Below are 56140 nucleotides of genomic sequence, written 5' to 3'. Positions count from 1 at the left end.
CAGCTCGACTCGGTTCTTGCCGTGACGCTTGGCGCTGAGCAGGGCGCGGTCGGCCTCGCCGAACAGCGCGTCGGCCGTGGTGCCGTCGAACGGCGCGACCGCGACGCCCGCGGAGATCGACAGCGGCGGCAGGTCGACCCGGCGGGCGCTGACCGCCCGCATGGACCGGCGCAGCATCCGGTAGGCCCGTTCCGCGCTGGCCGTGGGCATGATGACCGTGAACTCCTCGCCGCCGATGCGAAACACGCGGTCGTCGTCGCGCACGGTCCCCTCGAGCTGGGTCGCGATGTGCTGCAGCGCGACGTCGCCGACCGCATGGCCGTGGCGGTCGTTGATCTGCTTGAAGTCGTCGGCGTCGATGACGGCGAGAGCCAGCGTCTCCTGGGAGCTCAGCCGGCGGAGGTGGTCCTGGAGCGTCGACCAGAACACCCGTCGGTTGAGCAGCCCGGTCAGCGGGTCGCGGCGCGCAGACTCGAGCACCTCGTCGAACAGGTCGGCGTTGCGCACGGCGAGCCGGGTCACGCGGACCAGGTCGGCGAGGAAGCGCTCCTCGGCGGATCCGCACGCGGCGGTCGCGCGGCTGCTGACGGTCAGCAGCACGTTGGTCTCGGCACGGTTCGCCGGCGCGGCCAGGACGGCGGCGCGCGTCGACGACCGGGCGATCGACGACAGGGCGGGGCACGTGCGCACGTCGTCCATGCGCAGCGTGCCACGGTCCCACACCAGCTGGAGCGCCTCGGCCAGCCGGTCGTCGATCGGCACCTCCAGTGGCGGCCGGCCGCAGTGCACGTCGCCGTCGGCCATGTGGCCCAGCACCTGGGCGGTGTGGTCACCGATGCGCAGGACGGACACGGTGTCGGCGTCGAGTCGGTCGGTCACCGCCTCGACGATGCGCCGGAAGATGACCTCGAAGTTCAGCGTCGTCGTCATCGCGGTCGTCAGCCGGACCAGGCGGGCGTTGTGCTCGGCGTGCTCGCGGGTCTGCTCGTGCAGCAGCGACTGCCGCAGCGCCGTGCCCGCCTGGGTGGCGATCTGGCGCAGCAGCGCCACCTCGTCGGCGGGGAACCGCACGGTCGTTCGGTGGCTGACGATCAGGACCGCCAGCGCGTCACCACCGGCGCGCACCGGGTACAGCGCGGCGCTGCGCGCCTCGAGCGCGGTGAGCACGGGGGCGGTCGCATGCGGGGACGAGGTGACGTCGTGGATGATGATCGGATCGTCCGCCCCCAGGCAGTCCGCCAGGAGCTGATCGTCGTCGATGGACGCCGGCGTCCCGGGTGGGTCGCCGACGGGCCGGCCGGCCGTGGCGGGCGCGACCTGCACGCGTCCGCCGTCGTCCACGACCAGCAGCGTCGCCCGCTCGGCGACGGAGTTCGCGACAGCCACGCGGCGGCAGGTCGCCAGGATGCCGTCGACGTCGAGGCCGGTCGCGAGCTCGCTGGTGACCTGCATCAGCGTGTGGGCGATGTCGCGCTGGCGCTCCGACTCGCGCAGCAGGGCGGCGTTGACGAGCGCGATCTGCGCCTGGCGGGCGAACAGCTCGACGGTCTGGATCGTGTGCGGCTCGAGCGCGGCGGCCGTGCGTGGCTGCGCCAGCGTGAGGAAGCCCAGGACCTCGCCGTCCCTGCCCCGCAGCTGCGTGACCACGCCGGTGGCGGCGTCGGGCTCGCCCGCGGCAGGCAGTGACCCGTGCAGGGGCAGGAGGAAGCTGAGCTCACCGATTCCCCGGTCGTCGGTGAGGGCGTCCCGCCATCGCTGCAGCGGGCTGGACACGCCGACGGTCAGGCGCTCGTCGCCGCAGGCCGCCGCCCGCCGCACGCGGTCGCCGTCCACCACCTCGACGGTGGCGGCCCCGAACTCCGTGACCCGGGTGATGCCCTCGACGACGCGCATCGCGACCAGCCCGAAGTCGAGGTCCCCGGCGACGCTGGCGGACACCAGGAACAGCTGCGCGCGCTCCGCGTCGCGGGCCTGCTCGAACTGCTGCCGGTGCAGCCGCTGCAGCGCCGTCGCGGCGCGCCGCACGACCACGGTGAGCACCTGCAGCGTGCCCGCCGGGAACGGCCGGCCGTCGACCCGCAGCGCTCGCACGACCGCTGGCACCGCCGCGTCCGGTGGCGCCGGTACCCACAGCCCACCGTGCACGATGGTCTCAGGGTCGATGACCCACGGCTCGCGATCCCCGTCGCCGCCGACCTGGACGATTGTGCCGGCGATCGCCGCGCGGTCGACGCGGTCGTCGGCCGCGTTGCGGTCCGCGACCACCCGCGGGCCCCCGGCAGCGATCAGCACCGCGGGCGTGGAACCGGAGAACAGGGCGAGCTCGTCGACCTCGAGCGATTCGGCCAGGCGGCGCAGGACGTCACCGAGCATGCCTGGGCTGACCGCGTCGTCGAGCAGGTCGACGACGCGCCCGACGGCGCTGTTGACGTGCCTGTCGGCACCGCTCGAGGTCGTGCCCATAGGATCCACGCCGACGTCAGGAGGAAGTGTGCGCATTCTGCTCGCGAATGGCCCGAACCTCTCGCAACTTGGCCACCGCGCCCCCCACATTTATGGAAGTGCAACGATGGCCGACATCGTCGCAGCCGTCAAGCGGGTGCACGCCGACGTCGAGGAGTTCACGACCGAGCACGAGGGCGCGCTGATCGAGCGGCTGCACCTGGCCCGCACCGACGGCACGGCGGCGATCGTGCTGAACCCGGGCGCGTTGACCCACTACAGCTACGCCCTGCGCGACGCCGTCGAGCTGGTCGGCCTGCCGACCGTCGAGGTCCACCTGTCGCAGACCGCCGCGCGTGAGACGTTCCGCCACACCAGCGTCGTCAGCCCGGTCGTCGACGTCACGATCACCGGGGCGGGACCGTACGGCTACGAGCTTGCCGTGCTGGCGGCGCGCCACCTGGCGCGATCCCGCGAGGGCGGCTGACGCTACACTTCTCGCTCCACCGCGCGACGGGCGGACGCTGCGCGCCGCTGCAGGGTCGCCGGTCGGTTCGCGCCGCCCACCGCCTCCCACCGCTGCACCCGCGAGGTCCCCCGATGGTGTCCACCAACAGCCTGAAGAACGGCATGACGCTGCAGATCGACGGCGAGCTGTGGCGCGTCGAGTACTTCCAGCACGTCAAGCCCGGCAAGGGCGGCGCGTTCGTGCGCACCACGCTGAAGGGCGTGCGCAGCGGCAAGACCGTCGACCGCACGTTCCGCGCCGGGGAGAACGTCGACCAGGCGATCCTGACGCGCCGCCAGCTGCAGTACCTGTACCGCGACGGCGCACAGCTGGTCTTCATGGACACCGAGCACTTCGAGCAGACCTACGTCCCCGAGGAGGCGATCGGCGACGCCGCGCTGTGGTTCGTCGAGGGCGACACGATCGAGCTGGTGTTCCACGAGGACGAGGTCGTGGGGGTCAACCTGCCGGCCAGCGTCGAGCTGGAGATCACCGAGACCGAGCCCGGCGTGCAGGGTGACCGCGTGTCGGGTGCGACCAAGCCCGCCACGCTGGAGACCGGGGCGGTCGTCCAGGTTCCGCTGTTCATCAACCCGGGCGAGCGCATCAAGGTCGACACGCGGACCGGCGCCTACAGCTCCCGCGCCTGACGCGCGTCTCCAGGTCGATGGTGCAGTCACGACACGCCGATCGGCAGCGCGCGGCCGCGCTGCTCTACGAAGCTGACCTGCGCGGTGACGAGCCCGCCGAGGTGCTCGGGCGCGCGGCCGCCGGCGGCGAGCCGCCGACCGTGTTCACCACGACGCTGGTGGAGGGCGTGGCCGGGGAGCGCGCGGAGGTCGACCGGCTGATCACCGCCTACGCGCGGGGCTGGACGATCGAGCGCATGCCGATCGTCGACCGCAACCTGCTCCGCCTTGGTCTGTGGGAGCTGCTCTGCTCAGATGTGCCGGTCGCGGTGGTGATCGACGAGGCCGTCGAGCTGGCAAACGAGCTGTCGACCGCGGACTCCGGACGGTTCATCAACGGGGTGCTGGCCCAGGTCGCCCGCCGTGAGGACCGCGTCGCCAGCATGCGGGAGGGCACCGCCCATCCTCACCCGTGATGCGGCTGCCGTGTGCCGCCTCGTTGTGACCCCACGGGGTGGCTGCTAGGTTCCTGCCGACGCCTTTAAGCCTGGTCCGGTGAGGCCAGAAAGGTCACCCTGCGATGACGTCTGCGCGCGCACCCGGATCCGCCTCGGGTGCCACCTCCTCCCGCACGGTCCTCGACGCCGATGCGATCCGGCGCGCCGTCCGCCGCATGGCCCACCAGCTGCTCGAACGCCACGCCGGAGCCGAGGGCCTCGTCGTGCTGGGCATCCACACCCGCGGCGTGCCGTTGGCGCGCCGCCTGGTCGCCGACATCGAGCAGATCGAGGGCGTAGCCGTCCCCGCGGGGACGCTGGACGTCGCCCTGTACCGCGACGACTACGCGCGCATCGGCCCGCGGCCGCTGGAGCGCACCTGGACCCCGGTCGACACAGAGGGCCTGACCGTCGTGCTCGTCGACGACGTGCTCTACACCGGCCGCACGATCCGCGCGGCGATGGAGGCGGTGATCGACCAGGGCCGCCCCGCGGCGATCGAGTTGGCGGTGCTGGTCGACCGCGGCCACCGCGAGCTGCCGATCCGCGCCGACTACGTCGGCAAGAACCTGCCGACCTCGCCCGACCAGACGGTGCAGGTCCGGCTCGTCGAGCACGACGGGGTCGACGCCGTGTCGATTGCCGACGCCGACAACGGGGGCCCGGCATGACGACCCACGATCCGATCGCGCTCGACCGGGCGGCGGCCGGCGAAGGCCGGCGGCTGTCGCACCTGCTGAGCATGGACGACCTCGACGCGCCGCTGATCACCGAGATCCTCGACACGGCCGGGGCGTTCCAGGCGCTGGCCGAGCGCCCGATCAAGAAGGTGCCGACCCTGCGCGGGCGCACGGTGTGCAACCTGTTCTTCGAGGACTCGACCCGCACCCGGGTGAGCTTCGAGATCGCCGCCAAGCGTCTGTCGGCCGACGTGCTGAACTTCTCGGCCAAGGGCTCGAGCGTGTCGAAGGGGGAGTCGCTGAAGGACACGGCACTGACCCTGCAGGCGATGGGTGTCGACGCGGTCGTGGTCCGCCATCCCGCGTCGGGCGCACCGTGGCAGCTGACGCGCTGGGTCGACGGGCACGTGCTCAACGCCGGCGACGGTCGTCACCAGCATCCGACCCAGGCGCTGCTCGACCTGTACACGATCCGCGAGCGCTTCGGAAGGCTCGACGGGCTGCACGTCGCCATCGTCGGCGATGTGCTCCACTCGCGCGTGGCGCGCAGCCTCGTGCAGGGGCTGCGCACGATGGGCGCCGGCGTCACGCTCATCGGTCCGCCCACCCTGCTGCCGATGGCGGCCGAGGACTGGGGCGTCGACGTCGCGCACGATCCCGACCCGGTGCTGGGCAAGGCCGACGTGGTCTACATGTTGCGGGTCCAGCGCGAGCGGATGAAGGAGCAGTTCATCCCCTCGATCCGCGAGTACGCGCGCCTGTGGGGAGTCGACCGCCACCGCCTCGGCCAGCTGGCCGACCAGGCAGTCATCATGCACCCTGGTCCCATGAACCGCGGGATCGAGTTGACAGCGGACGTGGCGGACGCGCCCAACTCGCTGATCACCCGTCAGGTGGCCAATGGCGTCGCGGTGCGCATGAGCTGCCTCTACCTGATGCTCGGGGGCGACCACCCGACCCAAGACAGTTGACTCCATGACCACCCCACCTCGCGGCGGCAGGCCGCAGATGACCTCAAGCAGCGTCAGCGGTAGGTCGCCGAGATGACCTCAAGCAGCGTCAGCGGTAGGTCGCCGAGATGACCTCAAGCAGCGTCAGCGGTAGGCCGCCGCAGATGACCTACCGCGCCGTCCGCGTCAGGTCGCTGGCATGATCGAGCACTCGCTGTTCACCTTCACGGGCGTGCGGGTCGTCGACCCGGCCAGCGGACGCGACGAGACCGCCAACGTGGTCATCGAGGGCGACAGGGTCGACTCCGTCGGGCCTGAGTCACGCGGCCTGCGCATCGACGCGACGGGCCTGATCCTGGCCCCCGGCCTGGTCGACCTGCACGTCCACCTGCGCGAACCGGGTGGCGAGGATGCCGAGACCGTCGAGACGGGCACCACCGCCGCCGCGGCTGGCGGGTTCACTGCGGTCTGCCCGATGGCCAACACGCAGCCGGTCGCCGACCATGCCGGCGTCATCGAGCAGGTCCTGCGGCTGGCACGTGAGGCCGCGATGTGCGACGTGTTCCCCGTCGGGGCCATCACCCGCGACCTCGCTGGCGAGGAACTCGCCGAGCTCGGCGCCATGGCGGCCGTCGGGGTGCGCTGCTTCTCTGACGACGGGCACCCGGTGCACTCCGCGCGTGTGATGAGGCAGGCCCTGGCGTACGCCGGGACGTGGGACGCGATCATGTGCAACCACGCCGAGGAACCCACCCTCACCCGTGACGCGCAGATGCACGAGGGCGTGCGGTCCGACATGCTCGGCCTGACGGGCTGGCCGCGCGAGGCGGAGGAGGCCATGGTCGCCCGCGACCTCATCCTGGCGCGGGGCCTCGGGGCGCGCCTGCACATCCCGCACGTGTCGACCGCCGAGACGGTCGCACTGATTCGCGAGGCCAAGGCGCGGGGCACGCGTGTCACGGCCGAAGCCACGCCCCACCACTTCACACTGACCGACGAGCAGGTCGCGACCTACGACCCCGTCTACAAGGTCAACCCGCCCCTGCGGGTCAAGACCGACGTCGAGGCTGTCCGCACGGGTCTGGCTGACGGCACCATCGACGCGATCGCGACCGACCATGCGCCACATCCGCCCGAGACGAAGGAGCGGGACTGGGCGACCGCGCCCTGCGGCATGCTCGGTCTCGAGACCGCACTGGCGGTCACGGTGACCGAGCTGGTGCGGCCTGGCGTGCTGACGATGTCCCAGGCGATCGCGGCATTGTCGACGAAGCCGGCACGCAGCCGCGATATCGTCGGACACGGCGGACCGATCGCACCGGGCGCACCGGCCAACCTGGTGCTGTTCGATCCCGATGCGCAGTCGAGGGTCGATCCACGCGCGTCGCACAGCCGCAGTCGCAACACGCCGTTCGCGGGCCGGCAGCTGTGGGGGCGGGTGCATTACACGCTGTTGCGCGGACGGTTCACCGTACGGGACGGCGAGCCGCTGCCATCGGCGGGCGGCGACGACGGGATGGACGATCTGTCGTGATGATCGAACGACGCCCACGGGCCCTGCTCGTGCTCGAGGATGGCGAGACGTTCGTCGGCGAGGCCTACGGCGCCACCGGCACAAGCACCGGCGAAGTGGTCTTCAACACCAGCCTGACCGGCTACCAGGAGGTCCTGACCGACCCGAGCTACCACCGTCAGCTCGTGGCGATGACCACGCCCCATCAGGGCAACTACGGGACGACCGGGGTCGACGCCGAGGCCGGCAGCGTGCAGGTCGCAGGGTTCATCGTCCGGTCCGCGAGCCGGATGCACTCGAACTGGCGGGCGACCGGCAGCCTGGACGACGAGCTCGCCGACGCGGGCGTCGTGGGCGTCACCGAGGTCGACACCCGCCGCCTGGCGCGCCACATCCGCTCGGCGGGGGCGATGCGCGCCGGCATCAGCTCCGAGCTCGACCACCCGGCAGCGCTGCTCGAGATCGTCCGTGCGGCACCGCAGATGACCGGCGCCGACCTCGCGCGTGAGGTGTCCACCGACACGGTGCGCGACATCGAGGTCGCGGACGCGCGGTTCCGGGTCGTCGCCTACGACTTCGGCATCAAGCGCAACATCCTGCGGCTGCTGACCGCGGCGGGCTGTGCCGTGCGCGTCGTGCCGGCGACGACCCCCTCCGACGACGTGCTGGCGTGGGAGCCCGACGGGGTCTTCTGCTCGAACGGTCCCGGTGACCCGGCGGCCGTGACGTACGGCATCGAGGCCTTGCGCGGCCTGCTCGATGCGGGGCTGCCGGTGTTCGGCATCTGCCTCGGCCACCAGCTGCTCGGCCATGCGGTCGGCGCGACGACCTACAAGCTGCCGTTCGGCCACCGTGGGACCAACCAACCGGTCCGCAACGTCGCCGACGACACGGTCGAGATCTCGACGCACAACCACGGGTTCGCCGTGGACAACGCCTCGCTCGCGACAGCCGACCGGTTCGGCCGGGTCACCGCCTCCCACCTGAACCTCAACGACGGGATCAACGAGGGCCTGGCCTGCCACGACGTGGCGGCGTTCAGCGTCCAGTACCACCCCGAGGCCGCGCCGGGGCCGCACGACGGGCGGTACCTGTTCACCAGGTTCACCGAGCTGATGACGCGGTGTGGACGCGGGGTCACGGCAGGTCCCGTCGCGTGGCCCGAGCTGGTCGGTGCGCGACCCGTCGCCCGCACCGGGGGGGCCTGACCATGCCGGCACGCGGTGATTTCGATACGGTCCTCGTCCTCGGCTCCGGCCCGATCGTCATCGGCCAGGCCTGCGAGTTCGACTACTCGGGCGCGCAGGCCTGCAAGGTGCTGCGCCGCGAGGGCTTCCGGGTGGTGCTGGTCAACTCGAACCCGGCGACGATCATGACCGACCCGGCGTTCGCGGACGCCACCTACGTCGAGCCGTTGACCGTCGAGATGGTCACCAGGGTGATCGCGCGGGAGGTCGAGCACGGTCACCGGCTGGCGCTCCTGCCGACGCTGGGTGGGCAGACGGGGCTGAACGTCGCCATGGACCTGGCCAACGCCGGCGTGCTGGAGCGCTACGGCGTCGAGCCGATCGGCGCGGGTCTGGCCAGCATCTGCCTGGCCGAGGATCGCCGGCAGTTCGCCGAGGCGATGGGCGAGATCGGGCTCGAGGTCGCACGGTCCGGTGAGGCGCGGGATCTCGGCACGGCCCGCCGGCTGGCGGACCAGATGGGCTTCCCGGTGCTCGTGCGGTCGTCGTTCACGCTCGGCGGTGCCGGCAGCGGCGTCGCCGAGGACTGGCCCGAGTTCGAGCGGCTGGTCAGCGAGGGCCTCGACGCGAGCCCGATCGACCAGGTGCAGATCGACGAGTCGCTGCTGGGGTGGAAGGAGTACGAGCTCGAGGTCATGCGCGACCACGCCGACAACTGCGTGGTGGTGTGCACCATCGAGAACCTCGACCCCATGGGTGTGCACACCGGTGACTCGATCACGGTCGCGCCCGCGATGACCCTGTCCGACGTCGAGTTCCAGCAGCTGCGCAACGCCTCGTTCGCGGTGATGCGCAAGGTCGGCGTCGCCACCGGCGGCAGCAACGTCCAGTTCGCGGTCGATCCGGCGTCAGGGCGCATCAGGGTCATCGAGATGAACCCACGCGTGTCGCGCTCGAGCGCGCTGGCGTCGAAGGCGACGGGCTTTCCTATCGCAAAGATCGCCGCGCAGCTCGCGGTCGGCTACCGCCTCGACGAGATCGCCAACGACATCACCAGCGAGACGCTCGCCGCGTTCGAACCGTCCATCGACTACGTCGTCACGAAGATCCCGCGCTTCAACTTCGAGAAGTTCCCTGGCGTCGACAGGCGTCTGACGACCCGGATGCGTAGCGTCGGGGAGGTCATGGCCATCGGCCGCACGTTCACCGAGTCGCTCGGCAAGGCGCTGCGGTCGCTGGAGGACGGCACGGTCGGGCTCGTCGGCGCTGTCGACGACCGCAGCGACGGCGAGCTGGCCGCCGCGCTGCGCACGCCGACGTCGACCCGCCTGCACGACGCGGACGCGGCGCTGACCCGTGGCTGGGCCCCGCAGCGGGTCGCCGAGCTCACCGGATACGACCCGTGGTTCTGTGACCAGCTCGCCCAGATCGTCGAGCTGCGCCGGACCCTGCGCGCCTGTGAGACGCTGGCCAACGTCGACGACTGGCTGCTGCGCCGCGCCAAGCGGGCCGGCTTCGGCGACGCGATGATCGCGGGGCTGTTGGGGGTTGACGAGGCCGCGGTCCGTCGGCGCCGTCGCGAGCTCCGCGTGCTGCCGGTGTTCAAGACGGTCGACACGTGCGCGGCGGAGTTCGCCGCCGCCACGCCCTACCACTACTCGACGTACGAGGACACCACGGAGGTCCGCCACAGCGACCGGCCGCGCGTGATGATCCTGGGCTCGGGTCCCAACCGCATCGGACAGGGCATCGAGTTCGACTACTGCTGCGTGCACGCCGTGCAAGCGCTCCGCGACGCCGGCTATGAGACCATCATGGTGAACTGCAACCCGGAGACGGTGTCGACCGACTACGACACGGCCGATCGGCTGTACTTCGAGCCGCTGACCGTCGAGGACGTCCTGGCGATACACGACGCGGAGGTTGCCGCAGGCGCCGACGACATCGGTGTGCTCGTGCAGTTCGGCGGGCAGACGCCGCTGAAGCTTGCGCATGCGCTGGAGGCCGAGGGCGTGCGCATCCTCGGGACCGCGCCCGAGGCGATCGACCGCGCCGAGGACCGTGGCCGCTTCGGCGCGCTGCTCGCCGAGCTTGCGATCCCACAGCCCGAGGGCGGCGTCGCGACGTCGCACAACGATGCGCTGGCCATCGCCAACGGCATCGGCTTTCCGGTCCTGCTGCGTCCGTCGTACGTCCTCGGCGGGCGTGCGATGGCGATCGTGTACGACGCCGACCAGCTGCGACAGTGGCTGGAGGCCAACGCCGCCGAGGGTGCCGTGTTGGTCGACAGGTTCCTCGAGTCGGCGGTCGAGCTCGATGTCGACGCCGTCTACGACGGCACCGAGGTGTTCGTCGGCGGCATCACCGAGCACATCGAGGAGGCCGGCGTGCACTCCGGCGACTCGGCGTGCGTGCTGCCGCCGTTCACGCTGGGCCGCGCGCAGCTGTCGGTGCTGCGGGACCAGACCAGGATGATCGCCGACGCCCTGGAGACCCGCGGCCTGATCAACATCCAGTTCGCGCTGCGGGACGAGGTCGCGCTGGTGCTCGAGGCCAATCCGCGCGCGTCGCGGACCACGCCGTTCGTGTCGAAGGCGACCGGGGTGCCGCTGGCCAAGCTGGCCGCGCGCGTGATGGCTGGCACGACGCTGCAGGACCTGCGCGACGAGGGGCTCGCGCCGCCGCTCGACATGGTCACCGCACCGACCCTGCGCTACACCGCGGTCAAGGAGGCGGTTCTGCCGTTCAACCGCTTCCCCGGAGTGGACACCCGGCTGGGGCCCGAGATGCGCTCGACCGGCGAGGTCATGGGCATCGACGCCAACTTCGGCGTCGCCTTCGCCAAGAGCCAGGCCGGTACCGGCGCGATGGTGCTGCCCGAGAAGGGCTCGGTGTTCGTGTCGATCGCCAACCGTGACAAGCGCGCGCTGATCTTCCCGGTCAAGCGCCTGGCCGAGCTGGGCTTCGAGATCCTCGCGACCGAGGGGACCGCGGCGACACTGCGGCGCAGCGGCGTCGACGCGCAGGTCGTGCGCAAGTTCTCCGAGGCCCGAGCCACCGGGCACACCTCCATCGTGGACCGCATCGAGGCGGGCGACGTCGACCTGGTGTTCAACACCCCACGGGGCGGCATCGGGCCACGCGCCGACGGCTACGAGATCCGGACCGCCGCGGTGCGTCACGGCATCCCGTGCATCACGACCCTGTCCGGCATCCTTGCAGCGATCCAGGGCATCGAGGCCCTGCGCTCCGGAGGTGTGGGTGTGCGCAGCCTCCAGGAGTTCCACGCCGACGCCAGAGCCGCGCTCGACGGGGGTGGTCCGCGGTCGTGACGGCAACCGCCGAACCTGCGATGTCCGCGCCGGTCGCGACCACCGGCACGCTCGTGGCCCGGCGTGCGGCGGGCATCTACCACGTGCTCACGATCGCGGCGCCCGACATCGTCGATGCGGCGGTGCCCGGTCAGTTCGTGAGTGTGGGAGTCGGTGCGCCCGGAACGCTGCTGCGCCGGCCGTTCGCCATCGCCGGGGTCGACCGGGCCGCCGGTCTGCTGGACCTCGTGATCGCCGTGGTCGGCCGCGGGTCGACCTGGCTGGTGGAACGCCCGATGTCCACCACCCTCGACCTCACCGGTCCACTCGGCACCGGCTTCGCCGTGCCGGGCGAGCCGACCCGGTGCCTGCTGGTCGGCGGTGGCTACGGCGTCGCGGCGCTCGTCTGGCTTGCCGGCCGGCTCGTCGGGGTGGGCCACACCGTCGAGGTGCTCAGCGGCGCGCGTTCGGCCACCGCGTTGTATCCGGTGGCGCAGGAGGACGCGCTGACGCTGCATGAGGTCGGGTCCCGGGACCGACCGCCGACGCTGCATGAGGTCACGGAGGACGGCAGCCGAGGACGACGGGGTGTCGTGACCGACGTCCTCGTCGATCGCCTGGCCGCCGGTGGCGACGCTGCGCTGTTCGCCTGCGGACCGATGGCCATGCTGGCTGCGGTCGCGCGGGTCGCCGAGGCCCGCGGAACCTCGTGCCAGGTCGCTGTCGAGGAACACATGGGCTGCTCGGTCGGGGTCTGCATGACCTGCGTCGTGCCCGCCGGGCGGAGCTACCTGCGCGCGTGCATCGACGGGCCCGTCCTCGACGCGACACGGGTCGACTGGGCTTCAGCGCTTGATCGTCACCCCGGACCTCCCCTGAGTCCCGCGACTCCGGGCTCCTCACGCCAGCGAGGTCCTTCGTGACGACCAAGCGCCTCAGATGGGGGAGAGATCATCCGTTGAGCGTCGATCTGGCGGTTGAGCTCGGGCCGCTGCGACTGCGCAACCCGGTGGTCACAGCCAGTGGGTGCTTCGCGAGTGGCCGCGAGATGGCCCGGTTCTTCGACCTGTCGACGCTCGGGGCGGTCGTGACGAAGTCGGTCACGCTGGAGGCGCGCGCCGGCCTACCCCCGCCCCGCATGGCCGAGACCGCCAGCGGCATGCTGAACGCCATCGGCCTGCAGAACCCCGGCGTCGACGCGTGGCTGGACCGCGACCTGCCGTGGCTGGCCGCGCAGGACGTCCCCGTGATCGCCAGCATCGCCGGCAGGACGGTCGACGAGTACGGGCTGCTGGCCAAGCGGCTGAAGGACGTGCCCGGGATCGCGGCGCTCGAGGTCAACATCTCGTGTCCGAACGTCGAGGACCGCGGCACCGTGTTCGCGTGCCGCACCGGGGCGAGCGGAGAGGCCATCGCGGCCGTCACGTCGACCGTGGACGTGCCCGTCTTCGCGAAGCTGACACCCGACGTCACCGACATCGCCAGCATCGCGGCCGCGGCGGTCGACGCCGGCGCGACCGGGGTGAGCCTGATCAACACGCTGCTCGGCATGGCGATCGACCTCGAGACCCGGCGTCCGAAGCTGGCTGCCGGCACGGGCGGGCTGTCGGGCCCCGCCATCAAGCCGGTCGCCATCCGTGCGGTCCATCAGGTCCACCGCGCGCTCGGGCAGGTGCCGATCATCGGCATGGGCGGGGCGCGGACCGCCGAGGACGTCATCGAGTTCGTCATGGGGGGAGCCAGCGCGGTGGCGATCGGCACGGCGACGTTCGCCGACCCGTGCGCCATCCCCGACGCCGTGCGCGGGCTGGTCCACTGGCTCAGGCGGCACGACGAGCCGTCGCTCGCCAGGCTGCGTGGCATCGCCGGTGCGCCCGTGCGGGAGGCACGACGGGCGAGAGAGGGCACCGCATGAGGCCTGACCCCAAGATCGCGGTCGCACTGGACACCAACGACGGGGGGCGCCTGCGCGAGTTGGCATCGGCGCTGGCCAGCGAGGCGGACGTCCTGAAGGTCGGCTTGGAGGCCGTCTCGGCGCTGGGCCCACAGGCAATCAGCCTCGCCGCGGACCACGCTCCGGTGTTCTGCGACCTCAAGCTGCACGACATCCCCAACACCGTGGCCGGTGCGGCGGCCGCCGCGGCCGCCCATGGCGCGTCACTGGTCACCGTGCACGCCGCCGGTGGAGCGGCCATGGTCGCCGCCGCCGCCACGGCCGCACCGGACGTGGCGATCCTGGCCGTCACCGTGCTCACGAGCATCGACGACGACGAGTTGGCGGTGCTCGGCATGCAAGATGCGAAAACCGTCGTCCCCCGACTGGCCTCACGTGCCATCGGGGCCGGCGCAGCCGGTATCGTGTGCGCTGGGCACGAAGTCGCGACGGTCCGCTCGGCCGTCGACGACGACGTGATCCTCGTCGTACCAGGCGTTCGGCCGGAGGGAGCAGCGATGCACGATCAGGCACGTGTCGTCACGCCGCGGATGGCGGTCGACGCCGGTGCCGACCTACTGGTCGTCGGCCGGCCCGTGACCACGACGGACGACCCCGTCGCCGCGGTCCGGCGGATCCGGGCGCAGCTGACAACGCAGCCGGCGACGCGGGCGTAGCGGCCGTGGTGACACGCGAGCGGCTCGCCAGGCGCATCCGCAACCGGTCGTACCTGACCGGCCACTTCGTCCTGCGTTCGGGGGCCGTCAGCACCGAGTACTTCGACAAGTACATGTTCGAGGCGGACCCACCGCTGCTGTGGGACATCGCCGAGGCGATGAAGCCGCTGGTGCCTGACGACATCGACGCGCTGGCGGGCCTCGAGCTCGGCGGTGTGCCCCTGGCAGTCGTGCTGTCACAGGTCACCGGCCTGCCGACGCGGTTCGTGCGCAGGGAGGCCAAGCCCCACGGCACCGAGCGCCTGGCCGAGGGCGGTGAGATCGACGGGTGGCGTCTGCTCATCGTCGAGGACGTCATCACGACCGGTGGCCAGGTGCGGGCCTCGGCGGCGGAGCTGCGGTCACGCGGCGCGATCGTCGATCAGGTCGTGTGCGTCATCGACCGTGAGGCCGGCGGCGCGCACAAACTGGCCGAGGACGACCTCAAGCTGTCGGCACTGTTCGGTGCGAGCGAGCTGTAGACCCGTCCGGCTCGTGGGGTCGGGCGTACCACTCGTCCCGGTGGCCAAGGTCTGATGGGACAGGTCCAACCCGTGCGGGACGGGCCTGGCCGGTGTCGCCGCACCCGTCGGGCGTCACGGGAGTTGAACACCACTTTGACCCGTCCGGCGCGCTGGATAGGATGCGCGGACACCCGGCGAGGTCGTCCGAGGAGGATCCATGCCGTTACCTGAGCTCGATGACGACGCTCGTCGCGAGGCACTCAACATGGCCGCGGAGGCACGCAGGCTGCGAGCCGAGATGAAGCAGCGGCTCAAGTCGGGCGAGATCGACCTGCCCGAGGTGCTCGCCCGGGCCGACGACGACGAGGTCATCGCAAAGACGAGGGTGTCGGAGGTGTTGGAGGCCATGCCCAAGGTCGGCCGGGTACGAGCCCGGCGGCTGATGGAGCGCCTGGACATCTCGTCGTCACGCCGGTTGCGCGGGCTGGGAGTGAACCAGCGCGATCGGCTGCTTGCGGAGTTCTCCGACCGTGACCTGGGCTGACCGTCGGGACGCGCCAGGTCCCGCCGACCCGACGTCGCCGACGCGGCAGCGCATCGAGGCGGGCGCCACCGCGTGACGTCGCGCATCGCGGTGCTCAGCGGCCCGGGCGGCGTCGGCAAGGGCACCGTCATCGCGGCACTGTGTGACCGGCTGTCCGGCTGGTCGGTGTCGGTCTCCGCGACCACGCGCGCCCCACGACCGGGCGAGCGCGACGGCGTCGAGTACCACTTCGTGTCGGACGCCGAGTTCGATCGGATGATCGCCGACGACCAGCTGCTCGAATGGGCCGCGTTCGGCGGCAACCGCTACGGCACGCCGTGGCGCAGCGTCAGGGAACCGCTCGCCCACGGCGGGTCGGTCCTGCTTGAGCTCGAGATCCACGGCGCGCTCGCGGTCAAGAAGGAGTTCCCGCAGGCGACGCTGATCTTCCTGCACCCGCCGGATCCCGACACGCTGGTCACGCGCCTACAGCGACGCGGTGCCGACGACGACGATCGCGTCGCCGAGCGGATGGCGCTGGCGGAGTGGGAGTTGGCCCAGGCGTCGGCGTTCGACCACCACATCACCAACGACGACGTCGACGCGGCCGCCGCATGCATCGCCCGTATACTGGAGGCAGGCGACGGCCGCTGATCGGCTTGCGCGGACATCTTCCACACCCAGCATCCACTCGCAAGGAGCATCGTCATCGCTACCATCGACGAACTGCTGTCGAAGGTCGACAGCAAGTACACGCTGGTGCACCTCGCGGCGCAGCGGGCGCGCGAGATCAACGATTACTACCACTCGCTCGGCGAGGGGCTCGGCCAGTACACGCCCCCGCTGGTGGAGCAGGTCGACTCGAACAAGCCGCTGTCGATCGCCCTCGAGGAGATCGCGGCCGGCAAGATCGTCCCGCAGTACGCCCGGGACGTCCGCCGGGCGGCGGAGGAGCTGCTCAGCGGCGAAGGTGGCGCTGAGATCTACACGCTCGGTGAGGACTTCGGCGCAGTCGAGGACGACCTCGGCGTGGACGACGACGTGGACGACGCCGCCGAGGGCGTCAGCGACACGTCCGACTCGTAGCCGGCCCGACCGATGCCGGACGCCCCGGACGTCCTGGCGGGGCGCCACGTGCTGCTCGTGGTGTCGGGCGGCATCGCCGCATACAAGGCCGCCAGCCTCGCCCGCGCGCTCCTGAAGGCGGGCGCGACGGTCCAGGCGCTGCTGACGCCCGCGGCGGCGACGTTCATCGGCCCCGCGACCTTCGAGGGCCTGACGGGTCGTCCGGTGCCCATGGGGGTCTTCGACGGCACCGACGAGGTGCCCCACATCCACCTCGCCCGCGAGGCCGACGTGGCGGTGTTCGCGCCCGCCACTGCCAACCTCATGGCCAAGCTGGCGACCGGGGTCGCCGACGACCTCGTGACCAGCGCGGCGCTGATGCTCGACTGCCCGGTGGTGGTCGCCCCGGCGATGCACACGGAGATGTGGCACCACCCGGCCACGCGCGCCAACACCGAGACCCTGCGGCGCCGTGGTGTCCACATCGTCGGGCCCGACGAGGGCGAGCTGGCGGCGGGCGATGTCGGTGAGGGGCGCCTGGCCGACGAGGACGTCCTCTTCGACGCGGTCGTCGCCGCGGTTGCCGCGCCGGACCGCTCGCTGGCGGGGCTACGCGTAGTGGTGTCGGCGGGCGGCACGCGCGAGCCGATCGACCCGGTGCGCTTCATCGGCAACCGGTCCAGCGGGAAGATGGGCTACGCGATCGCCCGGGAGGTACGCAGGCGCGGTGCCCACGTCGACCTCGTCGCCGCGCCCAACCACCTCGACGACCCGGCGGGCGTGACCGTACATCGCGTCGAGACCGCCGAGCAGATGCGCGAGACGGTCCTCGCCCTCATCGACGACGCCGACGTCGTCATCAAGGCCGCGGCCGTCGCCGACTTCCGCCCGGAGCGGTACAGCCGCAACAAGATCAAGAAGGACAGTGACGAGGCGTCCCGCATCACCCTGGTCCGCAACCCCGACATCCTCGCCGAGCTCGGCGCGCAAAAGGACGGCCGTCTGCTCGTCGGCTTCGCCGCCGAGACCGACTTGGCGGAGGACCACGGACGTGACAAGCTGCACCGCAAGGGCCTGGACCTGATCGTCGTCAACCGCGTCGACATGGCCGACGCCGGCTTCAACGTCGACACGAACCGCGCGGTGCTGCTACGTGCCGACGGGGGGCGCCGTGAGGTGCCCCTGACGACAAAGGACCGGCTGGCTGGCGTCATCTGCGACGAGGTCACCGAACTGCTCGAACAGCGGTAGGTCGGGACGTCGCCGGTCCGGGCGCGCGGTCGACGCACGCGAGGCAAGACCCCCCACACACGAAAGGACAGCCGGTGACCGGTGGCACACGACTGTTCACGTCCGAGTCGGTGACCGAGGGCCACCCCGACAAGGTGGCCGACCAGGTGTCGGACGCCGTCCTGGACGAGGTCCTGAGCTCCGACCCCGATCCGGCGGCCGCCCGCGTCGCCTGCGAGACGTTCGTCACGACCGGGTTGGTCCTGGTCGGCGGCGAGATCCGAACCAACACCTACGTCGACATCGCGGCGATCGCACGACGGACGATCACCGAGATCGGCTACGACAGTCCGGCGACGGGCTTCGACGGACGGACGTGTGGCGTGCTGGTGGCGATCGACGAGCAGTCGCCGGACATCGCCGGCGGCGTCGACCGCTCCTACGAGCTGCGGGCCGGGGAGGGCAACGCCGACGCCGATCTGGACAGCCTGGGTGCCGGCGACCAGGGCATGATGTTCGGCTACGCCTGCCGCGAGACCGACGCGCTGATGCCGCTGCCGATCCAGCTGGCGCACCGCCTGGCCGAGCACCTCGCGGAGGTCCGCCGTCGGGGCGTCGTGCCCTACCTGCTGCCGGACGGCAAGACGCAGGTCACCATCGCCTACGAGGGCGACAAGCCGGTGCGCGTCGAGCGGGTGCTGATCTCGACGCAGCACCGCAGCGACATCGACATCCAGACCCTGCTGCTGCCCGACCTCGTCGAGCACGTGATCGCTCCGCTGATCCCCAGCGGTGTCGCCTGGAACGACGACGAGGTGCTGGTCAACCCGAGCGGCAGGTTCGAGCTCGGTGGGCCCCAGGCGGACGCGGGCCTGACGGGCCGCAAGACCGTCGTCGACACCTACGGCGGCATGGCTCGGCACGGGGGTGGAGCGTTCAGCGGCAAGGACGCGACGAAGGTGGACCGGTCTGGGGCGTATGCCGCCCGGTGGGTGGCCAAGAACATCGTCGCCGCAGGGCTGGCCGACCGCGCCGAGCTGCAGGTCGCCTACGCGATCGGCAAGGCGCGGCCGGTCAGCGTCGCACTCGAGACGTTCGGCACCGAGCACCACGACCCGGACCGCATCGTCGCCGCGGTCGACGAGGTCTTCGACCTGCGCCCCGCCGCGATCATCCGGGACCTGGACCTGTGTGCACCTGTGTTCCGCCGGACCGCCGCCTATGGACACTTCGGCCGCACCGACGACACCTTCACCTGGGAGCGCACCGACCGCGTGGACGACCTGGTGCGCGCCGCAGGGGCGTGAGGCGTCGGTCATGCAGTCGTGCGCCGGACCGTCACCTGAGTCCCGCGGCTGGCGCCGCGCTCCTCACAGCCCCGGTGTCCTCCTCACGACCGCATGACCTCCTTGTCCGAGGGTGATCAGAAGGGCGTCACGTCGCCGTGCGTGCCGGGACCTCCTCGGTACGCCAGGGTGATCGTCGACGTCGAACCACTGCACCTGGACCGCCCGTTCGACTACACGATCCCCGACAAGGTCACCGTCGTGGTCGGTCACGAGGTCCGAGTGAGCTTCGCCGGCCGGCGGTGCAACGGCTGGGTGGTCGACACCGGCGACACGACCGACACCGACCCGGCGCGCGTCAAGGACCTGCTGGGCGTGCGCGGTCCGCTGCCACGGTTCGACGCCGACGACCTCCAGCTGTGGCGATGGGTCGCGCGCCGGTGGGGCGGCACGCTGGCGAGCGTGCTGCGGCATGCCGTGCCGCGGCGGGTCGCCGCGGTCGAAGCGTCGATCGCCGGCTGGGGTGACCCACCGGTCGTCGAGGCGGCGGCGCAGCCGCCGTGCCCCACGGATGCCTGGCGCCACTACGCGGGTTCGGCGCTGCTGCGGGCCACGGCGTCGCCGGCGGCCGGAGGCGGCGCGCCTCCGGCGTTCTGGCTGCGGCCCCTACCGGGCGACGACCTGGCCGCGCTGGTCACCGACCTCGTCGCTCGGTGCCTGGCCGCGGGACGCAGCGCGGTGGTCCTCGCGCCCGATCCCCGGTCACCCGTGCCCGACGCCTGCCTCGCGCTCGCCGGCGCTGCGGGCGCCGACCTGCGGGGGGCACGTTCGGACCGCGCCCGCTACCGTGCGTTCCTGCGAGGGCGGACGGGCCATGCTCGCGTGCTGGTGGGGGAGCGGGCCGGCGTGTTCGGTCCGCTGCGCGACCTCGGCCTGATCGTCGTGACCGACGAGGCGAACCCTGCGTACAAGGAGCGGCGCAGCCCGCGCCACAACGCGCGCGAGATCGCGCTGGCCCGGGGGCGGATGTCCGGCGCCACCACGGTGCTGACGGGAGCGCTGCCCAGTGCGGCGGTCTGGCGCCTGCTCGGTCGCGGCAACGTCGTCGCGGTCGAGGCGCACCGCTCTGATGTACGCGCCCGGGCGCCACGCGTCGACGTCGTCGATCCGCGGGAGCGCCAGACCGTCCGAAGCCGCCTGTCGAGCCCCGCCGACGACGCCGTGCGGTCCGCGATCGGCGATGGAGGCGTGGCGGCCGTGCTGGTCGCTCGCCGTGGCGAGGGCACGGTCCTGGCGTGCCGACGGTGTGGGTTGCGCGCGACGTGTCCTGTGTGCGAAGGCTCGCTGGCGCCCGTCGGCACGGGTCGACGGCGCTGCGCGACGTGTGGCTGGGAGGGCACGGCAGTGGCCTGCGCGTCGTGCGGCGGCACGCGCTTCGCACCGTTGGCCGCGGGGACCACCCGGTGGGCGGCGGAGCTGCGACGGGCGCATCCCGAGGCCGAGGTCGTTGCGATGGAGGGCTTCGACGCGCCGGGTCCCACCACGCGGCCGGCGATCGCCGTGATGACCCGCGGCAGCGTCGTGACGCGACCGGCGTGGCTGGGCGGCGACGAGGCAGGTGTCCTGGTGCTGCCGGATGCCGACGCCCTGCTGGGCCGACCTCGCTACGACGCCGCCGAGGACCTGCTCCGGCTGTGCATGACCATCGTGTGGACGCGGCGTATCATCGTCCAGACACGGCATCCCACACACCCCGCCGTCCAGGCGTTGGTGCGGTGGGACGCAGCGGGCTTCTGGCGTGGCGAGTCGGAACGGCGTGCGGAGCTGGGCTATCCACCCAGCCGCGTCCTGATCCACATCGACGCGGCGGACGCCGACGCTGTCGCCGACGCCGTCGGGGCGGCGCTGCCCGGCGGCGACCAGCTGAGCGGTCCCGACCTGAGCGGCCGGCTGTTGGTGAAGACCAGCGACCCGCGTGGCACGCTGTCCGCGCTCGACCCGCTGCGCCGGCGGTGGTCGAGCGACGACCTGCGGGTCGCCGTCGACGTGGACCCGGTACCGGCGCTGGACAGGAGCTTCGCGGAGCCTGGTGCCGCGAAGACGTGATCATCTCGCTGACGCTCGACTCCCAACGGCCCAGGGAACCTTCGGTAGGAACACATTGCAGGACGGCTTCGACAGGAGCAGAGGGATCGCATGGCACGGCTCGACATCAGGATCTTCGGCGATCCGATCCTGCGGATGCGCGCGCTGGAGGTCACGGACTTCGACGAGGCGCTCCGCACGCTTGCCGACGACATGCTCGACACGCTCCGCGCGGCCCACGGTTCGGCGATCGCTGCGAACCAGGTCGGCGTCCTCAAGCGGCTGTTCGTGTTCGACCAGGACGATCGCATCGGGACCCTGGTCAACCCCGAGATCGTCGAGACGTCGCTGGAGACCGTGACCGCCGACGAGGGGTGCCTGTCCTTCCCCGGGCTGTTCTATCCCGCCGAACGACCGCTGCACGCCAGGCTGCGTGGGTTCGACGTGCACGGCGAGCCGGTCGAGCACGCGGGCGAGCACATGTTCGCCCGCATGCTGCTCCACGAGCTGGATCACCTCAACGGCATCCTGTTCATCGACCACCTCGCGCGCCACGACCGCAAAGACGCGCTGCGTCGGATCCGGCGCGGTGAGCTCGAGCACCCGCCCGCCCACACGCCGGCGCCTGAGCTGTGAGTGCTCGGTGCGGTGGCCCCGCCCGCGGCGTGTGCCCGGACGTTCACGGAGGCCGGTTCCACGAAGCACGCGGTGGACCGGCTTCGCCGGCCGCAGATCATGGACCGACCCACCACGTAGGGGACCACCGCGACTCCCAGGCCGATGTGTGGCGTGCCTCATGCAGCGTGAGCGGTGGGCACACATCATGAGGGCGGCGTTCTTCGGCACGCCGGCGCCCGCGGTCACGGCGCTCGAGGCGTTGCTGGCGGATCCACGGATCGACGTCCCGGTTGTGGTGACCAACCCCGATCGCCCACGCGGCCGCGGGCACGAGCTGGCGCCGCCTCCGGTGAAGGTCGCGGCGCGAGACGCCGGTGTCGAGGTGCTGCAGCCGCTTCGGGCCGCCGACGTCACCAGCAGGTTGGCGGCCCTGCAGCTGGACGTCTGCGCGGTCGTGGCGTACGGCCAGATCCTCCCCTCCACGCTGCTCGCCGTCCCCGCTCACGGCTTCGTGAACCTGCACTTCTCGCTGCTGCCGGCGTGGCGCGGCGCCGCGCCCGTCCCGGCGAGCATCCTGCACGGCGACCTCGACGCCGGCGTGACGTGCTTCGTGCTCGACGCCGGCATGGACACCGGCCCCATCCTGGTCACGCGCACGACGCGCATCGCGCCCACGGAGACGTCCGGTGAGCTGACCGGACGTCTGGCGGAGCTGGGCGCGCCGCTGCTCGTCGACGCCCTCGTCGGCCTGGTGGACGGCACGCTGCAGCCGCAGCCCCAGGACGACGCACGAGCGACCTACGCACCCAAGATCACCCCGGCCGACGCCAGGATCGACTGGTCGTCGTCCGCCGAGCGCGTCCAGCGCGCGGTCCGGGCCTACAACCCCGTACCGGGCGCGCACACGACGTTCCGCGACCGGCGCCTTAAGATCCACCGAGCACAGATCGTGCCGGGTGACGGCGAGCCGGGGACCGTCGTCGGGATCGACGACCGCACTGGTGCGCCGGTCGTTGCCTGCGGCAGCGCGGCGCTCCGCCTCGACGAGCTGCAGCCCGCCGGCAAGCGCGCCATGTCCGGCGCCGCGTTCGTCAACGGCTACCAACCGTCCGGTGACAGGCTCGCGTGAACACGCGACGGGACGCTGCGTGGGCGACCGGCGACGCGCGGGCGGTGGCCTGGCGCATCGTGCGGGCGGTCCATCGCGACGGGGCCTGGACCGGTCCGGCCGTGGACCGTGCGCTGCGTGACAGCGCGCTGGACGCGCGTGATCGTGCCTTCGCCAGCAATCTGGCGTTCCAGGCGCTGCGGTGGGAGGGCACGCTCGACTGGGCCCTCGCGCAGGTGGTTCGCCGGCCGCTGGAGGACGTCGAGGACGGCCTGCGCGACCTGCTGCGCATGGGGGCGTGGCAGCTGCTCTACGGGCGGATGCCCGATCGCGCGGCGGTGTCGGCGACGGTCGACGTCGCGCGCACTGAGCTCGGCGCCCGCACAGTGGGCTTCGCCAACGGTGTCCTGCGCAACCTCGCGCGTCGTCGCGACGCGCTGCCCTGGCCGGCGGCCGGGACGGTGGCGGGGCGCGCGCTGCGCACCGGCTATCCGCGGTGGGTGGTCGAGGCCGCCGACGCGCGCTTCGGGGCCGACGCGGACCGGCAGCTCGCGGCCGGCAACCAGCCGCCCGGCCTGACGGTCCGTGCCGGCGACACCGCCGCGGTGCGCGCCGCCCTGGCCGGGCTCGGCGCGCGGGTGAGGAGTGGCGCGCTGGCCCCCGAGGCCCTGCACGTCGAGAAGATCCCACCGGCGGCGGTGCTCGCGGCCGCTCCCGACGCCGTCATCCAGGACGAGGCCTCCATGGTCGTCGCTCACACCGTCGCCGCGGCCGTGCCCGACGGCGCACGGGTGCTCGACGGGTGCGCCGCACCGGGTGGCAAGGCCACGCACCTCGCGGAACTCGGGCGACAGGTCGTCGCCGCCGACCGGAGCGCCACGCGCCTGGACCTGGTCGACGACCTCGCACGGCGGCTCGGCCTGGCGGTCGCGTTGGTCGTGGCCGATGGCAGGCGGCCGCCGTGGCGCCCAGGGGCGTTCGACGGGGTCCTGCTGGACGCGCCGTGCAGCGGCCTTGGCGTCGTCAGGCGCCGGCCCGAGCTGCGCTGGCGACGTGACATCGCCGACATCCCCGCGCTCGCGGCACTGCAGCGTGATCTGCTGGCCGCCGGGGCGGACGCCGTCGCCCCGGGTGGGGCACTCGTCTACAGCGTGTGCACATGGACCCTGCAGGAGACCGTCGACGTGGTCGGCGCGTTCCTGTCGCTGCGCGACGACTTCGTCGCCGAGCCGACGACACCCCCCGGTGCCGACCTGGTCGACGGTGCGCCGGGTCGGCAGCTCACCCCCGCCGAGCACGCCTGCGACGGGATGTACGTTGCGGTGCTGCGCCGTCGGGTCGACCGTCCGCCGGATTGGCCGGACCGGCGCTAGGCTGGGTGGCACGCGGCCGCCTGGCGGCCGCACGCCTTCGGGGCAGGGTGCAATTCCCGACCGGCGGTGGCCCACGAATCCCGTGGGAAGCCCGCGACCCGGCCGACACGACGTCGGACGGTGGATCCGGTGCGTGTGTCCGCGCACAAGGCCGGAGCCGACGGTGACAGTCCGGAGAGGAGAAGGCGGAAGACCGACGATGGATGACGTGCGTGCCATGCGACACGCGCTCGCACTTGCCGAGCGCGGGCGTTCGACCGTGTCGCCGAACCCCATGGTGGGGTGTGTGGTCCTCGCTGACGGCGCGGTCGTCGGTGAGGGCTGGCACCACGTCGCGGGGGGTCCCCACGCCGAGGTCGTCGCCTTGCAGGCGGCTGGCGACCGGGCGCGGAGCGCGACCGTCTACGTCACCCTCGAGCCGTGCACCCACACGGGGCGCACACCCCCATGCGTCGACGCCCTGATCCGGGCGGCCGTCGGGCGCGTCGTCATCGCCTCAACGGACCCCAACCCTGTGGCCGCCGGGGGCGCCGACGCGTTGCGTGGTGCCGGCATCGCCGTCGACGTCGGCCTGCTGCGCAACGAAGCCGCCGGGCAGAACGAGGTCTTCCTTCACGGCGTCCGCATGCGGCGCCCCTTCGTATGGCTCAAGGGCGCCGTCAGTCTCGACGGTCGCGTGACGGCAGCGGACGGGTCGTCGCGGTGGCTGACCGGTGCCGCTGCCCGACGGCACGCCCACGGGCTGCGCGCACAGGTCGACGCCATGGTCGTCGGCTCGGGCACCGTGCTCGCCGACGACCCGCGGCTGACCGTCCGTCTCCAAGGCTGGACGGGGCCGCAGCCCTTGCGCGTCGTGCTCGACGGTCGAGCCCGTACCCCGGTGCACAGCCACGTGTACGACCGGACTGCGCCGTCGCTGGCACTGGTCGCGCCGGGCGCGCACGACCAGGTGCTGCGCGACGCCGGCGTGGCCGTCACGGAGGTCAAGACCGGCGCCGACGGCCGCCTCGACCCAGCCGCCGTGCTTGACGTCCTGTGGGAGCGTGGCGTGCGCAGCCTCTGCGTCGAGGGTGGGCCGACCGTCTTCACGTCCTTCGTCAGAACCGGCTGCTTCGACCGGCTCGTGCTGTACATGGCCCCGCTGCTGCTGGGCGACGGGGGCGTGCCCCTGCTCAGCGGCGGTCCCGCGACCCTGGCCGACGCCGAGCGCTTCGGCCTCCGACGCGTCGAGCAGGTCGGCGACGACGTGGTGCTGCACCTCGACCGGCGGGAGGCGTAGGCGGATGTTCACCGGAGTCGTCGAAGCCGTCGGGACCGTCGCCGAGGTCGAACCGGGCCCAGCTGGCGGCCGGCTGGTCGTCGCCCATCCCATCGCAGCGCAGCTCGACATCGGCGAGTCCGTCAGCGTCGACGGCTGCTGCGTCACCGTCACCGAGCGGTCCAGCGACCGCTTCGCGGCGGACCTGATGGGCGAGACGCTGGCCCGCACGACACTCGGTCGGCTCGAGACCGGTGCACCGGTCAACCTGGAGCGTGCGCTGGCGGCCGACGGACGGCTGGGCGGCCACATGGTGCAGGGCCATGTGGACGGCGTGGGCACGGTCGACAGTGTGACGCCGCACGAGGCCTGGACGGTGCTGGCCGTTGCAGCGGAGACGCGCCTGGCGCCCTACCTCGTCGAGAAGGGCTCGATCGCGGTCGACGGCACGTCGCTGACCATCATGGGGGTGGGTGCCGAACGCGCCGGTCAGGTGGTGTTCGAGGTCGGACTGATCCCACACACGCTCGAGGTCACCGTGCTGGGCGTGCGCCGTCCCGGTGACGCCGTGAACCTGGAGACGGATGTGATCGCGAAGTACGTCGAGCGGCTGGTGACGGCGTGTGCGGGGTCGCCGTACACGACGGGACCGGGAGGTGGATCGTGACCCTCGCGAGCATCCCGGAGGCCATCGAGCGGATCCGCGCGGGCGGATGCGTGATCGTGGTCGACGACGAGGACCGCGAGAACGAGGGCGACCTGATCATGGCCGCCGAGCACGCGTCGGCGGCCACCATCGGCTTCTTCGTCCGCCACACCTCCGGTGTGATCTGCATGGCGACGACGGGCGCCCGCCTCGACGCGCTCGAGCTGCCGCAGATGGTGCCGATGAACACCGATCCCAAGGGCACGGCGTTCACCGTGTCCGTCGACGCGCGGGGCCGCACCACGACGGGGATCTCCGCAGGCGATCGCGCGGAGACGATCCTCGCGCTCGTCGACGACGAGACCAAGCCCGCCGACCTCCAGCGTCCTGGCCACGTCTTCCCGCTGCGCGCCGACGACGGTGGGGTGCTCAAACGCGCCGGCCACACCGAGGCGGCCGTCGACCTGGCGCGTCTGGCGGGGCTGCGGCCTGCGGGCGTGCTGTGCGAGATCGTCAACGACGATGGGACGATGGCGCGGCTGCCGGAGCTCGAGCGCTTCGCCCTCGAGCACGGCCTGCCGTTGATCTCCATCGCCGACCTGATCTCGTACCGCCGCAAGCACGAGCAGCTGGTCCGCCGCGTGGCGGAGGCCACCATCCCCACACCGTACGGCCCGTTCCAGGCGGTGGCCTACGAGTCCGAGATCGACAGCCACCAGCACGTCGCGCTCGTGCGCGGTGACGTCGCCGGCCACGACAACGTGCTCGTCCGCATGCACTCCGAGTGCCTGACCGGCGACGTGTTCGGCAGCCTGCGGTGCGACTGCGGCACCCAGCTGCACGACGCCCTCCGCCAGATCGCCGTGGCCGGCCAGGGGGTCGTGGTCTACATCCGCGGCCACGAGGGGCGCGGCATCGGCATCGTGCACAAGCTCCAGGCCTACAAGCTGCAGGACGTGGGGCGCGACACCGTCGAGGCCAACATCGAGCTGGGTCTGCCCGCCGACGCGCGCGATTACGGCACGGGCGCGCAGATCCTCGTCGACCTCGGCCTGTCGACCCTGCGGTTGCTGACGAACAACCCCGCCAAGCGGGCCGGCCTGGAAGGCTATGGTCTGCGCATCGTCGAGCGCGTCCCGCTGGAGACGACCCCGACCACCCAGAACCTGCGGTACCTGCAGACCAAGCGCGACCGGATGGGCCACGAGCTCGGGCTGCTCGAGCGCAGACAACCACGACCCGAGGAGACAGCAGGATGAGGATCGTCGAAGCCACCCTGGACGGCACCGGCCTGCGGATCGGCGTCGTGGTGACCCGCTTCAACGACACGGTCACCCGCCGCCTGCTCGACGGCGCGCTCGACGCGATGCGCCGCCACAAGGTCCGCGACGATGACATCACGGTCGCATGGGTGCCCGGCGGCTGGGAGCTGCCCGTCGTCGTCCGCCGCCTCGCGCAGGGCGGCCAGGTCGACGCGGTCGTCGCGCTCGCCGCGGTGGTTCGCGGCCAGACCGCACACTTCGACTACGTGGCTGGCAACGCCGCCACGGTCGGTGCAGTGGCCACCGACACCGGCGTGCCCGTGTCGTTCGGCGTCCTGACCACCGAGACGTGGGAGCAGGCGGTCGACCGCGCCGGCGGCAAGCGGGGCAACGCGGGTGCGGACGCGGCGCTTGCGGCGATCGAGACCGCGCGCGTGCTCGAGGGGCTCGACAAGCCGCAGCGGGCCGACGCGAGCTGGCGGGCTGGGGACGCGGGGGGCGCCTGACCCGCCGTGCTCCCCGACGTCGTGGTCATCGTCGGCTGTCTGCTGCTCGGCCTGGTCGTGGGGTCCTTTGGCAACGTCGTGATCGCACGCGTACCCGAGGGCGGCTCGCTGGTCAGCCCGCGCAGCACCTGTCCGCGGTGCGGCGCGGCGATCAGACCGTACGACAACGTGCCGGTGGTGTCGTGGGTCGTGCTCCGCGGGCGCTGCCGCTCGTGCGAGGAGCCGATCAGCATCGAGTCCCCGCTGATCGAGGTCGCCTGCGGCCTGCTCTTCGCGGGGATCGGCTGGCGCATCGGCCTGACGTGGGCGCTTCCCGGCTTCCTGCTGTACGGTTGGCTGCTGCTGGTCGTCGCCGTCATCGACCTGCACACGCGGCGGATCCCCAACCGGCTGACCTATCCGTTGACCCCGACGCTGCTGGCGCTGCTGACGGTCGCCGCGGTCCTGGAGAGCACGCGGGGCGTTGCGCTGCGGTCGGTCCTGGCCGGCGTCGTCTGCTTCTCGCTGCTGCTCGTGCTGGCACTGATCAACCCCCGCGGCATGGGCATGGGCGACGTCAAGCTCGGGGCGTTCATCGGGATCGGACTCGGCTACCTCGGGTGGGGTCACGTCTGGCTGGGGCTGTTCCTGGGGTTCCTGGGAGGTGGCATCATCGCCGCGCTGCTGCTCGCGCTACGGTTGCGCACCCGCAAGGACCACATCCCGTTCGGCCCGTGGCTGGCGCTCGGCGCGATCGTCGCGCTACTGGCCGGGCAGCCGATCATCGACGCCTACCTACGATGGTCGGGACTGGCATGACCGGCGGCCGCCGGCCGTCGGCGACACGATGACGAGGGAGCACCACGATGTCTGATCCGATGACCGACGGGCCCACCGAGGAGGAGATGCGGGCCTACCTCGAGAGCCTGCGCGCGGCCCAGCCGGTCGAGATCATCGTGCAGTCGTTCGGGATCATGGCCACGGCCGCCGAGGTCAAGCTCGGCCAGCCCGACGCACGGGTGCTGATCGACGGCATGGGGGCGCTGCTCGACGCGACCGCCGGCAGCATGCCCGGCGAGATCGTCGACCGCATGCGCCAGACCATCCAGCAGCTGCAGCTCGCACAGGTCCGGGCCGAGCGCGCGGGGACGGGTGATACCACCGCCACGGGCGAGGCGGCGCCGGCCGACCAGGCGGCCGAGCAGCCGTCGGGACAGGCGCCGCCCCAGCAGCAGCCGGAGCAGCCGCGGTCCGACGCGGCCAGCCGGCTGTGGATCCCCGGACGCGACTGACCACCCGTGCCATGGGGCGGGCCGCCGGATGTGAGCACTGGCGCCGCGAGGTGTCGGTGGGGCGCGGCGCGCTACAGTGTGTGGTCGCATCAGCCAGCCGGCTGGTGTCACCGAAGTGGAAGCGGCCGCTTCCCACCGTGCGGGGCGCGACACGCCCGACGTGCCCGTGCCCCCAGCCCGGTCAGTCGGCATCGAGTTCGTCGTCGCGCCCGCAGGTGGCGCACACGCTGCTCGGCGCGCCCGTGGCCGCGTCCAGCACGACCGGACCACCGGCTGCGCCGCAGCGAACAAGGACACGACATCATGCCAAAGCAGAAGACCCACTCGGGCGCGAAGGACCGCTTCCGCGTCACGCGCAAGGGCAAGGTGCTGCATGGTCGCCAGAACCGCCGCCACCTGCTCGAGAAGAAGAGCAGCTCGCGGAAGCGGCGGCTGAGCGGCAAGGGCCAGCTGTCCGCCGGCGACGCCGCCCAGATCCGTAAGCTGCTGGGCAGCTAGGGGGGCCGATGGCACGAGTGACACGAGGAGTGCACGCCCGCAAGCAGCGCCGCGCGGTGCTCAACCGGGCCAAGGGGTTCCGCGGTGCACGCCGCCGCCGGTACCGCGTGGCCAACGAGACCGTGCTGCACGCCATGCGGTACCAGTACCGGGACCGCCGGGCGCGCAAGCGTGACTTCCGCCGCCTGTGGATCACCCGCATCAACGCGGGCGCCAGGCAGCACGGCCTGAGCTACAGCCGGTTCATCCATGGCCTGAAGCTGGCCGAGGTGGGCGTTGACCGCAAGGTGCTGGCCGACTTGGCCGTCCGCGAGCCGGCGGCGTTCGCCAAGCTGGTGGACGTGGCCAAGGAAGCGCTCGCCTGACGCGGCGCCGGCCCGGCGATCCAGCGCCGGAGGCAGCCGGTGAGCGCACAGGGACCGGCGTCGATCACGAATGCGGCCGTGCGCGACGCCCGCCGCCTGCGCCGCCGCCGCGGCCGCGCCGAGACCGGTCGTCTGCTCGTCGAGGGGCCGAACGCGGTCGACGAGGCGTTGCATCTGCTGGAGCGGGTGTTCGTCACCGTGACGCCCTCATCCCGGGTGGAGGCGACCATCGCGCGGTGCCGTGCGGCCGGGGTCCCTGTCGTGCGCGTGACCGACCGGGCCCTCGCTGGGCTCGCCGACGCGCGGGCTCCCCAGGGGGTCGTGGGTGTCGCCGTATGGCCGCCCGCTGCGCTCGACGCGCTACGCCGTGCGTCGCTGCTGGTCGTCCTCGACCGCGTCGCCGACCCGGGCAACCTCGGCACCGTGGTGCGGACGGCCGACGCGGCCGGCGCCGACGGCGTCGTGCTCACCCGCGGCAGCGTCGATCCCACCAACGCCAAGGCGGTGCGGGCGTCCGCCGGGTCGATGTTCCACCTGCCGGTCGTCGACGACGTCGCGCCCGATGACCTGGCGACCCACTGCAGGGAGGTGGGCATCCGCATGGTCGGTGCGCACGCCGACGCGGCGACGCGGTACGACGATGTGAGCTGGGTGGGACCGACCGCTATCGTGTTCGGCAGCGAGGCACACGGACTGTCGACGGAGATGGCCCACCACGTGGCGGCGTGCGTGTCCGTACCGATCTGGCGTCCGGAGCGGTCGGGTCATCGCGGGCACGCGGAGTCGCTGAACCTCGCGACGACCGCCGCGGTCGTCCTCTATGAGATCGCGCGGCAACGGGGGGGCCGAGCGTGCGACCGATGACCGCCGAAGCTGTGCGCGCGGCCATGGAGCTGCATCCCGACGCGCTGGTCGTCGTCGGTGTCGATGGCGTGGTCCGGGCCGCGAACGCGCTGGCCTGCCGCCTGGTCCGCCACCCACCGCACGAGCTCGTCGGTGCGCGCGTGATCGACGTGATGCGGCTGGAGGAGCCGGGCGGCACGGACTGGTGGGCATGTTCTGCGCTGTCCGATGCCGACCCCGCGCTGCTTCCACGGATCCCAGAGCAGCGGCTGCTGCTGCACCGCCCGCCGGCGGCACCGGTCCACGTGACCGTGACCGGTCGACGCCTCGCCGACGCCGAGGGTCGGGCCGACGCGCTGAGCGTCGCGCTGCGTCGCGCCGATCGGCGGATCGAGCAGGAACGACGGCGCAGCGACCTCATCTCCACCGCCAGCCATGAGCTGCGTGCCCCGCTGACCAGCGTGCGTGGCTTCACCAAGACGCTGCTCGCGCGGTGGGACCGGTTCGACGATGCGACCCGTCGCCAGATGCTCGCAACGATCGACGAGGACGCCGACCGGGTGACGCGCCTGCTCACCGGCCTGCTCGACGTCAGCCGCATCGACACCGGCCGCCTGCCGTTGCGCAGGCAGATCGTCGCCCTGGCCGAGCTGGTCGAGCCGCTGGCGCACCGCTTCGCGGTGGAGCACACTGATCGGCCCTTGTCGGTCGAGGTCCCCGCCGACCTGCCCGACGTGGTGATCGACCGGGACCGGATCGGCCAGGTGTTGACCAACCTGCTGGAGAACGCCGTGAAGCACGGCGCGGGAGCGATACGGATCTCCGCAGAACTCGACGAGGGCGTCGTGCGCTGCACGGTCGCCGACGAGGGCGGTGCGATCCCCGGCGAGGAGCTGAACCGACTGTTCGCCAAGTACTACCGGATCCAGGACATGCGCACGACCACCGGTCTCGGGCTCGGCTTGTACATCTCACGGGGCATCGTCACGGCCCACGGGGGGCGCATCTGGGCCGACAGCACGCCCGAGATCGGCACGCGGTTCATGTTCACAGTGCCGGTGGTCGGCGACACGCTCACGCCGTGACGGGTCGCCGACGCCAGGAGCTCGGTTGACTTCCGGCGCGGGACTGGCGACAGTGGAGGTCTATGATCGCCTCGCGGTCCGACGTGCTCCCGGCGCATCGCGCCGCGGTTCCTGTCCGGCGTCGCCGGTCCTGCACGTGGTTCGTGGAACCCGGCTCCGCGCAGGTCTCTGACCGGTGGAGCCGGTCCTGCACGTGGTTCGTGGAACCAGGCTCGGCGAAGTTCTAGTGCCGCGGGAGGCACGACCGGACCGGCAGCCTCCCGCGGAGACGCACCTCCCGGTGCCCGCCTGACCGTGCGGTCGCGTGTGTTCGACGCGCTCGCAGGCATCCGGCGGACACACTGGGCGATCAGCGGAGGTTCGAGGAGCCAACCATGAACGAGTCCGATACGGCTGTGGCGTCTGGAAACGCCGAGATCGACGCCGCCGTGCGCACAGCGCGGGACGCGATCGCGTCGACCGCGTCGCTCGACGCTCTGGACCAGGTGCGCGCGACCCACCTCGGAAAGCGATCGGCGATCGCGGCGGTGCAGCGCACGCTGGGCAGGCTGGCCGATGACGAGCGTCGCCGCCTGGGCGCCGCGATCAACCGGGCGCGCGCGGAGCTGGCGCGGCTCGAGGCCGAGCGCCGCGCCGAGCTCGAGGCCGAGCGCGACGCGATGGTGCTGGCGCAGGAGGCGGTCGACGTCACGCTGCCCGCGCGGATCCCGCGGCGGGGCAGCCTGCACCCCATCACCGAGACGACCGAGGCCATCGTCGACGCGCTGGTCGGCCTGGGCTATCAGGTGCTCGACAGCCCTGAGGTCGAGACCGACTGGCACAACTTCACGGCGCTCAACAGCCCGCCCGACCACCCTGCGAAGTCGCTGAGCGACACGATCTACGTCCGTCCGTTGTCGCCGGCTGCGCGCCCGACCCCCGACGGCACCACGGGCATCCTGCTGCGCACGCAGACGTCGCCCGGGCAGATCCGCGCAATGCACGCGCAGCCACCGCCGCTGTACATCGTGATCCCCGGGCGCGTGTACCGGGCCGACACCGCCGACGCGACGCACCTGCCGATGTTCCACCAGATCGAGGGTCTCGCGGTCGACGAGGACCTCACGTTCGCCGACCTCAGGGGCACGGTCGCGGAGTTCGCGCGGGCGATTCTCGGACACGACACGGAGCTGCGGTTCGTGCCGGACCACTTCCCCTTCACCGAGCCCTCGGCGCAGCTGCTCGCTCGCTACGGCGGTGGCTGGATGGAGCTGCTGGGGTGCGGCATGGTCCACCCCAACGTCTTGCGCGCGGGGGGCTACGATCCCGACTGTGTCCAGGGCTTCGCGTGGGGCCTGGGTGTCGACCGCATGGCGATGATGCGTCACGGCGTGACCGACATCCGTCAGTTCGTGGACAACGACATGCGGTTCCTGGCCAGCTTCTCGTAGGCCGGCGCCCACCACCCGAAGTAGAGCAAGAGGTCCGAGCCATGCGTGTCCCACTGTCCTGGTTGACTGACTACGTCGATCCCGGTATGTCGGTCGACGACCTGGCCGATGTGATGACGGACGGTGGATTGATCGTCGAGGCGATCGAGTACCCCACCGGAGGCGTGCGCGGCGTCCGTATCGCAGAGGTTCGCGACGTCGCGCCGATCGAGGGCAGCGACACGCTGTCGCTGGTCGACGTGTTCGACGGCGACGCCGAGCACCGCGTCGTGTGCGGTGCCAGTAACTTCGGGCGCGGTGACCGTGTCGCGATCGCCCTGCCCGGCGCGGAGCTGCCCGGCGGCGTCATGATCGATGCCCGCACGATCTTCGGCCACACCTCGCACGGCATGTTGGCCAGCGGCCGCGAGCTGGCGATCTCAGACGACCATCGCGGGATCCTGGTCCTCGAGGGAGATGCGCCCCTTGGTGCCGACCTGCGGGAGTGGCTCCAGCTCGACGATCCGGTGTTTGACATCGAGGTCACGCCGGACCGCGGGTACCTGTTGTCGATCCTGGGCGTGGCCAGGGACATCTCCGCGCTGACCGGCGCGCAGCTGCGCATGCCGCAGGTCGTGGAGGCGTCCGGCGACTCCCGTGTGCCGGTGACGATCGAGGACACGGAGCGGTGCAGGCGCTTCGAGGTGCGAACGATCGACGGGGTACGCGTCGGACCGTCGCCCGCGTGGCTGCAGCGCCGCCTGACGGCGGCCGGCATGCGTCCGGTGTCCAACGTCGTCGACGCGACCAATGCGGTCATGCTCGAGCTCGGCAACCCGATCCACGCCTACGACGAGGCGCTCCTGGCCGGACCGGAGCTGATCGTGCGCACCGCGCGCGCGGGTGAGCGGTTGCGGACGCTCGACGGCGTGGACCGCGAGCTCGACCCGGAGGACCTGTTGATCTGCGACGCCAAAGGTCCGGTCGGGCTCGCGGGCGTGATGGGGGGCGAGGACACAGAGATCAACGACGCGACCGTCAACGTCGTGCTCGAGGTGGCCAACTTCTCGGCGCGGACAGTGCTGCGGACGGCGCGACGCCACCAGCTGGTGACGCAGGGATCGATGCGGTGGGAGCGGATGGTTCCACCTGAGTCGGCGGCGCCGGCCGTCACCCGGTGCGCGGAACTGATCGTCGAGGTCGCTGGCGGTGCGGTGACCGGTGGCGCTGACCACTATCCGAACCCGCCGGAGCACCGGCCGATCATGCTGCGCCCGGCCCGCGCGGCCGCCTACCTCGGAGTGGACCTCGACGCGGGCGACCAGACCGCCCTGCTCGAGCGGATCGGCTGCTCGGTGACCGAGGGCGGGGACGGGCAGCTCGCCGTGACGCGGCCCGTCTACCGGCCGGACCTGCGCATCGAGGTCGACCTGTACGAGGAGATCGCGCGGATCCACGGCTACGGGCGCATCCCGGAGACGCTGCCGTCGACCGGGCGGGCCGGTGCGCGCACGCCGGAGGGCCGGGCCCGCATCCGCCTGCGGGACACGCTCGCGGGCGCGGGATGGCACGAGATCCTGACCGAGCCGTTCATCACGGCCGAGGACCTGACGGCGCTGGGATGGACCGACGACGATCGTCGGCTCGGCACGATCGAGCTGGTCAACCCGCTGTCACAGGAGGCCGGCGTGCTGCGGACCTCGCTGCTGCCCAGCCTGCTGCGCATCGCGCGCCAGAACGCCAACCGCCAGGTGCCGGCCGTCTCGTTGTTCGAGACCGCCCACGTCTACCTGCCGCCGACTCCCGACGAGCCAGGGGCGCACGGTGGGCCCGAGGACGTGCGGTTGCCGTACGAACCGCTGATGCTCGGCCTGGTGGCGTACGGCCCGATCGTCACGCCGCGCCACGACCGGCCCGGCCGTGCGGTCGACCTGTTCGACGTGATCGGCGCGTGCCAACTGGTCGCTCGGCGCATGGGCCGTCCGGCGCTGGTGCCCGAGCCCACCGACGAGGCGCCGTACCATCCGGGTCGCGCGGCGCGGTTGTCGCTCGACGGCGTCGTCCTGGGTGCGGTCGGAGAGGTGCGTCCACGTGTGGTGGAGGCGCTCGACCTGCCCCCGCGCACCGTCGTGGGGGAGATCCGTCTCGAACCGCTGGTGGCAGGGGGCGTGAGGTACCCGCAGGTCGCGACGCCGTCGATGCTGCCGGGGCTGCGCTTCGACGTCGCCGTGGTCACCGACGAGGACGTCGCCGCACTCGCCGTCGAACAGGCGGTCCGCGCGGGGGCAGGCCCGGATCTGACCGACGTCACGCTGTTCGACGTGTACCGGGGCGGCACGCTCGAGGAGGGGCAGCGGTCGCTGGCGTTCCACGTCGCGCTCGACAGCGCCGAGCGACAGCTGCGCGACGTCGACGAGGCCGCGGCGATCGACGGTATCGCCGCCAGCGTCGCCGACCGTGTCGGCGGACGCCTGCGCCGTTCGTAGGCGCCCGCCGGGCTGTCAGAGGCTCGCCGCCGGCGGGCCCGAGCCCGAGTTGGGGGTTGTCGTGGTGCATCGGCCCTCCGCCCGTGGCGGCACCGTCCCTGCGGATGGCCGCCGGTGGCCGGAGCCGGATCGCGGTCTGCGGACCACGACCGCAGCGTGTATAACTATGCACCTCTGCGAATAGGTGGTGGGTCATGGACGTCGGAGTGATCGGCGGATCAGGGTACGGCGGTGCCGAGCTGCTGCGCCTGCTGGTCGGCCACCCGGCGTTCAAGCTGCGGGTCGTGGCCGGGAGCCGGGCGTCCGGCCGTCGCGTCGGCGACGTGTTCCCGCAGCTGCTGGCCACCGGACTGGCCGACCACCACGTGGTCGAGGCCACGCCCGACGAGCTGGCCGACTGCCAGGTGGTCTTCTCGGCGACCCCCCACGCCGTGAGCATGGAGCTGCTGCCGCTGCTACTCGCTGAGGACCGGATCGTCGTTGACCTGTCAGGTGCGTTCCGCCTGCCAGCGGACGCCTATCCCACGTGGTACGGCATGGCGCACACCGCCGCCGAGCTGACGCCGGCTGCGTATGGCCTGCCCGAGCTGTGGCGGGACGACCTGGTCGGTGCGGGGCTGATCGCCGGACCGGGGTGCTACCCGACGGCCGCGCTGCTCGCGCTCGCGCCGCTGGCGGACCTGGCAGACGACGGAGCGGTGACGGTGACGGGGATGTCGGGATGGAGCGGTGCCGGCCGCAGCCTGCGCGACGACCTGCACGCCAGTCACGCCGTGGGCAACGTCGCGCCGTACGGCGCGCCGGCCCATCGCCACACGCCCGAGATCGCCCAGCAGTACGCCGAGCTCGGAGGTCGTGACGTGCGCCTCGCGTTCGTGCCGCACCTCGTGCCGATGGCCCGCGGCGAGGTCGTGACGTGCACGGTGCCGCTCATCGATGGGGTTGCGGCCGGCGACGTGCACGAGAGTGCGGCGACGCGCTACGCGGACGAGCCCTTCGTCGTCGTGCTCGAGCCGGGACGCTGGCCGGAGTCGACCCACGTGGCGGGTGCGAACACCGCGCAGATCGCCTACGCGGTCGATGATCGGGCGGGCGTGGCCGTCGCGTCCTGCACGATCGACAACCTCGTCAAGGGTGGGGCCGGCCAGGCGATCCAGGCCGCGAACGTGGCCACCGGCACCGCCGAGACGGCCGGCCTGCCAACCGCAGGGCTCTACCCGTGAGCGGGGTCGCGGGCACGGGCGCCGGCGTGGCCGATGCCTGGTACGGGCGTGCCGCGACGTCGTTCACGCGTCTCGACGGTGGCATCTGCGCCGTGGCCGGCGTGCGTGCCGCAGGTGTGGCCGCGGGGCTCAAGCCGAGTGGCTCGCTCGACGTCGCGGTGGTCGACGTCGGGCGCACGGTCGACGTCGCGGTCGTGCAGACCACCAACCAGGTCCGTGCGGCACCCGTCGAGGTCACCGCGCGCCACGCCGCCGACGGGCGCGCCAGGGCCGTGGTCCTCAATGCCGGCAACGCGAACGCGTGCACGGGTCCCGACGGTGAGCAGGTGGCGGCAGACAGCGCCGCGCACGCCGCTGCCGCTCTTGGCTGCGCGCCCGAGGACGTCCTCGTGTGCTCGACAGGGGTCATCGGCCAGCCGATACTGCCCCAGCGCGATCAGCTGCTCGCAGGCGTCGATGCGGCGATCGCCGCCGCCGACGGCCACGGCGGCGATGCCGCGGCTCGGGCCATCATGACGACCGACACCACGCCGAAGTCGATCGCTCTGGCGCTCGACGATGCCGAGGGCGGCTGTGTGATCGGGGGGTTCACGAAGGGCTCGGGCATGATCGCGCCCGCCATGGCGACCATGCTGTGCGTCGTGACGACCGATGCACCCGTGCCGGCCCGGATCCTCCAGCCGATCGTCGCGCAGGCCGTCGGCACGACCTTCGGGCGCATCACCGTCGACGGCTGCATGAGCACCAACGACGCCGTGATCGTCCTGGCGACCGGCGAGGCCGACCGAGCGCCGACCATCGCCGCGTTCACCGAGGGCCTCACCGCCGTGCTCGGCGCGCTGGCAGAGCAGATCGTGCGGGACGGAGAGGGCGCGTCACGCCTCATCCGCCTGCGCGTGACCGGAGCCGAGTCCGCAGACGCGGCCGCGGCCCTCGGACGCGCGATCGCCGACAGCGTCCTGGTCCGCACCGCGTTCGCCGGTGGTGATCCCAACTGGGGACGCGTCCTCGCCGCGATGGGCGCCGGCGACGTGCCGTTCGTGCCCAGCAGGGTCGACATCCGCTTCGGGCCGGTGACCGTCTGCCGCTTCGGTGTCGGCGCGTCGTTCGACCACGGGCACGCGGCGTCGATCCTGTCCCGCTCCGAGATCGATGTGACGGTCGATCTCGGCCTCGGCGACGCCGATGCGACGGTCCTGACGTGCGACCTGACCCACGACTACGTCACCATCAACGCGGAGTACACGACATGAGTGCCTCAAGCAGCGTCAGCGGTAGGCACACGTCATGACTGCGATCGACGAGGCGCAGGCCGCACTGCCGGCACGGGCGGTGCGCGCCCAGGACAAGGCGCGCGTGCTCCGCGAGGCCCTGCCGTGGATAACCCGCTGGGCCGATCGCAAGGTGGTCGTCAAGATCGGCGGCAGCGTCGGCAAGGGCGCGACGTCGGAGCGCATGGAGTCGGCGTTCGCCGCCGACGTCGCGCTGCTGCGATCGGTCGGGCTCAACGTCGTGGTGGTCCACGGCGGTGGCCCGCAGATCTCGCAGCTCGCGGACCGGCTCGGGTTGCGATCGGAGTTCGTCGACGGGCGTCGTGTGACCGACGGGGCGATGCTCGAAGCAGTGCGGTACGTGCTGCTCGGGCAGGTCAACCCGCACCTGGTCGGACTGATCTCGCAGGCGGGCGCGCGCGCTGCGGGCCTGGCGGGCACCGACGCGCAGCTGATCACGGCCCGCCCGGCCGACCCTGTTCTGGGCTACGTCGGTGAGATCGCCCGCGTCGACCCCGAGGTTCTCCGATCGCTGCTCGCCAGGGGCGTCGTGCCCGTGGTCGCGACCGTCGCGCGCGGCGACGACGGGCAGGACTACAACGTCAACGCGGACACCGTCGCATCGGCCGTCGCCAGCGCGCTCGATGCCGACAAGCTCATCTACCTCACCAACGTCGCCGGGCTGTACGACTCGTTCGGCTCCGACGACCGCAACCTGCTCAGCGAGGTCAGCGTCACGCAGTTGCGGCACATGCTCGCCACCGGCGAGATCGTGACCGGCATGGTGCCCAAGATCGTGGGGTGCATCGACGCGCTCGAGCACGGCGTGGGCCAGGCCCACCTGCTGGATGGTCGTGTCGAGCATGCGCTGCTGCTCGAGATCTTCACCGATGCCGGGATCGGCACGATGATCCTGCCGTCCGCGGACACCGACACGGAGGTGCCTCAATGATCGACGACCTCGACCACGTGCGGGTCCGCGAGGCTGCGGCCCTCATGCACACCTACACGCGCCAGCCTGTCGCGTTCGTCCGTGGCGAGGGGGCGTGGCTGTACGACGGCGCCGGCCGTCCGCACCTGGACGGGCTGTCCGGCCTGGCGGTCACCGCGCTCGGCCACGCACACCCCGAGGTCGCCGAGGCGGTCGCCGCGCAGGCGTCGACGCTCGTGCACACGTCGAACCTGTACTTCACGCGCCCGCAGATCGACCTCGCCGAGGCGCTGGCGAACACCTTCGGCTGGTCCGACGCGCGCTCGTTCTTCTGCAACTCCGGCGCCGAGGCGAACGAGGCTGCGATCAAGCTCGCACGCTTGCACGGGCGGCGCCGTGATCCCGACGCCGTGAAGGTGGTGGCGCTGTCGGGTGGGTTCCACGGCCGCACGCTCGGTGCGCTCAAGGCCACCGGCAACCCGGCCAAGCACCGGCCTTTCGAGCCACTGGGTGACTGGGTCATCCACGTGCCGCACGACGACGCGGCAGCGTTGCGCGCGGCGGTCGACGACCGCACCAGCGCCGTGCTCGTCGAGGTCGTGCAGGGCGAGGGAGGGGTGCGACCCGTACCGCCCGAGGTCCTGCGGGCCGCGCGCGACGCGTGCGACGGCGTCGGCGCGCTGCTGATCGTCGACGAGGTCCAGACCGGCCTGGGACGGCTGGGCAGCTGGTACGGCTGGCAGACCGCCCTCGAGGGTGCGCCGGTGCAGCCGGACGTCGTCTGCCTCGCGAAGGCGCTGGCCAACGGGTTGCCGATCGGTGCGATCGTCGCTCGCGGCGAGGCCGCCAAGGTGTTCGAACCCGGGGACCACGCCACGACGTTCGGCGGCGGACCGGTCGTGTGCGCCGCCGCGCTCGCGGTCCTTGGCGTCATCGACCGTGACGGCCTTGTCCATCGGGCAGCCGGCCTGGGCGCGCGGTTCGCCGAGCGCATCGACGACATGGTGGGGACACGGCCCCTGGTCACAGGCCAGCGCGGCCGGGGCCTGCTGCGCGCCGTGACGCTGGACGCCCCGGTCGCGGCCGGTGTGGTCGCCGTCGCGCTCGAGGAGGGTCTCGTCGTCAACGCCGTGGCGCCTGACGCGGTTCGGTTCGCGCCGCCGCTGACCATCACCGACGACGAGCTCGACGAGATGCTCACCCGCTTGGCGTCGGCGGTCGAGGCCGTCGCAGAGGAGGTCTCATGACGAACGGACCGGCACGCAGCTATCTGACGGTGACCGAGCTGTCTGCCGACGAGCTGACCGCCGTGCTCGACCGGGCAGACGAACATCGGGCGGACCGGCGGCGTCGGGCGGCGCTGGACGGCCGGACCATCGCGCTGATCTTCGAGAAGCCGTCGACACGCACCCGCGTGTCATTCGAGGTCGCCGTCAGTGAGCTCGGTGGCACCCCGCTGGTGCTGTCGTCACGCGACCTGCAGCTGGGCCGCGGCGAGACCGTCGGGGACACCGCTCGGGTGCTGTCGCGTTACGTCCACGGCCTGGTGGTGCGCACGTTCGCCCAGCAGCGGCTAGAGGAGCTCGCCGGGTACAGCACGGTGCCCGTGGTCAATGCGCTGAGCGACCACAGCCACCCGTGCCAGGTTCTCGCGGATCTCCAGACGGTCCGCGCCCGTCTGGGGGCGCTGGCAGGTGTCCGCCTCGCCTACGTCGGGGACGGCAACAACGTCGCGCACTCGCTGCTGCGCGCCGGCGCACTGGCCGGCATGCACGTGACGGTCGCCTCGCCCGCGGACCACGCACCCGACCCGGCGGTCGTCGCCGAGGCGACCGCGCTGGCCGGTGCCTCAGATGGGTCGGTGACCGTCACTGACGACCCCGCGGTCGGCGTCAAGGGCGCGCAGGTCGTCTACACCGACGTGTGGGCGTCGATGGGCCAGGACGACGAGCGCGACGCGCGTGCGGCGACCTTCCGTCCGTACCAGGTGGACGCGCAGCTGCTCGCGCGTGCGGCGGATGACGCCATCGTCCTCCACTGCCTTCCGGCCCATCGGGGCGAGGAGATCGCCGCCGACGTGATCGACGGGCCGCGGTCGGCGGTCTGGGACCAGGCCGAGAACCGGTTGCACGCCCAGAAGGCACTGCTCGAGCTGCTCTACGGAGCGCTGTCATGACCGCCGGTGGTGTATCCGGCAGCGGGTGGGCATGAGCGCCCTGTCGGAGGCGGCGGCCTCGCGGGTGCAACGGCGCGCGGTGCTGCGCGAGCTTGTTGCCCGGTACGCGGTGTCGTCCCAGGCCGAGCTTGTCGCTCTGCTGGCCGACGCCGGCATCTCCGCAACGCAGGCGACGGTCAGCCGCGACCTCGACGAGCTGGGAATCACCAAGGCCCGGGGCGCCGACGGCACGGTCAGCTACGCGCTGCCCGAGATGCCGGCTCTTGCGCAGGCGCTGCGCCAGTTCGTGGTCGACATCGACGCCAGCGGCAACCTCGCGGTGGTGCGTACTCCACCGGGGACGGCGACCGCCGTGGCGATCGCGATCGACGGCAGCGACGTTCCCGGGATCCTCGCCACGCTGCAGGGTGACGACACGGTCCTGGTCGTCGCCCGTGAGCCCGCGACAGGGCGTGAGGTCGCGGAACGCCTGCGGGCGATCAAGACCGGCAAGGGCACAGCAGTGACCATCGACGGACACGAGCAAGGAAGCGAAGCGACATGAGCACACCATCATCGGCGGGGCGGCTGGTCCTGGCGTACTCCGGCGGCCTGGACACCTCGGTGGCCATCCAGTGGCTGTCGGAGCAGAAGGGCTACGACGTCATCGCGTGCGCGATCGACGTCGGCCAGGCACAGCCGGGCGAGCTGGACCGGGTGCGCCAGCGCGGGCTGGACTGCGGCGCGCTCGAGGCGGTCGTGATCGACGCGCGCGACGAGTTCGCCGATGACTACGTCGCCGACGCCATCCGGGCGAATGCCCTCTACATGGGCAAGTACCCGCTGGTCAGCGCCTTGTCGCGTCCGCTGATCACCAACCACCTGATCGCGACCGCGCGCGAGCGCGACGCGGTCGCGATCGCCCACGGCTGCACCGGCAAGGGCAACGACCAGGTGCGCTTCGAGGTCACGGCGATGGCCCTGGCACCGGAGATCACCGTCGAGGCCCCGATCCGCGAGTGGGGGCTGTCGCGCGAGGCGTCGATCGCGTGGGCCCAGGAACGAGGCATCCCGATCCCGGTCAGGAAGGCCTCGCCGTACTCGATCGACGAGAACCTGTGGGGCCGCACCGCCGAGTGCGGGATCCTCGAGGACCCGTGGGCCGAGCCGCCTGAGGAGGTGTACGAGCGCACGCGGGCGCTGACCAACACCCCCGACGAGCCCGACGAGGTCACGATCGGCTTCGTCGACGGCCTGCCGGTGTCGCTGGACGGCAAGGAGCTGGACCTGCGGTCGCTGGTCGCGGAGCTCGACCAGCGGGCAGGCGCGCATGGCGTGGGTCGCATCGACATGATCGAGGACCGCCTGGTCGGCATCAAGAGCCGGGAGATCTACGAGTGCCCAGGTGCCGTCACCGTGCTGACGGCGCACCGTGACCTCGAGGACCTGTGCATGGAGCAGGAGCTGGCCCAGGAGAAGCGCACCCTCGAGGGGCGTTACGCCCAGTTGATCTACAACGGGCTGTGGTTCACGCCGCTCAAGACGGCGCTCGACGCGTTCATGGCATCATCGCAGCGCTTCGTACGCGGCGATGTCCGGCTGCGACTGTTCAAGGGCTCGGCGACGGTGATCGGTCGGCGCAGCGACATCGCCTTGTACGACCACGACCTGGCGACCTACGACGAGGCGGACCGCTTCGACCACACGCAGGCGGTGGGCTTCGTCCGCCTGTGGGGATTGCCGACCAAGGTGTGGTCGCGTCGACAGGGCGACATCGGTGCCGGGTGATGGCGAGCGTCAGCGAGCCGGCGGGCGGGGATCTCGGTGATGGCGAGCGTCAGCGAGCCGGCGGGCGGGAGTCTCGGGTGCGAGAGCAGGACGCCACGGGCCGCGGCCGTCTGTGGGGCGGCCGCTTCTCGCAGGGACCCAGCGAGGCAGCATGGGCACTGGGTCGCAGCACGCACTTCGACGTGCGCCTGTGGCGCGAGGACCTGGCCGGATCCACGGCGCACCTGGCCGAGCTCCACCGGATCGGCCTGATCGACGACGACCAGCGGGACCGGATCACCGCGGCGCTGCGACAGATCGAGGCCGAGTTCGACGACGGCACCTTCATGATCGACGACGATGACGAGGACCTCCACGGCGCCGTCGAGCGGCGCCTGATCGAGCTCGCCGGCGAGGACGGTGGTCGCATCCGCGCGGGTCGCAGCCGCAACGACCAGATCGCGACTGACCTGCGCCGCTACCTCGTGCGCACCATCCGGACGGCACTCGTGCCGGCGCTCGTCGAGCTGCAGGCGGCACTGCTCGACCAGGCCGAGGCGACCCTCGACATCATCGCGCCGGGCTACACCCACCTCCAGCGTGCGCAGCCGGTGACCGTCGCCCACCACCTGCTGGCGCACGGCTGGGCGTTCGACCGTGACGTCGGCCGCCTGCTCGACGCCGCCGCGCGTGCTGATGTCAGCGGTCTGGGTGCGGGCGCGCTGGCGGGTACCACCCTGGCACTCGACCCGCGGCGCTACGCCTCGGAGCTCGGCTTCGCGGAGTCGGCGCCCAACTCGATGGACGCCGTTGCCGACCGTGACTTCGCCGTCGAGTTCCTCGCTGCCGCGGCGATGCTCGGCGTCCACCTCTCGCGCCTCGGCGAGGAGATCGTGCTGTGGACGTCGACCGAGTTCGGCTGGGCCCGGCTCGGTGACGCCTTCTCAACAGGCTCGTCGATCATGCCGCAGAAGCGCAACCCCGACGTCGCCGAGCTCGTGCGCGGCAAGACCGGACGCCTGGTCGGTGACCTGATGGCCCTGCTGGTCACCCTCAAGGGTCTGCCGCTGACGTACAACCGCGACCTGCAGGAGGACAAGGAGCCCGTGTTCGACGCGGTCGACACCCTCGTGCTGTCGCTCCCCGCGATGGCGGGCGCGGTCGCGTCCCTGCGGTTCGACGTGTCCGGCCTGCGCACCATGGCGGCCGACGGCTTCGCGCTCGCCACCGACATCGCCGAGGCGCTCGTTGCGGCCGGCGTCGTGTTCCGTGACGCGCACGAGCGGGTCGGCCGGTACGTCGCCGCGTGCGAGCAGCGCGGCGTGACGCTCGACGGGGCGGGAGAGCTGTTCACCTCGTCGTTCCCGGAGCTGGCCCGATCAGGGGTCGAACCGGCGGACCTGGTCGATCCCGCGCTGGCGGTGGCGCGTCGGGACAGCCCACTCGGCCCGGCGCCGCAGGCCGCCAGTGGCCAGGTGGCGGCGTTGCGCGACCGTGGCGCAGCCCATCTGCGCGCCGTGGGCGCCTCGTCGACGACGTAGGATGGAGCGGCGGGGAGGTCACATCCCGGCGTGCCAAAAGGGGGGGAACGTTGCAGCGGCGTCACCAGGTGCCCCGACGTTGATGCCAGCGCTCCGACCCCTGGGTGACCGCGAGTTCCGCCTGCTCACGTTCGCGACGCTGACATCGGTCCTCGGCGACGGCATGATGCGCGTCGCGCTTCCGCTGCAGGTGCTGGCCATCACCAACGACGACCCACTGGCGATCGGGTTCGTCGGCCTCGCATGGACGCTCGGCCACGCCGTCAGCCTACCGCTGGGTGGTGTGACCAGCGATCGTCACGACCGCCGCAGCGTGATGATTGGCAGTGACCTCGTGCGGGCGCTGGCAATCGGGACCATGGCCCTGCTCGCCCTGTCCGGTGCGCTGCGGCTTCCGCAGGTGATCGCGCTGGGGCTGTCGTTCGGGTTCGCCAACGGGTTCTTCAACCCGGCGTCGCGGTCGCTGGTGCCCGACCTCATCCCCACCGACGAGCTGCCCACGGCCAACGCGCTGCTCGGGTTCGCGCGACCCCTGCAGCTGTGGGTGATCGGCCCGCTCGTCGGCGGTGCGGTCGTCGGCCTCGCGGGACCGGGTGCCGCCCTCCTCGTGGATGCGGGAACCTTCCTGGTGTCCGCGGCGCTGCTCGCGCGGCTCAGCAGGCGGGGACCGGCCGCCGAACCGGCGGCCGCCGGGATCGTCGCGGATGCCCGCGAGGGCCTGGCCTACGTCAGCGCCAACCGCTGGGCGGCTGTGTGGTTCACGGCCTCCGCCCTGTCGACGCTGGCGTTCCACGGGCCGTTCGACGTGCTGGTCCCGACCATGCTCAAGACCGACGTCGGGCTGAGCGAGGCCCAGGCGGGCTGGTGGATGGCGATGATCTTCGCCTCCGGGGGCGTCGGCGCGCTGCTCGCGTCGTCGTTCGTCGGGCAACGCGGGCTGCCCCGACGGTTCATGCTCCTGCTGTACAGCGCGGAGGCGCTGTCGCTGTTCGGGCTCGCCATGTTCGCGTTCCTGACGCGGTTCTGGGAGGCACTGGTGATCGGCCTGGTGGTCTTCGGTGCCGTCGTGACCAGCGAGATCATCGGTGACACGAACCTCCAGCGGGAGGTCCCGCGCCACCTGCTCGGCCGCGTGACGAGCCTCGAGTGGTTCGTCGCCATCGGCATGGCACCGATCAGCTTCGCCATCGCCGGACCGCTGGGTCGCATCCTCGGCCCCCGGCCGGTGCTGGTCGCGTTCGGTGTGTTCGCCGGCACGGCGGTCGCCGCGCTGGCGATCGTACCGGGCGCCCGGTCGCCGGAGCTGCGGCGTCGCCGCCCCGGCGGCCGTGCCCGTGACCTGGCTCAGGCGCCCCTGGGCGGGACGGGTGGCGCCAGCTGACGTCCGCAGGTCGGGCAGGCCGGCGGGCGCGCCTCGGACGGCGCCGTGGTCGTGCTCGCCGTCGTCGCGCCGCACAGGCAACGGCTGGCTCCGTCGTCGAGTGCCACGACGGTCACCGAGACCAGCGGCAGGGTCACCCCGGGGTCCAGATCCGCCGCGGCCAACGCCGCCCCCGCACGCTCGCGCAGCACGGGGTCGGTGAGCATCGCGAGCCAGCGCCGTAGGTCGTGCTCGTCGAGCCCGTGCGGCACGGGTAGGTCGACCGACGTGGTGACCCGTACGGCCGCCGCGGGGACTGCGGTGATCGTGGACGCGGGCGCCTCGTGCTGTCGGCGCTGAGCGGGGTCGAACACGGTCACACGGCCGCCGTCGACGCGTGCCACGACGCCGACGATCCCGTCGGCGCGGCACCACGCACCGAGCCGCGGCACCGGTGGTCGATCAGCTGCGTTGCTGTGTGCGTCGATTGGCCAAGCTCCCTGACGGCGTGGATCCGCATGGCTCGGAGGTCACGACGCACTAGCATCGCAGGCGCCGTCGCCGCCGCGGACCTCGAACCGTCACCGGCGGACCACCACAACGATCGGAGCCACCGGTGCCGTGGGCGAACGAGGAGCTGGGTCGCCAGTTCGGTGAGATCGCCGACCTGCTCAAGCTGTCCGGCGCCGACCGATTCCGCGTGCGAGCGTATGAGCGTGCCAGGGACGCGGTGGCGTCCGCCCCCGTCGACCTTGGCGAGCTGGACGCGACCGAGCTGGCGGGCATCGAGGGCATCGGGGACTCGACCGCGCGGAAGATCGTGGAGTTCCAGCGGGACGGCGAGATCGGGATGCTCGCCGAGCTCCGCCGCCACGTCCCACCCGGTCTCATCTCACTCGTCCAGGTGCCGGGCCTGGGTCCGAAGACCGCCCGGATCCTGTACGAGCAGCTGGGCGTGGACTCCCTCGACGGTCTGCGCGACGCCCTGTCGTCGGGGAAGGTGCGCGGGCTGAAGGGGCTCGGAGCGAAGACCGAGAAGAACCTGCGGGCAGGGCTGCAACGCCTCGACGCGACGCTGACCGAGCGCACGCCACTGGCGGACGTCATCGGCGTGGCCGAGGAGCTGATGGCACGGGCCCGGGCGCTGCCGGACGTCGTCGACGCCACGCTGGCCGGCAGCGTCAGGCGGGGCCGTGACACCGTCCGCGATCTCGACCTGCTGGTCGCGACCGAGCGGCCCGCCGAGGTCCTGGCCGCGATCGCCGCCGACGAGCTCGTCCGTGATGTCGTTGCCCACGGTGACACGAAGCTGACCGTCATCAGCGCCCGCGAACTGCAGGTGGACGTGCGCGCCGTCGACCCGGCGGTGTGGGGTGCTGCGCTGATCTACTTCACAGGATCGAAGGCCCACAACGTCCGCATCCGCGAGCGCGCGTTGCGGCAGGGCGCCACGCTCAGCGAGTACGGGCTGGTCTCCCGGGACGACGGGCGGCTGCTCGCCGGCGCCGACGAGGCCGGGGTCTACGCGGCGCTCGGGCTGGCCTGGATCCCGCCGACGCTGCGGGAGGACCGCAGCGAGGTCACGGCCGCGGCCGAGGGTACGCTGCCCGACGTCGTCACCACCCTCCGCGGTGACCTCCACGGTCACAGCGACTGGTCCGGTGATGGCCGTGCGTCGATCGAGCAGATGGCCACCGCGGCCGCCGACGGGGGCCTCGAGTACTGGGCGGTCACCGATCACGCCGAGGCCCTGGCGATCAACGGGCTGACCGCCGCACAGTTCGCGGACCGGCGCGCGGTGCTGGCCGGGTTGGCCGGTTCGGTCGGGGTCACGCTGCTCGATGGTGCAGAGCTGAACATCGGCGTGGACGGCGAGCTCGACTACGACGACGACGTGCTCGGCCTGTTCGACTTCTGCGTGGCCAGCGTCCACACGGCACTGGGTCGCGACGCCGACGCCCAGACGGCCCGCATCATCACGGCGATGCGCAACCCGTCGGTGCACGCCATCGGCCACCTGACGGGGCGCAAGATCGGCAGGCGTCCCGGCTTCGAGGTCCACTTCGACCAGATCCTGGAGGCTGCACTGGGGACGGGGACGGCGCTGGAGGTCAACGCCTCGCCCCGCCGCCTCGACCTGTCAGACGACCACGTGCGGCGCGCGGTCGACGCCGGCGTGACCCTGACGATCTCGAGCGACGCGCACCAGCCGAGCGAGCTGGATTACCTGCGCTTCGGGATCGCGACCGCTCAGCGCGGCTGGGCGCGTACGGCTGACGTGCTCAACTGTCGTGACGTCGATGGGGTGCGCGAGTTCGTCGCCCGAAAGCGCGCGAGCGGCGGGAGGTGAGCGCAACCGACGACGTGGTCGGCGTGCGGCTGGACCGTGCGTTCTTCGGGCGTGACGCGACCGTGGTCGCGCCCGCCCTCGTCGGCATGCTGCTGGGCCGCCCCGGCGACGACCTGTGGGGACGTGTCGTCGAGGTCGAGGCCTACAGGCAGGACGACCCCGCCTGCCACGCCTACCGGCGCCGCACCGACCGCAACGACCCGCTCTGGGGTCCGCCCGGGCACGCCTACGTGTATCGCAGCTACGGTGTCCACTGGTGCTTCAACGTCTCGACCGGGGCCGACGGTGTCGCGCAGGGCTGCCTGATCCGCGCCGCCCGGCCGGTGCGTGGTCTCGAGCTCATGCGCGCGCGGCGTGCCGGCGCGCCCGACCGGGAGCTCCTGCGCGGTCCGGCCAAGCTGTGCGAGGCCTTCGACCTGACCGGCGCCCACAGTGGACGCGACGTCTGTGCCGACGGGCCGATCGTCTTCCACGACGACGGCGAGCGCCCCGAGATCGCGGCCGGGCCACGGGTCGGCGTCTCCGTCGCGGCTGACGTCCCGTGGCGGTTCCACCTCGCCGGTTCGCGCTGGGTGTCGGCCTACCGGCGCAGCCCCCGCGCGCCGCGACCGTAGCGGTGGCGTCCGGTGTCGGGTGTGCGTGGGTCGTCGGGTGTGCGTGGGTCGGAGTGTGGGTGGTGGTGCGCCCGGCAGAGCGGTCGAGCGTCAGGACGACGGTGGGTCGCATGCCCCCGGTCAGCCGTCGAGCATCCCGAGCAGGCGCGTCACCGTGCGCCAGTTCCGCGCCGTGCCGGCCGCGATCGCGTCCCCGCGGTCGAGCAGCTCGGCGAGCCGGCTGCGTCCCATGCCGTCGGGGGTGTGCAGGTACACGGTGGGTCCGACGACGGTCGCGCTGTCACGGCTGCCCTCCTCCCGCGCACGCCGCTCGGCCTCCCCGACCGCTGCGGCGTCCGGCCTGACCGCCTCGCGGTGGAACACGGCGTGGACGTGACGGTCGTCGGTGGCGTCGGGGTACGGGTTGGCGGCCACGACTTCCGCGAGCTTCGCCCGGGTGAGGACCACGACGGGCGGCGCCACGTCGAGCCGGTCCGCGATCGCCCGCTCGAGCTCGTCGGCCAGGGCTGCCGTGTCGTCGCGATCGCTGGTGAACACGACGTTGCCGCTGGCGATGTAGGTCGCCACGTCCGCATGACCGAGCTCGGTGACGACCGCGCGTAGATCGGCCATGGCGACCCTGCTGCGGCCGCCGACGTTGATCCCGCGGAGCAGCGCGACGTGGGTGGGCATCGACGAATCCTACCGGCACCGGGCCGTATACCCTACGGCGATGAGTGACGTAGCAGAACAGCTGAAGGTCCTGACCCACGGTGTGGCCGACATCCAGCCTTACGACGAGTTCGAGCGCAAGCTCCGGCAGGTCGCGGCGGGGGAGCGTCCACCGTTGCGGGTGAAGCTGGGCATCGATCCGACGAGCACCGACCTGCACATCGGCCACTCGGTCGTGTTCCGCAAGCTGGCCGAGTTCCAGCGGTTCGGACACACCGCCGTGCTGATCATCGGCGGCTTCACCGCGCAGGTCGGGGACCCGTCGGGCAAGTCGGCCACGCGTCCCAGGTTGAGCCCCGACGAGGTGACGGCCAACGCCGAGACCTACCTCGAGCAGGTCCGGCTGGTTCTCGAAGAGTCGCCGCTGGAGATCACCGACAACCGGGACTGGCTCGCCGGCATGACGCTGAACGACGTCCTCATGCTGACGAGCCAGATGACGGTGGCGCGCATGCTCGAGCGGGCGGACTTCGCCCAGCGCTACGTCGCGCAGACGCCGATCGCGATCAGCGAGTTCCTCTACCCGCTGCTGCAGGGCCGCGACTCGGTCGCCGTGCGTGCGGATGTCGAGCTCGGCGGGACCGACCAGACCTTCAACCTGATGGCCGGGCGCGGCCTGCAGCAGGCCGCCGGCCAGGAGCCCCAGTGCGTGCTCACCATGCCGCTGATCGAGGGGCTCGACGGGTCGGCGAAGATGTCGAAGTCGCTGGGCAACGTCATCGGCATCACCGACGAGCCCCACGACATGTACGGCAAGGCGATGCGTCTGCGCGACGAGCTCATCGTCAAGTACCTCCGGCTGGTCACTGACGTCCCGCCCGACGAGGTCGACGACATCGCCGCGCGGCTGGCGGACGGCAGCCTGAACCCACGAGACGCCAAGCGCCGGCTCGCACGTGAGCTGGTGACGCTCTACCACTCGGCCGATGCCGCGCGTGCGGCCGAAGAACGGTTCGACGTGCAGTTCCGGGATCGCGGGATCCCCGACGACATCCCCACCGTCGTGCTCGACGGTGACCGCTGGTTCCTGCCCTCCCTGCTGCAGATCGCGGCGCTGGTCTCCAGCGGCTCCGAGGCGCGCCGGATGGTCGCGCAGGGCGCCGTGCGCCTCGACGGCGAGGTACTGACCGACGCTACCGCCGAGTATGACCTCCAACACCTCGACGGCGCCGTGCTCCAAGTTGGCAAGCGCCGCTTCGCCAGGCTACGGGCAGGGAGCACGACGCCTACCCCCAGCCCCAACAGTTGACTGCCCCTCAGTCGGATGATAGATTGGTATGTCCGGACAGACTGGCTGTTCGGGGTCGGCAGACCCTGTGTCTGAGCAACTCGTTCCGCAGGTTGCGGCCCGAGGGATCGGTCGCTAGGGTTTGCCGAGCGATGGAGCACGGTGGATCCGCTGCTCAACGAAACGTTCGAGCCTCCGACACCCCCACGGGGACCGCGAGGTTTGGCACGTCGCAAGACGAGCCGGTAACGGCTCCCCGCGAACGAGTCCGACAGCCGAAGCCTCACCGAGAGCCGCGGAATTCGGACGGAGCGCGATCCCGCTCCTTGAAAACTGCACAGTGTGTCAAAAGCCAGTGCACATGCACCCCGTCCTTGGGATTGACCGGTGGCGACGCGTCACGCGGCGCCGCTCCATGAAAGAGGACGGTTGTTTGAACTGGTTCCGGATTGCTTAGCTAAGCATTCACTGGGATCGGGTACGGACTCTTCATCCACGGATCTTCGGCAGGCCGGTTCGCCGGCCTCGTTGAGATCTCCAATGGAGAGTTTGATCCTGGCTCAGGACGAACGCTGGCGGCGCGCCTAACACATGCAAGTCGAGGGAGAACCAGGCAGCTTGCTGTCTGGGGAGACCGGCGAACGGGTGAGTAACACGTGAGGAACCTACCTCGGAGACCGGAATAACCACGGGAAACTGTGGCTAATGCCGGATGATCTGGTCGTCCCGCATGGGACCTCCAGCAAATGGTCAGCCGCTCCGAGATGGCCTCGCGGCCTATCAGCTTGTTGGTGAGGTAACGGCTCACCAAGGCAACGACGGGTAGCTGGCGTGAGAGCGCGAACAGCCACACTGGGACTGAGACACGGCCCAGACTCCTACGGGAGGCAGCAGTGGGGAATCTTGCTCAATGGGCGAAAGCCTGAAGCAGCGACGCCGCGTGTGGGAAGAAGGTCTTCGGATTGTAAACCACTTTCAGGAGGGAAGAAGCGAGAGTGACGGTACCTCCAGAAGAAGGCCCGGCCAACTACGTGCCAGCAGCCGCGGTAATACGTAGGGGCCTAGCGTTGTCCGGAATTATTGGGCGTAAAGAGCTCGTAGGCGGCCCAACAAGTCGGATGTGAAATCTCAAGGCTCAACCTTGAAATTGCATCCGATACTGATGGGCTTGAGGCAGGTAGGGGAAGGTGGAATTCCTGGTGTAGCGGTGAAATGCGCAGATATCAGGAGGAACACCGGTGGCGAAGGCGGCCTTCTGGGCCTGTACTGACGCTGAGGAGCGAAAGCGTGGGGAGCAAACAGGATTAGATACCCTGGTAGTCCACGCCGTAAACGATGGGTGCTAGGTGTGGGGGGTTATCCACTCCCTCCGTGCCGTAGCTAACGCATTAAGCACCCCGCCTGGGGATTACGACCGCAAGGTTAAAACTCAAAGGAATTGACGGGGGCCCGCACAAGCGGCGGAGCATGTGGCTTAATTCGAAGCAACGCGAAGAACCTTACCAAGGCTTGAAATATACGGAAAAGCCATAGAGATATGGTGTCCTTCGGGGCCGTATACAGGTGGTGCATGGTTGTCGTCAGCTCGTGCCGTGAGGTGTTGGGTTAAGTCCCGCAACGAGCGCAACCCCTGTCTTATGTTGCCAGCGAGTAGTGTCGGGGACTCATGAGAGACTGCCGGTGTCAAACCGGAGGAAGGTGGGGATGACGTCAAGTCATCATGCCCCTTACGTCCAGGGCTGCACACATGCTACAATGGCCGGTACAGAGGGCTGCGAACCCGCGAGGGGGAGCGAATCCCACAAAGCCGGTCTCAGTTCGGATCGTAGTCTGCAACTCGACTGCGTGAAGCCGGAGTCGCTAGTAATCGTGGATCAGCAACGCCACGGTGAATACGTTCCCGGGCCTTGTACACACCGCCCGTCACGTCATGAAAGTCGGTAACACCCGAAGCCGGTGGCCTAACCCTTTTGGGAGGGAGCCGTCGAAGGTGGGATCGGCGATTGGGACGAAGTCGTAACAAGGTAGCCGTACCGGAAGGTGCGGCTGGATCACCTCCTTTCTGGAGTGCACCTGCCACGCATCGACCGTTCGTGTTGGTGGTGTGTGGGTGTGTTCTGTGAACCACTGGTTGGTCAGCACATGGTGCCGGCCGTCTTGCGGGAGCCACGCTTTTGGGTGTGGTGTGACGTGGGGCGTGTTTGGTGTTGTGTGGTCTGTCGTGCCCTGTGCAGCTCTGAGAGCGACACCGTCGTTTTCAGCATGCGCACCCTGTAGCCGCATACCGCTGGATGTCTGTGAGGATGTTTGGTTGGTGTGGTGGGGGTGGTGTGGTTCTTTGAGAATTGGATAGCGAGCGCGAGCATCTTGTACGGCAAGTATGAAAGAGCACACGGTGGATGCCTTGGCACCGAGAGCCGATGAAGGACGTGGGAAGCTGCGATAAGCCCTGGGGAGGAGCTAACCATCCATAGATCCAGGGATGTCCGAATGGGGAAACCCGGCTGGGGTCATGCCCAGTCAGGCCTGTCTGAATATATAGGGCAGGTTCAGGGAACCCGGGGAACTGAAACATCTCAGTACCCGGTGGAAGAGAAAACAATAGTGATGCCCTGAGTAGTGGTGAGCGAAAGGGGTAGAGCCTAAACCATGCGCGTGTCAAGCCGGCAGGCGTTGCGTGTGTGGGGTTGTGGGACGTCGTTGGGGGTTCTGCCGAACTTCCGAGAAGTTACAAAATTCGCGTGTAGCGGAACAGGGTGGAAAACCTGGCCAGAGACGGTAAGAGCCCGGTACGTGAAGCATGACGGATCTTCTTCGATGTATCCCGAGTAGGGCGGGGCCCGTGAAATCCCGTTCGAATCTGCGAGGACCACCTCGTAAGGCTAAACACTCCTCGGTGACCGATAGCGGACAAGTACCGTGAGGGAACGGTGAAAAGTACCCCGGGAGGGGAGTGAAAGAGAACCTGAAACCGTGTGCTTACAAACCGTCGGAGCGCCAACTTGTTGGTGTGACGGCGTGCCTTTTGAAGAATGAGCCTACGAGTTAGCCGTCGCTGGCAAGGTTAACCCGTGTGGGGAAGCCGAAGCGAAAGCGAGTCTGAATAGGGCGATTGTAGTCGGCGGCGCTAGACCCGAAACCAAGTGATCTATCCATGGGCAGGGTGAAGCGAGGGTAAGACCTCGTGGAGGCCCGAACCGTTGTAGGTTGAAAACTGCTCGGATGACCTGTGGATAGGGGTGAAAGGCCAATCAAACTTGGTGATAGCTGGTTCTCCCCGAAATGCATCTAGGTGCAGCGTCGTGTGTTTCTTGCCGGGGGTAGAGCACTGTTTGGGCTAGGGGGCCTAAAAGCTTACCGAACTCAGGCAAACTCCGAATACCGGCAAGTGAGAGCACGGCAGTGAGACTGCGGGGGATAAGCTCCGTAGTCGAGAGGGAAACAACCCAGACCGCCAGCTAAGGTCCCTAAGTTCTGGCTAAGTGGCAAAGGATGTGAGAACGCAGAGACAACCAGGAGGTTGGCTTAGAAGCAGCCATCCTTGAAAGAGTGCGTAATAGCTCACTGGTCAAGTGTTCTTGCGCCGATAATGTAACGGGGCTAAGCCAGGCACCGAAGCTGCGGATCTCAACCATCAATGCGAAAGCAGGTTGGGGTGGTAGGGGAGCGTCGACACGCGAGTGAAGCTGCGGGGTAACCCAGTGGTGGATGCGTGTCGAGTGAGAATGTAGGCATGAGTAGCGAAAGGGGAGGGAGGAACTCCCCCGCCGATTGACCAAGGGTTCCTGGGGAAGGTTCATCCGCCCAGGGTAAGTCGGGACCTAAGGCGAGGCCGAAAGGCGTAGCCGATGGACAACCGGTTGATATTCCGGTACCACCTTCACCGCGTCTATACCGAACGTCTGTTGCTAACCACATCTACGGATGTGGGACCCGCAGGCCACTAGGTCACCGATGGCGTGACGGAGAAGGCTAGGTGGACCCGGGCGTTGGTTGACCCGGGACAAGCGTGTAGGCCGTGGGCCAGGGAAATCCGGACCACACACAGGCTGAGACGTGATGTCGACACTATGTGGAAGCCATTGATGCCATGCTCCCAAGAAAAGCGTCTAGGGAGTTGTGAGGGTGCCCGTACCCCAAACCGACACAGGTGGTCAGGTAGAGCATACCGAGGCGATCGAGAGAACTCTGGTTAAGGAACTCGGCAAATTGGCCCCGTAACTTCGGGATAAGGGGCGCCCCTGCCGGTTACCCACCTTGCGTGGGAAAGCTGGTCGGGGCCGCAGTGACCAGGCCCAAGCGACTGTTTACCAAAAACACAGGAGCGTGCGAACACGTAAGTGGATGTATACGCTCTGACGCCTGCCCGGTGCTGGAACGTTAAGCGGAGAGGTCAGACGCAAGTCGAAGCTTCGAAGCCAAGCGCCAGTAAACGGCGGCCGTAACTATAACGGTCCTAAGGTAGCGAAATTCCTTGTCGGGTAAGTTCCGACCTGCACGAATGGCGTAACGACTTGGGCACTGTCTCAACCAGAGACTCGGCGAAATTGCATTGCGAGTAAAGATGCTCGCTACGCGCAGCAGGACGGAAAGACCCCGGGACCTTTACTGTAGCTTGGTATTGGAGCTTGGTACGTCACGTGCAGGATAGGTGGGAGGCAGTGAAGCCGGCACGCCAGTGTCGGTGGAGCCAACCTTGGAATACCACCCTTGACGTGCTGAGTTCCTAACCTCGGTCCGTGATCCGGACCAGGGACAGTGCCTGGCGGGCAGTTTAACTGGGGCGGTTGCCTCCCAAAAGGTAACGGAGGCGCCCAAAGGTTCCCTCAGACCGGTCGGCAATCGGTCGTTGAGTGTAAAGGCACAAGGGAGCTTGACTGCGAGACAGACATGTCAAGCAGGGTCGAAAGACGGGCTTAGTGATCCGACGGTGGAGTGTGGAATCGCCGTCGCTCAACGGATAAAAGGTACCCCGGGGATAACAGGCTGATCCTGCCCAAGAGTCCATATCGACGGCAGGGTTTGGCACCTCGATGTCGGCTCATCGCATCCTGGGGCTGGAGCAGGTCCCAAGGGTCGGGCTGTTCGCCCGTTAAAGCGGTACGCGAGCTGGGTTCAGAACGTCGTGAGACAGTTCGGTCCCTATCCGCTGCGCGCGCAGGTGATTTGACAGGAGCTGCCCCTAGTACGAGAGGACCGGGGTGGACGCACCTCTCGTGTGCCGGTTGTTCCGCCAGGAGCA

At 70.8% G+C, this 56140-nt stretch carries 48 protein-coding genes, 2 rRNA genes and 1 riboswitch; of the genes, 47 read left to right on the top strand and 3 right to left on the bottom strand.

From position 1 onward, the window contains the following. Positions 1-2463: sensor domain-containing diguanylate cyclase (locus VK923_08425; GenBank protein HSJ44690.1), on the bottom strand; the 2463-nt coding region annotated here is incomplete at its 3' end. Between VK923_08425 and VK923_08420 the strand changes: the two genes are divergently transcribed. The 42 genes from VK923_08420 to VK923_08215 all read left to right on the top strand — a co-directional run bounded on the left by VK923_08420 (position 2372) and on the right by VK923_08215 (position 46016). After that, positions 2372-2929 carry a type II 3-dehydroquinate dehydratase gene (locus VK923_08420; GenBank protein ID HSJ44689.1) on the top strand — a complete coding sequence of 186 codons (558 nt, stop codon included), beginning with the start codon at positions 2372-2374 and terminating at the stop codon, positions 2927-2929. The genes VK923_08425 and VK923_08420 overlap by 92 nt on opposite strands. A 113-nt stretch (positions 2930-3042) precedes the next feature. After that, positions 3043-3600, top strand: coding sequence for an elongation factor P (gene efp / locus VK923_08415; protein ID HSJ44688.1), 558 nt, complete (start codon positions 3043-3045; stop codon positions 3598-3600). Between the two features lie 17 nt (positions 3601-3617). Then, entirely contained in the window at positions 3618-4055 is a 438-nt protein-coding gene (gene nusB / locus VK923_08410) for a transcription antitermination factor NusB (GenBank protein ID HSJ44687.1), read from the top strand. A 104-nt stretch (positions 4056-4159) separates the two neighbouring features. After that, complete coding sequence (pyrR, locus tag VK923_08405; protein ID HSJ44686.1) at positions 4160-4747, top strand: bifunctional pyr operon transcriptional regulator/uracil phosphoribosyltransferase PyrR; 588 nt, start codon at positions 4160-4162, stop codon at positions 4745-4747. Next, positions 4744-5727 (top strand): aspartate carbamoyltransferase catalytic subunit, encoded by a 984-nt coding sequence (locus VK923_08400; GenBank protein HSJ44685.1) that lies wholly within the window; start codon positions 4744-4746, stop codon positions 5725-5727. The genes pyrR and VK923_08400 overlap by 4 nt, the downstream gene beginning before the upstream one ends. A gap of 178 nt (positions 5728-5905) precedes the next feature. Further along, positions 5906-7240: a dihydroorotase gene (locus VK923_08395; protein ID HSJ44684.1), complete on the top strand. Its 1335-nt coding sequence runs from the start codon at positions 5906-5908 to the stop codon at positions 7238-7240. Continuing rightward, positions 7240-8427 carry a glutamine-hydrolyzing carbamoyl-phosphate synthase small subunit gene (carA, locus tag VK923_08390; protein ID HSJ44683.1) on the top strand — a complete coding sequence of 396 codons (1188 nt, stop codon included), beginning with the start codon at positions 7240-7242 and terminating at the stop codon, positions 8425-8427. Before VK923_08395 ends, carA begins: the two co-directional genes overlap by 1 nt. A 2-nt stretch (positions 8428-8429) precedes the next feature. Continuing rightward, positions 8430-11738 carry a carbamoyl-phosphate synthase large subunit gene (gene carB / locus VK923_08385; GenBank protein HSJ44682.1) on the top strand — a complete coding sequence of 1103 codons (3309 nt, stop codon included), beginning with the start codon at positions 8430-8432 and terminating at the stop codon, positions 11736-11738. After that, positions 11735-12640 (top strand): dihydroorotate dehydrogenase electron transfer subunit, encoded by a 906-nt coding sequence (locus VK923_08380; GenBank protein ID HSJ44681.1) that lies wholly within the window; start codon positions 11735-11737, stop codon positions 12638-12640. The genes carB and VK923_08380 overlap by 4 nt, the downstream gene beginning before the upstream one ends. A gap of 35 nt (positions 12641-12675) precedes the next feature. Beyond that, positions 12676-13632: a dihydroorotate dehydrogenase gene (locus VK923_08375; GenBank protein HSJ44680.1), complete on the top strand. Its 957-nt coding sequence runs from the start codon at positions 12676-12678 to the stop codon at positions 13630-13632. Continuing rightward, positions 13629-14327: an orotidine-5'-phosphate decarboxylase gene (gene pyrF, locus VK923_08370; GenBank protein HSJ44679.1), complete on the top strand. Its 699-nt coding sequence runs from the start codon at positions 13629-13631 to the stop codon at positions 14325-14327. The genes VK923_08375 and pyrF overlap by 4 nt, the downstream gene beginning before the upstream one ends. Positions 14328-14332: 5 nt before the next feature. After that, positions 14333-14848 (top strand): orotate phosphoribosyltransferase, encoded by a 516-nt coding sequence (pyrE, locus tag VK923_08365; GenBank protein ID HSJ44678.1) that lies wholly within the window; start codon positions 14333-14335, stop codon positions 14846-14848. A 199-nt stretch (positions 14849-15047) separates the two neighbouring features. Next, positions 15048-15374 (top strand): integration host factor, actinobacterial type, encoded by a 327-nt coding sequence (gene mihF, locus VK923_08360; GenBank protein HSJ44677.1) that lies wholly within the window; start codon positions 15048-15050, stop codon positions 15372-15374. Positions 15375-15446: 72 nt separating this feature from the next. Continuing rightward, on the top strand, positions 15447-16007 hold the full coding sequence (gene gmk / locus VK923_08355) for a guanylate kinase (GenBank protein HSJ44676.1): 561 nt from the start codon (positions 15447-15449) through the stop codon (positions 16005-16007). Between the two features lie 15 nt (positions 16008-16022). After that, positions 16023-16439, top strand: coding sequence for a DNA-directed RNA polymerase subunit omega (rpoZ, locus tag VK923_08350; GenBank protein ID HSJ44675.1), 417 nt, complete (start codon positions 16023-16025; stop codon positions 16437-16439). A gap of 12 nt (positions 16440-16451) precedes the next feature. Further along, a complete protein-coding gene (coaBC, locus tag VK923_08345; GenBank protein ID HSJ44674.1) occupies positions 16452-17669 on the top strand; it encodes a bifunctional phosphopantothenoylcysteine decarboxylase/phosphopantothenate--cysteine ligase CoaBC in 1218 nt (405 codons plus the stop codon). Positions 17670-17743: 74 nt separating this feature from the next. Then, positions 17744-18955 carry a methionine adenosyltransferase gene (gene metK, locus VK923_08340; GenBank protein HSJ44673.1) on the top strand — a complete coding sequence of 404 codons (1212 nt, stop codon included), beginning with the start codon at positions 17744-17746 and terminating at the stop codon, positions 18953-18955. Between the two features lie 93 nt (positions 18956-19048). Next, on the top strand, positions 19049-21040 hold the full coding sequence (locus tag VK923_08335) for a hypothetical protein (protein ID HSJ44672.1): 1992 nt from the start codon (positions 19049-19051) through the stop codon (positions 21038-21040). A 90-nt stretch (positions 21041-21130) separates the two neighbouring features. Further along, positions 21131-21655, top strand: coding sequence for a peptide deformylase (def, locus tag VK923_08330; protein HSJ44671.1), 525 nt, complete (start codon positions 21131-21133; stop codon positions 21653-21655). A gap of 160 nt (positions 21656-21815) precedes the next feature. Beyond that, on the top strand, positions 21816-22766 hold the full coding sequence (fmt, locus tag VK923_08325; protein HSJ44670.1) for a methionyl-tRNA formyltransferase: 951 nt from the start codon (positions 21816-21818) through the stop codon (positions 22764-22766). Continuing rightward, entirely contained in the window at positions 22763-24118 is a 1356-nt protein-coding gene (locus tag VK923_08320; protein ID HSJ44669.1) for a transcription antitermination factor NusB, read from the top strand. Before fmt ends, VK923_08320 begins: the two co-directional genes overlap by 4 nt. A gap of 29 nt (positions 24119-24147) precedes the next feature. Beyond that, positions 24148-24309: riboswitch (FMN riboswitch) on the top strand. An 8-nt stretch (positions 24310-24317) separates the two neighbouring features. Then, on the top strand, positions 24318-25397 hold the full coding sequence (gene ribD / locus VK923_08315; GenBank protein ID HSJ44668.1) for a bifunctional diaminohydroxyphosphoribosylaminopyrimidine deaminase/5-amino-6-(5-phosphoribosylamino)uracil reductase RibD: 1080 nt from the start codon (positions 24318-24320) through the stop codon (positions 25395-25397). A 4-nt stretch (positions 25398-25401) separates the two neighbouring features. Further along, positions 25402-26043 (top strand): riboflavin synthase, encoded by a 642-nt coding sequence (locus VK923_08310; GenBank protein ID HSJ44667.1) that lies wholly within the window; start codon positions 25402-25404, stop codon positions 26041-26043. After that, a complete protein-coding gene (locus VK923_08305) occupies positions 26040-27281 on the top strand; it encodes a bifunctional 3,4-dihydroxy-2-butanone-4-phosphate synthase/GTP cyclohydrolase II (GenBank protein HSJ44666.1) in 1242 nt (413 codons plus the stop codon). The genes VK923_08310 and VK923_08305 overlap by 4 nt, the downstream gene beginning before the upstream one ends. Continuing rightward, positions 27278-27790: a 6,7-dimethyl-8-ribityllumazine synthase gene (gene ribH / locus VK923_08300; protein ID HSJ44665.1), complete on the top strand. Its 513-nt coding sequence runs from the start codon at positions 27278-27280 to the stop codon at positions 27788-27790. Before VK923_08305 ends, ribH begins: the two co-directional genes overlap by 4 nt. 6 nt (positions 27791-27796) lie before the next feature. Next, a complete protein-coding gene (locus VK923_08295) occupies positions 27797-28588 on the top strand; it encodes a prepilin peptidase (GenBank protein HSJ44664.1) in 792 nt (263 codons plus the stop codon). A gap of 47 nt (positions 28589-28635) precedes the next feature. Then, positions 28636-29061, top strand: a complete 426-nt coding sequence (locus VK923_08290; protein ID HSJ44663.1) for a hypothetical protein — start codon at positions 28636-28638, stop codon at positions 29059-29061. 303 nt (positions 29062-29364) lie between these two features. Continuing rightward, entirely contained in the window at positions 29365-29559 is a 195-nt protein-coding gene (gene rpmI, locus VK923_08285) for a 50S ribosomal protein L35 (protein HSJ44662.1), read from the top strand. Between the two features lie 8 nt (positions 29560-29567). Beyond that, positions 29568-29924, top strand: a complete 357-nt coding sequence (gene rplT, locus VK923_08280) for a 50S ribosomal protein L20 (protein HSJ44661.1) — start codon at positions 29568-29570, stop codon at positions 29922-29924. 39 nt (positions 29925-29963) lie between these two features. Then, positions 29964-30788 (top strand): RNA methyltransferase, encoded by an 825-nt coding sequence (locus VK923_08275; GenBank protein ID HSJ44660.1) that lies wholly within the window; start codon positions 29964-29966, stop codon positions 30786-30788. Beyond that, on the top strand, positions 30785-31852 hold the full coding sequence (locus VK923_08270) for an ATP-binding protein (GenBank protein HSJ44659.1): 1068 nt from the start codon (positions 30785-30787) through the stop codon (positions 31850-31852). Before VK923_08275 ends, VK923_08270 begins: the two co-directional genes overlap by 4 nt. A 374-nt stretch (positions 31853-32226) precedes the next feature. Then, positions 32227-33282 (top strand): phenylalanine--tRNA ligase subunit alpha, encoded by a 1056-nt coding sequence (gene pheS, locus VK923_08265; protein ID HSJ44658.1) that lies wholly within the window; start codon positions 32227-32229, stop codon positions 33280-33282. Positions 33283-33323: 41 nt separating this feature from the next. Further along, positions 33324-35747 carry a phenylalanine--tRNA ligase subunit beta gene (pheT, locus tag VK923_08260; protein ID HSJ44657.1) on the top strand — a complete coding sequence of 808 codons (2424 nt, stop codon included), beginning with the start codon at positions 33324-33326 and terminating at the stop codon, positions 35745-35747. A gap of 194 nt (positions 35748-35941) precedes the next feature. Then, complete coding sequence (gene argC, locus VK923_08255; protein HSJ44656.1) at positions 35942-36970, top strand: N-acetyl-gamma-glutamyl-phosphate reductase; 1029 nt, start codon at positions 35942-35944, stop codon at positions 36968-36970. Further along, positions 36967-38223 carry a bifunctional glutamate N-acetyltransferase/amino-acid acetyltransferase ArgJ gene (gene argJ, locus VK923_08250; protein HSJ44655.1) on the top strand — a complete coding sequence of 419 codons (1257 nt, stop codon included), beginning with the start codon at positions 36967-36969 and terminating at the stop codon, positions 38221-38223. The genes argC and argJ overlap by 4 nt, the downstream gene beginning before the upstream one ends. A 34-nt stretch (positions 38224-38257) precedes the next feature. Then, positions 38258-39193 carry an acetylglutamate kinase gene (gene argB, locus VK923_08245; GenBank protein HSJ44654.1) on the top strand — a complete coding sequence of 312 codons (936 nt, stop codon included), beginning with the start codon at positions 38258-38260 and terminating at the stop codon, positions 39191-39193. Beyond that, complete coding sequence (locus tag VK923_08240; protein ID HSJ44653.1) at positions 39190-40419, top strand: acetylornithine transaminase; 1230 nt, start codon at positions 39190-39192, stop codon at positions 40417-40419. Before argB ends, VK923_08240 begins: the two co-directional genes overlap by 4 nt. Further along, the gene (gene argF, locus VK923_08235; protein ID HSJ44652.1) at positions 40416-41348 is read left to right on the top strand and encodes an ornithine carbamoyltransferase; all 933 of its coding nucleotides are present in this window, start codon (positions 40416-40418) and stop codon (positions 41346-41348) included. Before VK923_08240 ends, argF begins: the two co-directional genes overlap by 4 nt. A gap of 31 nt (positions 41349-41379) precedes the next feature. After that, on the top strand, positions 41380-41892 hold the full coding sequence (argR, locus tag VK923_08230) for an arginine repressor (protein HSJ44651.1): 513 nt from the start codon (positions 41380-41382) through the stop codon (positions 41890-41892). Beyond that, positions 41889-43115 (top strand): argininosuccinate synthase, encoded by a 1227-nt coding sequence (locus tag VK923_08225; GenBank protein ID HSJ44650.1) that lies wholly within the window; start codon positions 41889-41891, stop codon positions 43113-43115. Before argR ends, VK923_08225 begins: the two co-directional genes overlap by 4 nt. A gap of 77 nt (positions 43116-43192) precedes the next feature. Continuing rightward, on the top strand, positions 43193-44635 hold the full coding sequence (gene argH, locus VK923_08220) for an argininosuccinate lyase (protein ID HSJ44649.1): 1443 nt from the start codon (positions 43193-43195) through the stop codon (positions 44633-44635). Between the two features lie 82 nt (positions 44636-44717). Next, complete coding sequence (locus tag VK923_08215) at positions 44718-46016, top strand: MFS transporter (protein HSJ44648.1); 1299 nt, start codon at positions 44718-44720, stop codon at positions 46014-46016. Here VK923_08215 and VK923_08210 read toward each other — a convergent pair. Then, the gene (locus VK923_08210; protein ID HSJ44647.1) at positions 45980-46447 is read right to left on the bottom strand and encodes a hypothetical protein; all 468 of its coding nucleotides are present in this window, start codon (positions 46445-46447) and stop codon (positions 45980-45982) included. The two genes, VK923_08215 and VK923_08210, sit on opposite strands and share 37 nt — an antisense overlap. A gap of 164 nt (positions 46448-46611) precedes the next feature. Here VK923_08210 and polX point away from each other — a divergent pair, with 164 nt between their 5' ends. Together polX and VK923_08200 are read left to right on the top strand one after the other, a co-directional pair. Continuing rightward, positions 46612-48345: a DNA polymerase/3'-5' exonuclease PolX gene (gene polX, locus VK923_08205; protein HSJ44646.1), complete on the top strand. Its 1734-nt coding sequence runs from the start codon at positions 46612-46614 to the stop codon at positions 48343-48345. Continuing rightward, positions 48342-48959 (top strand): DNA-3-methyladenine glycosylase, encoded by a 618-nt coding sequence (locus VK923_08200; GenBank protein ID HSJ44645.1) that lies wholly within the window; start codon positions 48342-48344, stop codon positions 48957-48959. Before polX ends, VK923_08200 begins: the two co-directional genes overlap by 4 nt. 120 nt (positions 48960-49079) lie before the next feature. On the opposite strand, the gene VK923_08195 is transcribed toward VK923_08200, so the two are convergent. Further along, positions 49080-49631, bottom strand: coding sequence for a DUF1697 domain-containing protein (locus VK923_08195; GenBank protein ID HSJ44644.1), 552 nt, complete (start codon positions 49629-49631; stop codon positions 49080-49082). 40 nt (positions 49632-49671) lie between these two features. Between VK923_08195 and tyrS the strand changes: the two genes are divergently transcribed. The 3 genes from tyrS to VK923_08180 form a co-directional block, all read left to right on the top strand. Next, positions 49672-50919, top strand: coding sequence for a tyrosine--tRNA ligase (gene tyrS, locus VK923_08190; protein HSJ44643.1), 1248 nt, complete (start codon positions 49672-49674; stop codon positions 50917-50919). Positions 50920-51435: 516 nt separating this feature from the next. Continuing rightward, a 16S ribosomal RNA gene (locus tag VK923_08185) occupies positions 51436-52960 on the top strand. A 310-nt stretch (positions 52961-53270) separates the two neighbouring features. After that, positions 53271-56140 (top strand): 23S ribosomal RNA (locus tag VK923_08180); the annotation flags it as partial.

Source organism: Euzebyales bacterium (assembly GCA_035461305.1).
In the GTDB taxonomy this organism is placed as follows: domain Bacteria; phylum Actinomycetota; class Nitriliruptoria; order Euzebyales; family JAHELV01; genus JAHELV01.
Note: the sequence above shows the minus strand (reverse complement) of the source record. Positions and strands in the feature narration are given on the sequence as shown.

Bases quoted from the DNA above. Each gene is read 5' to 3' on its own strand.
- carB (HSJ44682.1), top strand. From the start codon at position 8,430: ATGCCGGCACGCGGTGATTTCGATACGGTCCTCGTCCTCGGCTCCGGC.
- pyrR (HSJ44686.1), top strand. From the start codon at position 4,160: ATGACGTCTGCGCGCGCACCCGGATCCGCCTCGGGTGCCACCTCCTCC.
- mihF (HSJ44677.1), top strand. From the start codon at position 15,048: ATGCCGTTACCTGAGCTCGATGACGACGCTCGTCGCGAGGCACTCAAC.
- ribD (HSJ44668.1), top strand. From the start codon at position 24,318: ATGGATGACGTGCGTGCCATGCGACACGCGCTCGCACTTGCCGAGCGC.
- argC (HSJ44656.1), top strand. From the start codon at position 35,942: ATGGACGTCGGAGTGATCGGCGGATCAGGGTACGGCGGTGCCGAGCTG.
- ribH (HSJ44665.1), top strand. From the start codon at position 27,278: ATGAGGATCGTCGAAGCCACCCTGGACGGCACCGGCCTGCGGATCGGC.
- fmt (HSJ44670.1), top strand. From the start codon at position 21,816: ATGCAGCGTGAGCGGTGGGCACACATCATGAGGGCGGCGTTCTTCGGC.
- pheS (HSJ44658.1), top strand. From the start codon at position 32,227: ATGAACGAGTCCGATACGGCTGTGGCGTCTGGAAACGCCGAGATCGAC.
- efp (HSJ44688.1), top strand. From the start codon at position 3,043: ATGGTGTCCACCAACAGCCTGAAGAACGGCATGACGCTGCAGATCGAC.
- VK923_08395 (HSJ44684.1), top strand. From the start codon at position 5,906: ATGATCGAGCACTCGCTGTTCACCTTCACGGGCGTGCGGGTCGTCGAC.
- argF (HSJ44652.1), top strand. From the start codon at position 40,416: ATGACGAACGGACCGGCACGCAGCTATCTGACGGTGACCGAGCTGTCT.
- def (HSJ44671.1), top strand. From the start codon at position 21,131: ATGGCACGGCTCGACATCAGGATCTTCGGCGATCCGATCCTGCGGATG.
- argR (HSJ44651.1), top strand. From the start codon at position 41,380: ATGAGCGCCCTGTCGGAGGCGGCGGCCTCGCGGGTGCAACGGCGCGCG.
- pyrF (HSJ44679.1), top strand. From the start codon at position 13,629: ATGAGGCCTGACCCCAAGATCGCGGTCGCACTGGACACCAACGACGGG.
- VK923_08290 (HSJ44663.1), top strand. From the start codon at position 28,636: ATGTCTGATCCGATGACCGACGGGCCCACCGAGGAGGAGATGCGGGCC.
- VK923_08195 (HSJ44644.1), bottom strand. From the start codon at position 49,631: ATGCCCACCCACGTCGCGCTGCTCCGCGGGATCAACGTCGGCGGCCGC.
- VK923_08240 (HSJ44653.1), top strand. From the start codon at position 39,190: ATGATCGACGACCTCGACCACGTGCGGGTCCGCGAGGCTGCGGCCCTC.
- rpmI (HSJ44662.1), top strand. From the start codon at position 29,365: ATGCCAAAGCAGAAGACCCACTCGGGCGCGAAGGACCGCTTCCGCGTC.
- carA (HSJ44683.1), top strand. From the start codon at position 7,240: ATGATCGAACGACGCCCACGGGCCCTGCTCGTGCTCGAGGATGGCGAG.
- VK923_08400 (HSJ44685.1), top strand. From the start codon at position 4,744: ATGACGACCCACGATCCGATCGCGCTCGACCGGGCGGCGGCCGGCGAA.
- rplT (HSJ44661.1), top strand. From the start codon at position 29,568: ATGGCACGAGTGACACGAGGAGTGCACGCCCGCAAGCAGCGCCGCGCG.
- VK923_08215 (HSJ44648.1), top strand. From the start codon at position 44,718: ATGCCAGCGCTCCGACCCCTGGGTGACCGCGAGTTCCGCCTGCTCACG.
- coaBC (HSJ44674.1), top strand. From the start codon at position 16,452: ATGCCGGACGCCCCGGACGTCCTGGCGGGGCGCCACGTGCTGCTCGTG.
- pheT (HSJ44657.1), top strand. From the start codon at position 33,324: ATGCGTGTCCCACTGTCCTGGTTGACTGACTACGTCGATCCCGGTATG.
- argB (HSJ44654.1), top strand. From the start codon at position 38,258: ATGACTGCGATCGACGAGGCGCAGGCCGCACTGCCGGCACGGGCGGTG.
- VK923_08310 (HSJ44667.1), top strand. From the start codon at position 25,402: ATGTTCACCGGAGTCGTCGAAGCCGTCGGGACCGTCGCCGAGGTCGAA.
- nusB (HSJ44687.1), top strand. From the start codon at position 3,618: ATGGTGCAGTCACGACACGCCGATCGGCAGCGCGCGGCCGCGCTGCTC.
- VK923_08335 (HSJ44672.1), top strand. From the start codon at position 19,049: ATGACCTCCTTGTCCGAGGGTGATCAGAAGGGCGTCACGTCGCCGTGC.
- VK923_08225 (HSJ44650.1), top strand. From the start codon at position 41,889: ATGAGCACACCATCATCGGCGGGGCGGCTGGTCCTGGCGTACTCCGGC.
- VK923_08420 (HSJ44689.1), top strand. From the start codon at position 2,372: ATGCCTGGGCTGACCGCGTCGTCGAGCAGGTCGACGACGCGCCCGACG.
- tyrS (HSJ44643.1), top strand. From the start codon at position 49,672: ATGAGTGACGTAGCAGAACAGCTGAAGGTCCTGACCCACGGTGTGGCC.
- VK923_08270 (HSJ44659.1), top strand. From the start codon at position 30,785: ATGACCGCCGAAGCTGTGCGCGCGGCCATGGAGCTGCATCCCGACGCG.